Annotated in this window: 48 protein-coding genes and 1 pseudogene; 22 read left to right on the top strand and 27 right to left on the bottom strand. The window is 65.1% G+C overall.

All coding sequences use genetic code 11. The features are described 5' to 3' along the window. Positions 1-76: 76 nt before the first annotated feature. Together urtB and urtA are read right to left on the bottom strand one after the other, a co-directional pair. Entirely contained in the window at positions 77-1675 is a 1599-nt protein-coding gene (urtB, locus tag AC1VNY_RS12830; RefSeq protein WP_482405472.1) for an urea ABC transporter permease subunit UrtB, read from the bottom strand. Positions 1676-1819: 144 nt separating this feature from the next. Further along, positions 1820-3115, bottom strand: a complete 1296-nt coding sequence (gene urtA, locus AC1VNY_RS12835; RefSeq protein WP_439711144.1) for an urea ABC transporter substrate-binding protein — start codon at positions 3113-3115, stop codon at positions 1820-1822. A gap of 522 nt (positions 3116-3637) precedes the next feature. Here urtA and AC1VNY_RS12840 point away from each other — a divergent pair. From AC1VNY_RS12840 to AC1VNY_RS12850, 3 genes are all read left to right on the top strand, one after another. Then, complete coding sequence (locus AC1VNY_RS12840; protein ID WP_439711143.1) at positions 3638-5110, top strand: DEAD/DEAH box helicase; 1473 nt, start codon at positions 3638-3640, stop codon at positions 5108-5110. Positions 5111-5134: 24 nt separating this feature from the next. After that, positions 5135-5428 (top strand): translation initiation factor IF-1, encoded by a 294-nt coding sequence (gene infA, locus AC1VNY_RS12845; protein WP_016842649.1) that lies wholly within the window; start codon positions 5135-5137, stop codon positions 5426-5428. 279 nt (positions 5429-5707) lie between these two features. Continuing rightward, positions 5708-5920, top strand: a complete 213-nt coding sequence (locus tag AC1VNY_RS12850; protein WP_016842648.1) for a cold-shock protein — start codon at positions 5708-5710, stop codon at positions 5918-5920. A 236-nt stretch (positions 5921-6156) separates the two neighbouring features. Here AC1VNY_RS12850 and AC1VNY_RS12855 read toward each other — a convergent pair whose 3' ends face one another. The 5 genes from AC1VNY_RS12855 to AC1VNY_RS12875 all read right to left on the bottom strand — a co-directional run bounded on the left by AC1VNY_RS12855 (position 6157) and on the right by AC1VNY_RS12875 (position 10597). Next, a complete protein-coding gene (locus AC1VNY_RS12855; RefSeq protein ID WP_482405410.1) occupies positions 6157-6786 on the bottom strand; it encodes a TadE/TadG family type IV pilus assembly protein in 630 nt (209 codons plus the stop codon). Between the two features lie 8 nt (positions 6787-6794). Further along, complete coding sequence (locus tag AC1VNY_RS12860) at positions 6795-7364, bottom strand: TadE/TadG family type IV pilus assembly protein (protein ID WP_482405411.1); 570 nt, start codon at positions 7362-7364, stop codon at positions 6795-6797. Positions 7365-7535: 171 nt separating this feature from the next. After that, entirely contained in the window at positions 7536-8042 is a 507-nt protein-coding gene (locus tag AC1VNY_RS12865; RefSeq protein ID WP_038387572.1) for a pilus assembly protein N-terminal domain-containing protein, read from the bottom strand. Between the two features lie 263 nt (positions 8043-8305). After that, complete coding sequence (locus AC1VNY_RS12870; protein WP_482405412.1) at positions 8306-9751, bottom strand: hypothetical protein; 1446 nt, start codon at positions 9749-9751, stop codon at positions 8306-8308. 15 nt (positions 9752-9766) lie between these two features. After that, a complete protein-coding gene (locus tag AC1VNY_RS12875; protein WP_482405413.1) occupies positions 9767-10597 on the bottom strand; it encodes a sterol desaturase family protein in 831 nt (276 codons plus the stop codon). Positions 10598-10877: 280 nt separating this feature from the next. On the opposite strand from AC1VNY_RS12875, the gene AC1VNY_RS12880 reads away from it, so the two are divergent. The 9 genes from AC1VNY_RS12880 (at position 10878) to AC1VNY_RS12920 (ending at position 19629) form a co-directional block, all read left to right on the top strand. Then, on the top strand, positions 10878-11042 hold the full coding sequence (locus tag AC1VNY_RS12880) for a Flp family type IVb pilin (protein ID WP_016842642.1): 165 nt from the start codon (positions 10878-10880) through the stop codon (positions 11040-11042). A gap of 172 nt (positions 11043-11214) precedes the next feature. Next, entirely contained in the window at positions 11215-11739 is a 525-nt protein-coding gene (locus AC1VNY_RS12885) for an A24 family peptidase (protein ID WP_028342284.1), read from the top strand. A 127-nt stretch (positions 11740-11866) separates the two neighbouring features. Then, the gene (gene cpaB, locus AC1VNY_RS12890) at positions 11867-12661 is read left to right on the top strand and encodes a Flp pilus assembly protein CpaB (protein ID WP_028342285.1); all 795 of its coding nucleotides are present in this window, start codon (positions 11867-11869) and stop codon (positions 12659-12661) included. Positions 12662-12663: 2 nt separating this feature from the next. Then, complete coding sequence (locus AC1VNY_RS12895) at positions 12664-14142, top strand: type II and III secretion system protein family protein (RefSeq protein WP_085970777.1); 1479 nt, start codon at positions 12664-12666, stop codon at positions 14140-14142. An 8-nt stretch (positions 14143-14150) separates the two neighbouring features. Then, positions 14151-14903: a CpaD family pilus assembly protein gene (locus AC1VNY_RS12900; RefSeq protein WP_283065023.1), complete on the top strand. Its 753-nt coding sequence runs from the start codon at positions 14151-14153 to the stop codon at positions 14901-14903. After that, positions 14900-16168, top strand: a complete 1269-nt coding sequence (locus tag AC1VNY_RS12905) for a CpaE/TadZ family protein (RefSeq protein ID WP_482405414.1) — start codon at positions 14900-14902, stop codon at positions 16166-16168. The genes AC1VNY_RS12900 and AC1VNY_RS12905 overlap by 4 nt, the downstream gene beginning before the upstream one ends. A 24-nt stretch (positions 16169-16192) precedes the next feature. Continuing rightward, positions 16193-17656, top strand: a complete 1464-nt coding sequence (locus tag AC1VNY_RS12910) for a TadA family conjugal transfer-associated ATPase (protein WP_026192174.1) — start codon at positions 16193-16195, stop codon at positions 17654-17656. Positions 17657-17667: 11 nt separating this feature from the next. Further along, positions 17668-18645 carry a type II secretion system F family protein gene (locus tag AC1VNY_RS12915; protein ID WP_038387578.1) on the top strand — a complete coding sequence of 326 codons (978 nt, stop codon included), beginning with the start codon at positions 17668-17670 and terminating at the stop codon, positions 18643-18645. 9 nt (positions 18646-18654) lie between these two features. Beyond that, entirely contained in the window at positions 18655-19629 is a 975-nt protein-coding gene (locus AC1VNY_RS12920) for a type II secretion system F family protein (protein ID WP_038387579.1), read from the top strand. 334 nt (positions 19630-19963) lie between these two features. Here the strand turns inward: AC1VNY_RS12920 and AC1VNY_RS12925 are convergent, their stop codons facing one another. Next, positions 19964-20761 (bottom strand): tetratricopeptide repeat protein, encoded by a 798-nt coding sequence (locus AC1VNY_RS12925; protein WP_016842632.1) that lies wholly within the window; start codon positions 20759-20761, stop codon positions 19964-19966. 206 nt (positions 20762-20967) lie between these two features. On the opposite strand from AC1VNY_RS12925, the gene AC1VNY_RS12930 reads away from it, so the two are divergent. After that, positions 20968-22344, top strand: a complete 1377-nt coding sequence (locus AC1VNY_RS12930; protein ID WP_482405415.1) for a leucyl aminopeptidase family protein — start codon at positions 20968-20970, stop codon at positions 22342-22344. Next, positions 22337-23179: a C40 family peptidase gene (locus AC1VNY_RS12935; RefSeq protein WP_482405416.1), complete on the top strand. Its 843-nt coding sequence runs from the start codon at positions 22337-22339 to the stop codon at positions 23177-23179. The genes AC1VNY_RS12930 and AC1VNY_RS12935 overlap by 8 nt, the downstream gene beginning before the upstream one ends. Positions 23180-23313: 134 nt before the next feature. Here AC1VNY_RS12935 and AC1VNY_RS12940 read toward each other — a convergent pair whose 3' ends face one another. The 6 genes from AC1VNY_RS12940 to AC1VNY_RS12965 form a co-directional block, all read right to left on the bottom strand. Next, positions 23314-24939, bottom strand: coding sequence for an ABC transporter ATP-binding protein (locus AC1VNY_RS12940; RefSeq protein ID WP_482405417.1), 1626 nt, complete (start codon positions 24937-24939; stop codon positions 23314-23316). A 3-nt stretch (positions 24940-24942) separates the two neighbouring features. Further along, positions 24943-26127, bottom strand: coding sequence for an ABC transporter permease (locus tag AC1VNY_RS12945; protein ID WP_028342296.1), 1185 nt, complete (start codon positions 26125-26127; stop codon positions 24943-24945). After that, a complete protein-coding gene (locus AC1VNY_RS12950) occupies positions 26127-27236 on the bottom strand; it encodes a microcin C ABC transporter permease YejB (protein ID WP_016842625.1) in 1110 nt (369 codons plus the stop codon). The genes AC1VNY_RS12945 and AC1VNY_RS12950 overlap by 1 nt, the downstream gene beginning before the upstream one ends. Before the next feature lie 3 nt (positions 27237-27239). After that, positions 27240-29111: an extracellular solute-binding protein gene (locus tag AC1VNY_RS12955; protein WP_482405418.1), complete on the bottom strand. Its 1872-nt coding sequence runs from the start codon at positions 29109-29111 to the stop codon at positions 27240-27242. Positions 29112-29128: 17 nt separating this feature from the next. After that, positions 29129-31033, bottom strand: a complete 1905-nt coding sequence (locus AC1VNY_RS12960; RefSeq protein WP_482405419.1) for an extracellular solute-binding protein — start codon at positions 31031-31033, stop codon at positions 29129-29131. A 215-nt stretch (positions 31034-31248) separates the two neighbouring features. After that, positions 31249-31797: a c-type cytochrome gene (locus AC1VNY_RS12965; protein WP_028342300.1), complete on the bottom strand. Its 549-nt coding sequence runs from the start codon at positions 31795-31797 to the stop codon at positions 31249-31251. Positions 31798-31997: 200 nt separating this feature from the next. On the opposite strand from AC1VNY_RS12965, the gene AC1VNY_RS12970 reads away from it, so the two are divergent. Then, entirely contained in the window at positions 31998-32738 is a 741-nt protein-coding gene (locus tag AC1VNY_RS12970) for a 3-deoxy-manno-octulosonate cytidylyltransferase (protein WP_482405420.1), read from the top strand. 21 nt (positions 32739-32759) lie between these two features. Next, positions 32760-33620 carry a prephenate dehydratase gene (locus tag AC1VNY_RS12975; RefSeq protein ID WP_028334659.1) on the top strand — a complete coding sequence of 287 codons (861 nt, stop codon included), beginning with the start codon at positions 32760-32762 and terminating at the stop codon, positions 33618-33620. A gap of 150 nt (positions 33621-33770) precedes the next feature. On the opposite strand, the gene AC1VNY_RS12980 is transcribed toward AC1VNY_RS12975, so the two are convergent. Then, a complete protein-coding gene (locus tag AC1VNY_RS12980) occupies positions 33771-34787 on the bottom strand; it encodes an LLM class flavin-dependent oxidoreductase (protein ID WP_482405421.1) in 1017 nt (338 codons plus the stop codon). A 389-nt stretch (positions 34788-35176) separates the two neighbouring features. On the opposite strand from AC1VNY_RS12980, the gene metF reads away from it, so the two are divergent. From metF to maiA, 3 genes are all read left to right on the top strand, one after another. Beyond that, positions 35177-36091: a methylenetetrahydrofolate reductase [NAD(P)H] gene (gene metF, locus AC1VNY_RS12985; protein WP_016840922.1), complete on the top strand. Its 915-nt coding sequence runs from the start codon at positions 35177-35179 to the stop codon at positions 36089-36091. A 3-nt stretch (positions 36092-36094) separates the two neighbouring features. Then, on the top strand, positions 36095-39949 hold the full coding sequence (gene metH / locus AC1VNY_RS12990) for a methionine synthase (protein ID WP_482405422.1): 3855 nt from the start codon (positions 36095-36097) through the stop codon (positions 39947-39949). 170 nt (positions 39950-40119) lie between these two features. Continuing rightward, positions 40120-40779: a maleylacetoacetate isomerase gene (maiA, locus tag AC1VNY_RS12995; RefSeq protein WP_482405423.1), complete on the top strand. Its 660-nt coding sequence runs from the start codon at positions 40120-40122 to the stop codon at positions 40777-40779. 305 nt (positions 40780-41084) lie between these two features. Here the strand turns inward: maiA and AC1VNY_RS13000 are convergent, their stop codons facing one another. Beyond that, the gene (locus tag AC1VNY_RS13000; protein WP_482405424.1) at positions 41085-41711 is read right to left on the bottom strand and encodes a glutathione S-transferase family protein; all 627 of its coding nucleotides are present in this window, start codon (positions 41709-41711) and stop codon (positions 41085-41087) included. A gap of 266 nt (positions 41712-41977) precedes the next feature. Next, positions 41978-42571 (bottom strand): annotated as a pseudogene (locus AC1VNY_RS13005) (GNAT family N-acetyltransferase). Between the two features lie 152 nt (positions 42572-42723). Here AC1VNY_RS13005 and AC1VNY_RS13010 point away from each other — a divergent pair. Next, complete coding sequence (locus tag AC1VNY_RS13010; protein ID WP_482405425.1) at positions 42724-43005, top strand: hypothetical protein; 282 nt, start codon at positions 42724-42726, stop codon at positions 43003-43005. An 89-nt stretch (positions 43006-43094) separates the two neighbouring features. Here the strand turns inward: AC1VNY_RS13010 and AC1VNY_RS13015 are convergent, their stop codons facing one another. The 6 genes from AC1VNY_RS13015 to AC1VNY_RS13040 form a co-directional block, all read right to left on the bottom strand. Next, on the bottom strand, positions 43095-43352 hold the full coding sequence (locus AC1VNY_RS13015) for a hypothetical protein (RefSeq protein ID WP_461192169.1): 258 nt from the start codon (positions 43350-43352) through the stop codon (positions 43095-43097). Positions 43353-43719: 367 nt separating this feature from the next. Continuing rightward, positions 43720-46164, bottom strand: a complete 2445-nt coding sequence (locus AC1VNY_RS13020; protein WP_482405426.1) for a penicillin acylase family protein — start codon at positions 46162-46164, stop codon at positions 43720-43722. A gap of 260 nt (positions 46165-46424) precedes the next feature. Further along, positions 46425-47930, bottom strand: a complete 1506-nt coding sequence (glpK, locus tag AC1VNY_RS13025; RefSeq protein ID WP_482405427.1) for a glycerol kinase GlpK — start codon at positions 47928-47930, stop codon at positions 46425-46427. Between the two features lie 337 nt (positions 47931-48267). Further along, entirely contained in the window at positions 48268-49269 is a 1002-nt protein-coding gene (locus tag AC1VNY_RS13030) for an SGNH/GDSL hydrolase family protein (protein ID WP_482405428.1), read from the bottom strand. A gap of 13 nt (positions 49270-49282) precedes the next feature. Beyond that, positions 49283-50065 (bottom strand): SGNH/GDSL hydrolase family protein, encoded by a 783-nt coding sequence (locus AC1VNY_RS13035; protein ID WP_482405429.1) that lies wholly within the window; start codon positions 50063-50065, stop codon positions 49283-49285. Then, positions 50062-51321 carry an OpgC domain-containing protein gene (locus tag AC1VNY_RS13040; RefSeq protein ID WP_482405430.1) on the bottom strand — a complete coding sequence of 420 codons (1260 nt, stop codon included), beginning with the start codon at positions 51319-51321 and terminating at the stop codon, positions 50062-50064. Before AC1VNY_RS13040 ends, AC1VNY_RS13035 begins: the two co-directional genes overlap by 4 nt. 273 nt (positions 51322-51594) lie before the next feature. On the opposite strand from AC1VNY_RS13040, the gene apaG reads away from it, so the two are divergent. After that, entirely contained in the window at positions 51595-51993 is a 399-nt protein-coding gene (apaG, locus tag AC1VNY_RS13045) for a Co2+/Mg2+ efflux protein ApaG (protein WP_028333747.1), read from the top strand. Between the two features lie 145 nt (positions 51994-52138). Here the strand turns inward: apaG and AC1VNY_RS13050 are convergent, their stop codons facing one another. The 3 genes from AC1VNY_RS13050 to AC1VNY_RS13060 form a co-directional block, all read right to left on the bottom strand. After that, positions 52139-53140, bottom strand: coding sequence for an Hsp33 family molecular chaperone (locus AC1VNY_RS13050; RefSeq protein WP_482405431.1), 1002 nt, complete (start codon positions 53138-53140; stop codon positions 52139-52141). A gap of 211 nt (positions 53141-53351) precedes the next feature. Then, positions 53352-54278: an ornithine carbamoyltransferase gene (gene argF, locus AC1VNY_RS13055; protein ID WP_038387609.1), complete on the bottom strand. Its 927-nt coding sequence runs from the start codon at positions 54276-54278 to the stop codon at positions 53352-53354. Further along, entirely contained in the window at positions 54278-55486 is a 1209-nt protein-coding gene (locus AC1VNY_RS13060; protein ID WP_482405432.1) for an acetylornithine transaminase, read from the bottom strand. Before AC1VNY_RS13060 ends, argF begins: the two co-directional genes overlap by 1 nt. Positions 55487-55974: 488 nt before the next feature. Here AC1VNY_RS13060 and AC1VNY_RS13065 point away from each other — a divergent pair, with 488 nt between their 5' ends. Further along, positions 55975-56487 carry a GcrA family cell cycle regulator gene (locus AC1VNY_RS13065; protein WP_021076557.1) on the top strand — a complete coding sequence of 171 codons (513 nt, stop codon included), beginning with the start codon at positions 55975-55977 and terminating at the stop codon, positions 56485-56487. 258 nt (positions 56488-56745) lie between these two features. Here the strand turns inward: AC1VNY_RS13065 and phoB are convergent, their stop codons facing one another. Continuing rightward, positions 56746-57456 (bottom strand): phosphate regulon transcriptional regulator PhoB, encoded by a 711-nt coding sequence (phoB, locus tag AC1VNY_RS13070; RefSeq protein ID WP_016844067.1) that lies wholly within the window; start codon positions 57454-57456, stop codon positions 56746-56748. Between the last annotated feature and the right edge of the window lie 96 nt (positions 57457-57552).

Below are 57552 nucleotides of genomic sequence, written 5' to 3' on the forward strand. Positions count from 1 at the left end.
CACCCCAACCCTCCCCCGCAAGCGGGAGAGGGAGTTGCAGCGCGCTTCGGGGCTGCCATTGGTTGCTCAAAGCAGGTCATGCTTCCACCGCCCGCCCCTTGAGCGCGAACAGGCCGCGCGGCCGTTTCTGGATGAACAGGATGATCAGCACCAGGATCGCGATCTTGCCGAGCACCGCGCCGGCCATCGGCTCGAGGAACTTATTGGCAATGCCGAGCGTGAAGGCGCCGACCAGCGTGCCCCAGAGATTGCCGACGCCGCCGAACACCACGACCATGAAGCTGTCGATGATGTAGCTCTGGCCGAGATTCGGGCTGACATTGTCGATCTGCGACAACGCCACGCCGGCAATGCCGGCGATCCCCGAGCCGAGGCCGAAGGTCAGCGCGTCGACGCGCGAGGTGGCGATCCCCATCGAGGCCGCCATGCGGCGGTTCTGGGTCACCGCGCGCATCTCGAGTCCGAGCGCGGTGTAGCGCAGCATCGCCAGCAGGATGGCAAACACCGCGAGCGTGAAGCAGAGGATCCAGAGCCGGTTATAGGTGATGGTGATCTGGCCGAGCTCGAAGGCACCGCTCATCCAGGACGGGTTGCCGACCTCGCGGTTGGTCGGACCGAACGCGGTGCGCACCGCCTGCTGCAACACCAGCGACAGGCCCCAGGTCGCGAGCAGCGTCTCCAGCGGACGGCCGTAGAGAAAGCGGATGATGGTGCGCTCGATCACGACACCGATCAAGCCGGCGACCAGGAAGGCGAGCGGCACCGCGATCAGCAGCGAGTAGTCGAACAGCGCAGGATAGCTGCTGCGGATCACCTCCTGCACCACGAAGGTGGTGTAGGCCCCGAGCATCACCATCTCGCCATGCGCCATGTTGATGACGCCCATCACGCCGAAGGTGATGGCAAGCCCGATCGCGGCGAGCAGCAGCACCGAGCCGAGTGACAGGCCGTACCACGCATTCTGCACCATCGACCACATCGCCAGATTGCTCTGGATCGAGGACACCGCGCTCGCGGCGGCGTTGGCGACCAGCGGCGGCTGGTCGGTGCCGAGCCCTGTGAGCAGCGCCAGCGCCTCCTGATCGCCGCGCGCCTTGACCACGGCGACGGCGTCGAGCTTGTCGCTGTCGGATGCGTCCGACTTGAACAGGATGATGGCGGCGCGCGCCTCGGCGAAGGCCTGCTTGACCGACTTGACGCTCTCCTTGGCGAGCGCAGTCTCGACCGTCGGCAGCAAATTCTCCTCGTGGCTCTTGAACACCGACTGCGCGGCGGCGAGGCGTTTGGCCGGATCCGGCGACAGCAGCGTCAGGCCGCCGAGCGCGGCCTCCACGGTGCGGCGCAGGCGGTTGTTGAGACGGACGGCGGCGGCGTTGTCGGGCAGCTTGTCGACGGCAGCGCCCGTGGCGGCGTCGACGATCTTGCCGTCGGTCCGCGTGATGAAGACCTTCTTGCTGTCGGGATCGGCCGAGAGCCGGCCGTCCTGCAACGCGCTGATGATGGGCGAGGCCAGCGCATTGCCCGACGCGGCGACCTCACCGATCGCAGCCTCGGTGTCGGAGAACTCGTCATTGGCGAATTTGGCGACCGAATCCTCGAACGGACCGGCCAGCGCCGGCACAGCAAGGCAGCTCAGCAGCACGATCGAGAGAAACAGCGCACGAAAACGATCAATACAATTGGCGAACACGTCAGTACCCCGGCAGGAGTGTGAGGAGAAGGCGGCGAGCTGTGCCGCCTTCTCCAGGTTCTTGGATGGTTGTGTTGTGTCGTCGATCAGGTCAGGAGCTCAGGAGCCCTGTTGTCAGGAGCCTTGTTGTCAGGAGCCCTGGCCGCCGCACTTGTTGGTCTTGGTGTTGTAGTTGCCGCACTTCTTGCCGACCCAATCGCCGATCAGGTCCTTGGAGCCCTCAAGCTCCTTCGACCAGGCATCGCCGGCCACCAGGCCCGGGGTCTTCCAGACCACATCGAACTGGCCGTTGCCCTTGATCTCGCCGATGAACACCGGCTTGGTGATGTGGTGGTTCGGCAGCATCTGCGACACGCCGCCGGTCAGGTTCGGCGCCTCGATGCCGGGAAGCGCATCGATCACCTTGTCCGGATCGGTCGACTTCACCTTCTCGACCGCCTTCACCCACATGTTGAAGCCGATGTAGTGCGCTTCCATCGGATCGTTGGTCACGCGCTTCGGATTCTTGGTGTAGGCCTGCCACTCCTTGATGAACTTCTCGTTCGCCGGGGTCTTGATCGACTCGAAGTAGTTCCAGGCGGCGAGATGGCCGAGCAGCGGCTTGGTGTCGATGCCGGCGAGCTCTTCCTCGCCGACCGAGAACGCGACCACCGGGATATCGGTCGCCTTGATGCCCTGGTTGCCGAGCTCCTTGTAGAACGGAACGTTGGCGTCGCCGTTGATGGTGGAGACCACCGCGGTCTTCTTGCCGGCCGAGCCGAACTTCTTGATGTCGGCCACGATCGTCTGCCAGTCGGAGTGACCGAACGGCGTGTAGTTGATCATGATGTCGTCCTGGGCGACGCCCTTCGACTTCAGATAGGCTTCCAGGATCTTGTTGGTGGTGCGCGGATAGACGTAGTCGGTGCCGGCCAGCACCCAGCGCTTCACCTTCTCTTCCTTCATCAGATAGTCGACCGCCGGGATCGCCTGCTGGTTCGGCGCAGCGCCGGTGTAGAACACGTTGCGCTCGGACTCCTCGCCCTCATACTGCACCGGATAGAACAGGATGTTGTTCAGCTCCTTGAACACCGGGAGCACGGATTTGCGCGACACCGAGGTCCAGCAGCCGAACACGACCGCGACCTTGTCCTTGGTGATCAGCTCGCGGGCCTTTTCGGCGAACAGCGGCCAGTTCGAGGCGGGGTCGACCACGACGGGCTCGAGCTTCTTGCCGAGCACGCCGCCCTTCTTGTTCTGCTCGTCGATCAGGAAAAGGATCGTGTCCTTCAGCGTGGTTTCGCTGATGGCCATGGTGCCCGACAGCGAGTGAAGGATGCCAACCTTGATGGTGTCGTCGGCCGCTTGCGCGGGCGCGAGGGACGAGGACGCAGCCAGGCCCAAAACCAGGCCGGCCGTCGCCGCGAGCGCGCGGCGGCGGGTCATCGTCGTTATTTTGTGAGAAAGGTGAGTAAGCATGAAATGTCGTCTCCCTGACGCAGGCGTGGAACGCTGCGAACGGCCGCTTGGCCGCCTGCGGTTAAGGGAATCGCAAGAACTGTGCCACGGTGCGCAGCCCCCGTAAGCCGATGAACCGGCTGGATAATTTCATCGGTTCCGGGCAAATACGGAAGCCGCCTGCTCAATCATTGAGCCGCCAACTTGACTGCCGAAAGAGCAATCAGACTATTTTGTAGGCAAAATCGCCGTCTTGGCTAAATTTCCGGCACCGATTTGTGACAGTTTGCGCGATGGTTCAGCGAACTCCGGGCACCAAAGACGACGATATCATCTTGAAACCGCCCAGTTCCTGGTCCATATCCTCGCCATGCCCGCGACATCGCGGTGCCTTCGCGAGCTGCGTGTTCAAGCTGCCCCAAGCGGCTTCTGGCTCGCCTTTCAGCTAACCCAGCTTGACGCCCCAGACACGCGGGTGTCCCCGAATGCCTTCCTGCGCTTCCGGCCGATATGGGCCGGGACGACGACGGCTTTTATGGAAAGAACCACCTTTTGACCTCCTTTCAGGATTTCGGCCTCGCCGATCCCATCGCCCGCGCGCTCCGAGAAGAAAATTATCTCACGCCGACCCCCATCCAAGCCCAGACCATCCCGCTAGCCCTTGCCGGCCGCGACGTCGTCGGCATCGCCCAGACCGGTACCGGCAAGACCGCCTCCTTCGCGCTGCCGATCCTGCACCGGCTGCTTGAAAACCGCGTCCGCCCGCAGCCCAAGAGCTGCCGCGTGCTGGTGCTCTCGCCGACCCGCGAACTGTCCGGGCAGATCCTCGACAGTTTCAACACCTATGGCCGCCACATCCGGCTGTCCTCGACGCTCGCCATCGGCGGCGTGCCGATGGGCCGCCAGGTCCGTTCCCTGATGCAGGGCGTCGAGGTGCTGGTCGCCACCCCCGGCCGCCTGCTCGACCTCGTGCAGAGCAACGGACTGAAGCTCAACCAGGTCGAGTTCCTGGTGCTCGATGAGGCCGACCGCATGCTCGACATGGGCTTCATCAACGACATCCGGAAAATCGTCGCCAAGCTGCCGATCCGGCGCCAGACGCTGTTCTTCTCGGCCACCATGCCCAAGGACATCGCCGAGCTCGCCGAGGCGATGCTGCGCGACCCGGCCCGCGTGGCGGTGACGCCGGTGGCCTCGACGGTGGATCGCATCGCCCAGCGCGCGATCCAGGTCGATTTCGCGGCCAAGCCGACGGTTCTCGCCCAGTTGCTGAAGCAGGAGCCGGTCAACCGCGCCCTGGTCTTCACCCGCACCAAGCACGGCGCCGACAAGGTGGTGAAGAGCCTTGCCAAGGCCGGCATCGAGGCCAATGCGATCCACGGCAACAAGTCGCAGAACCACCGCGAGCGCACGCTGGCGGCGTTCCGTTCCGGCGAAATCCGCACGCTGGTGGCGACCGATATCGCCGCCCGCGGCATCGACGTCGACGGCGTCAGCCACGTGGTGAATTTCGACCTGCCCAACATCCCGGAGACCTACGTCCACCGCATCGGCCGCACGGCGCGCGCCGGCGCCGACGGCGTCGCGATCTCGCTGATCGCCGGCGCCGAGGAGATGGGCTATTTGCGCGACATCGAGCGGCTGATCCGGATTACCGTGCCGCGGGAAGACCGCCGCACGCAGGGCAGCTCCTCTGGCGGCCGCGAGGCCGCCGCGCCGGCGCAGGCCACCCACCCGCACCGGGGCGGCCGTTCTGCGCCCCGCGCGCACAATGTCCGTGGGAATGAGGCCGCTCCGGGTGCAAAAGGCCCTCGCCGCCGCCGCCGTCGAGGTGGTAATAATGGCGCGCCGCAGACGAGCCGGGGCGAGTCGCCGCGTCCGTCGCAGGCCGGCAACAGCGAAGGCATTCAGGGCGTCGCCTTCTTGCATCGCGAGAGCCGGCCGAATCCGCAACACAACCGCAACAACCGACCGAAGCACTAGCCGTCGCTCGATCTGGAGAAACATATGGCTAAGGAAGAGCTGATCCAGTTCGAAGGACTGGTGACCGAAATCCTCCCCGACGCTCGTTACCGGGTGCAACTCGATGCCGGGCACGAGATCGTCGCCTACACCGCCGGCAAGATGAAGAAAAACCGCATCAAGACGCTGGCCGGCGACCGTGTTACGATCGAAATGTCGCCCTACGATCTCGAAAAGGGGCGCCTGATCTTCCGGCACAAGGACGAACGTCCGAGCGGCGCGCCCGGTGGCCCGCCGCGGGGCGGAGCCCAGCGCGGCGGGCAGTTCCGCCGCCGATAAGCGGGGTATTGCAACCGCTGCGGGCATGACGTCCTGATGTCCTGCGCACAATTGGCCGGCGGCTGCGCCGGCCAAAAAATCGCGCACGTCAGGATTGTTTTCAGGATTGTTTTGAAGCCTTCTATCGAATAATATCCTACCCATCGATTTTCGGCCGGACGACATTAGCCAATACCGGTACAGCCGGTTCAGACGCTGACGACCCTTCCAAAAATTCGATCTCACCACCCCGCCGATCAGCGGGTCTTGAACTTGTATATCTGAGAAGGGACTACCCACGTGAGCATGGGAACCGTGAAGTGGTTTAACGCGACCAAGGGCTACGGCTTCATCCAGCCGGATGAAGGCGGGAACGACGTGTTCGTGCACATCAGTGCAGTCGAGCGCGCCGGCCTTGGCACTCTGCGTGAAGGCCAGAAGATCTCCTACGAGATCGTGGCTGACCGCCGTTCCGGCAAATCCTCGGCCGACAATCTGCGCGCCGCCGGATAAGCCGATTTCCCGGGAGCGCGAAGCTCCCGGAAATTGTCGTTAAAGCATCAAGGGCCGCATCTTCGGATGCGGCCCTTTTTGTCTGGATTTGCGAGTCTGCCGCCGCAGCCTGGTGCATGATCCGGACAAGTGCCAAGCGGTTTCCCTCGCGACAAAGGCGGAAGGCGTTTGCGCGGAGCTCGTGCTTGAGCAACGAGCTCAAGTGCGAAGACGATTCAACCTCGTCTCATCGCGCTTCAGTAGGTCGAGCAGGTCGTCGGCATCGTGGCGGAGGTCGGGGCGTAGAACACGCAAACCGACTGCCGCGGCCTTGTGAAGGCGACATCGGTGAGATTGATGCCGCTCTTGGCCATCACATAGCCGACCGTCGGAACGTATTTGTAGCTGACTTCGCTGAAGATCAGATAGGTGCCCGCAACCAGCAGCGCCGCCGGAACGACGCTGGTCACGACATCGCCCTGACTGCGGCTCGAGGCCGTCAATGTGGCCTGGGTGGCCCCCGTGGCCATCACCCCGGCCTTGCTCCACTGGATCCGCGCGACCTTCGAGGCATCGACGTAGATCTCCGACAAGGTGACCTTGGTGGGCGTCGGATCGTACGGCGTCATGATGCCGACGCTGGCGCTGAAGAAGTTCTGCAGGTCGGCATCCACCACCTGCGTCGACTGCGAGGTCAAGTCCGACGCGGCGCGCGCCATCAAGGTGACCTTGCGGTCGACCGCGACACCGGATGAAAACTCGACGGTGCCGAAGAACAGCACCAGCATCAGCGGCAGGACGAAAGCGAACTCGACCGCGGCAAGGCCCCGGCGGTCATTGCAGAGGGCCGCGAGCGAGCGCCGCAAGGCCGCTGCCCGGGTTTTCATGACGTTGCTCATGAGCATGTCGCCCCGGCGGTGCCGGATGGCTCGTTCTTGAATGTCGCGGTCGCGGTCAGCAACCGCTTGCCGTTGGCGAGGTTGGCGACATTGAAGCCAAGCTTGGTGACGAACAGCGGCCACTGATAGAACAGCCGGACCACCACGACGTCGCCGTCCTTGCCGGGACACCATTTCATGGTCGGAATGAATGCGTTGTTGGAATCGATTGGAGGCGCGATGTTGACGCTGCTGAAGCCCGTCGCGGCGGGATAGCTGCGCACGTCGACCGATATGCCGTTGGCGCAATCGAACAGCGCGCTGACCTGGCCGCAGACGAAGTTCTTGAACTGCTGCTGGGTATAGCTTGCGCCCTGCGCCTGACCGGTCATGATCATGCGCGCGGAATCCTGCGTCACCGTCTCCAGCACCTGGCTCGCGAAGAAGATCATCGCCACTTCGATGATCGCAAACAGCAGTCCGAAAAACAGCGGCGCGACCATCGCGAATTCGACCGCGGTCGCGCCACGGCGGTTTCGGCGAAAGCGATGGAGGAGGCGCGCGAAAGAATGAGCGGGCAGCGACATCAACGACCCCGGATCAACATGGCGACAACAACTACCCAAGACTCATTGTCGAAGTATTTCGCCGGATCGAGACAGAGCGACCCGATCCGTTAGGCTTTTCTTAACCATGTCGGATGAACCGCCTGCGGCCGGCGGCTGCCCCGGCGTGTGAAGCGCCGGCGCGGACACGCGCTAGTTCTGCGGCTTCGCGGCTGCGCCCGAGCCGGAGGCCTGGCTGTTGAGCGAGCCGGCCTGGTCCATGGTCGACTTGAAGTAGGTCTCGCCGTCGCCGAGGGTGATGCGGCGCTGGCAGACCGGCATGCAGCTGTAGGTCTCGCGATCGACGCCGCGATAGACGGTGACCAACTGGTCGGTCGGACCTTCGACCTGGATCTGGCGATCCACCAGCACCTGGCCGGTGCGGTCGAGAGCGATGAAGTTGGTCGCGCCGTAGCCCTTGCCGGTCACGACGACAACGCCGCCATTCTGCAGGGTGACGTCGGCGATCAGCGGGTTGCCGACCACGATGGTGGAGATGCCGCCGGGCAGCTTGACGAGCTTGGCCTGATCGACATTGACCGCAATCCGGTCCGGATCCGGCGCGGCCGTTGCGAATGCGGGCCACAGCAGAACGGCTGCGGCCAGCGAGATGAATCCAATGCGCGCGACGGCGCGAATACGCTGGGACTGAAACGACATACCTTACCCCGGGACGTTAACAAGCCGGCAAAAGCGATACGCAGCGGACCGGCGCCCGACGCAGGCAAATCTGACGGCAATTCATTTAAGAAGAGCAAAAATCGACCGCTGAATTGCGCGGATGTCACGACTTCCGGAACGGATCGGCCAACGGCCCGGTGATCCCGCGGAAAAGCGCCCCCGCGGGGACCGCCGCCTAGTGTGCTGAATGCGAAGTTCGCTCCGAAGGTGCGGCAAATGATGCGAACTTCGGATTCGGGACACTAGCCGGCGGCACGCACATGCACCACCACACGATCGTCGGCGTAGAGGCGCTGCCAGCCATCGATGTGATCGAGAAATTTGGAGGCGGGCGTTGCCGGATCGAGCATCACCGCGTCGATTCTGTAGGTCTTGAGCAGATCGAGGAAGCCGTCGACGTCCTTGAGCTGGAGCGCACGGTAATAGGCCATCTCGAAGCTCTCGCCGTAAAGCTCGGCACGGCCGTCGACGAACACCGGCACCTGACGCCAGATCAGATAGCCGCCGAACTGCAGATCATTGAGCACGCGCTGCACGTTGTGCGCCTTCAGCGCGTCGACGGCGGCAGCGGGCGAATGGATCGGCGGCGGCGACATGTCCCGACGCGCCGCAACAAACCAGGTCGAGACGCAGAGCGCGGCGATCAGCATCGCGGCCGGCATGGCCTTCAGCCGGACCACGCTTGCGGCACGCAGGCCGAACTGGGTTGCCACCGGCGTCAGCACGGCCAGCGGCAACAGCAGGGCGAACAGCTCGAGATTCCTGACATGGGATAGCGCCATGTGCAGCAGGCCCAGCGCCAGGGCGATCCGCGGCAGCGGCAGCCTTACCCCGCAATAGAGCGCCGCGCCGATCAGGCCGAGAATGGTCAGCTCGAACGCATCGACGTGGCTGAAACTTGCCGGCATCCACTCCGCGATGAGATGCAGCAGCTCACCGAGGCTGAGAATCCTCAGCGAGGCGAGGATCGTCCCCCAGCCATAGGGCGTCGCGCAGCACGCGGCCAGCGCGCCGAGGCCGAATGCGGCCCAGCGCAGCGCCAGTGGCAATCTTTGCGCGCGCGCGGCGTTCCACAGCGCATCGAGCGCGAAGGCGCCGGCCAGCACCAGGCCGAACAGAAAGCCGCCATGCAGATTGGCCCAGAGTGCGATCGGCGGCAGCAGCCAGAACGAGGGGGCCTCGCGGCGTTCGCTGGCGACCATCAGGCCGTTCGCCCAGACCATCATGATCGGCAGCGCAAGCACATGCGGGCGGGCCAGCAGATGCCCGCATGTCAGCACCAGCGCCGCCAGCGCGATCAGGCTGGCGTAGATCGCCGGCAGCGCGCGGCTGAGGATGGCGGTGAGCAGTGCGAAGGTGGCGGCGCCGCAGGCCGCGGCCAGCGCCGCGGGCCCGGTCCACCCGGCAAGGTCGTAGGCCTTCGCGAACAGGACCTGCGCCAGCCAGGACGACGACACCCAAGGCTCACCCGCCTTGGTGAAGGAATAGATATCGACCGACGGCAATGCACGGTGGTCGAGGATCCACCGGCCGACGGCAATCTGCCAGTAGGTGTCGGAATCGGCGAGCAGCCTGTCGCCGACGACCAGCAGCAGCGCATAGACGCCGCACGCCATCCAGAACCAGGCCGGGACTTCGGCGAACACCGAGGCCCGCGCCTGTGGGACGGTTGCGGTCTCAGCACTCATGCGCGCGCGGTCCGGTCAATGACGGAACGGATAGGCGAGCTGTCCGCCGATTTCGGCCGGCACGCCCTGTTCGGCGTCGACGCCGTAATCATCCGGAAGCTTGCCATCGGGCATGCGGAACGTCCCGAACAGAATGTCCCAGAGCGGAAACGTGCCCGCGAAATTGGTGTCGCCACCCTCCTCGAGCGCGGTGTGATGCCAGCGATGAAACACCGGCGTGGCAATCACATATTTGAACGGGCCGAGCGTCCAGTTCAGGTTGGCGTGCACGAAGGCGGAGTGGAATGTGGTGAAAGGACCGACCCACAGCATGATGTTCGGCGAGATGCCGGCCATCAGCAGGATCACGTCGACCGAGATCGTGCCGATCAGCAGATTGACGGGATGGAAGCGCGCCGCCGAGATCCATTCGAGATCCTCGGAGGAATGATGAATGGCGTGGTACTTCCAGAAGCCGCCGCCGTGAAACATCCGGTGCAGCCAATACAGCATGAAGTCGGAGGCGACCAGGAAGATGATCGATTGCAGCCAGAGCGGCAGCTGCGCCAGCGGGCCGTGTCCGTTCTCGTAGAACGAGATCAGCTCGTCGGCACCGTGCACGTCGAACACCGCGGCCGCGCCCACCACCAGCAGCCCGATGCGCAGCACGCGGGCGAATACCGGCACGAAGAACCAGTAGCAGATGTCCGTGACCAGCTCGCGCTTCTGCCACCACGGCTTGCCGGGATTGCAGGCCCAGAAGTGGGTCAGCACCGTGAAGAACAGCGCGAGGCCGATCGTGATCGGCACCACCCTCATCATCGTCTGGCCGAGCATCTCGATGACTTCGATCGGAAGGGTGGACATGGCAGCCTCATACTACGGAAGCCCCATGGGTATAGATGTGCGCTTAAGGAGCCGTGAATAGGCCCCAAGCGCCCGATCGCAGCAACAGTCTGCAATTCTAGCGGACCGCTTAATGCCAAATTTACTGTGCGCAACAACAGCGGGTTCCCGCAGAGTTTATGCGATCAAATTAACTGCGCCGAAATCGTCCAACACTAGGGTGCCGCAATGGTCACGGTGCTGAGAACGCCGGCGAGACCAAATCTAGTTCGACCAGCCACGTGTACACAGGAGTGATTTTATGAAGAACCTCGTTTCGCGCTTCGTGAAGGACGAATCGGGCGCGACCGCCATCGAGTACGGCCTGATCGCCACCGGTATCGCCATCGCGATCATCGCTGCAGTCAACGGCGTCGGCACGAAGCTCTCGGGTACCTTCAACTCGATCTCGGGCTCGCTGAAGTAAGCCGGCTTCGACGAATTCGCATCAAAGGTCCCGGCAATCCCGGGACCTTTGCTATTTGTAGGGGGCCGATCGGCAGCCTCCGTTGATGGTGCCGGCAATCCTTTTCCGATTGTTCATCATTGGCCGCTAGCGTCGGGTCTCGACCGCAGCTCCAGCTTGACGGCATGAATTCATGATCCTCGACATCGCGCGCTTGATGCTGTTTCCGGCCCTGATGGCCTTTGCGGCGGCGAGCGATCTCCTGACCATGACGATCCCGAACCGGATTTCGCTGGCGCTGGTGGCGGGCTTCTTTGTCCTGGCGCCGCTGACCGGGATGGGCGTCCACGATATCCTCACCCATGCCGGCGCAGGCGCACTGGTTCTCGTGGTGGCGTTCGGCATGTTCGCGATGGGCTGGGTCGGCGGTGGAGACGCCAAGGTGGCGGCCGCGGCCGGCCTGTGGTTCGGGTTCGAGCATCTGCTGCCCTATCTGGTCTTTGCGTCTTTGTTCGGCGGTGCGCTGACCGTGCTCCTGCTGCAGCTTCGGCAATGGCCCCTGCCCTACCCGCTCGCGTCCCAGGCCTGGCTCAGCCGCCTGCACGACAAGCAGACCGGAATTCCCTACGGCATCGCACTCGCCCTCGGCGCCCTGCTGATCTATCCCGAGACGGACTGGATCAAGACGATCGATCTCGCGCACTTCGCGATGCGCTGAGAAAGCAGCGGTAACCGCCCGTTAAGGCGATTTAGATACGCCTCATTAACCATGCTTTGACGAATAGCTGGTCAACTCCCATCACGGCGGCGGCAGCGTCGCGGCGTCATGTGGAAAGTGAAGCGTAATGGATAAGGCCCGCATTCTGGTCCTGGCAATTGCAGGCTGCGCCGGCCTTGCGGCGCTTTATTTGGCGAGCGGAAGCGACGACAAGCCGGCGGCCCCTCCGCCAGTTGCGCAGCTGCCGACCGTCGACATCCTGGTCGCGCGCGCCGACATCGGCCTCGGCCAGGCAGTGAAGGCCGAAGATCTGCAGTGGCAGACCTGGCCGGCGGCGACCGCCAGCGCCAGCTTCATGCGCAAGGACAGCCACGCCGACGCCATCAAGGACGTCACCGGCTCGATCGCGCGCGCCCCGTTCATCCAGGGCGAGCCGATCCGCGAGCAGAAGCTCGTCAAGGCCGACGGAAGCGGCTTCATGGCCGCGATCCTGCCGACCGGCATGCGGGCGGTATCGACTGAAATCTCTCCCGAGACCGGTGCCGGCGGCTTCATCCTGCCGAACGACCGGGTCGACGTCTTGCTGTCGAAGCGGGACAAGAATCCCGACCGCAGCGGCGCCGACATCGTCAATTCCGAGGTCATCCTGACCAATATCCGCGTCCTTGCGATCGACCAGGCGCCGAAGGAGAAGGACGGCACCAACGCACTGATCGGCAAGACGGTGACGCTGGAGCTGAAGCCTGACCAGACCGAGACTCTGGCGCGCGCGCGCCAGAGCGGCGTCCTGTCGCTGGCGCTGCGCAGCATCGCCGACAACAACGGGACCGACGTCAGGACCGACGACAACCACCAAAGACGCGGTGAGACCATCAACGTCATCCGCTTTGGCGTTGCCAACCAGGCAACGATGCAGAAGTGACCATGAGGACACAGGTGATGAAGGGCGGGGCAACTCAACGGACGATGCGGGCCTTCATGGTCCGCGCATTGTCGTTCTCGGCCGTCGCGGCGCTCACGCTCAACCCGGCGCTGACGCCGGTGGTGGCGGGCGACTACCGCGCCGCTCCCGCCGCCGCCGACGGCCAGATGAATGCCCGCTTCCTCGCACTCGGCGTCGGCAAATCGGTGGTGATCGATCTGCCGAGGGACATCAAGGATGTGCTGGTCGCCGATCCCAAGATCGCCAATGCCGTGGTCCGCTCGGCGCAGCGCGCCTACATCATCGGCGCGACGGTCGGCCAGACCAACATCGTGTTCTTCGACGCCGCCGGCCAGCAGATCGCGGCCTATGACATCGCGGTCAAGCGCGACCTCAACGGCGTGCGCGCGGCCCTGCGCGCAGCACTGCCGAATGCCGATATCCAGATCGAAGGTGTCGGCGAGGGCGTCATGCTGACCGGAAGCGCGGCGAGCCCGATCGAAGCGCAGCAGGCCGGCGAGATCGCCACGCGGCTGGTCGGCAGCGCCGACAAGGTCGTAAACTCCATCACGGTTCGCGGCCGCGACCAGGTGATGCTGAAGGTGACGGTCGCCGAAGTCTCGCGCAGCCTGATCAAGCAGCTCGGCATCGACCTCACCGCGAACCTCAATTACGGCACCACCGTGGTGAAATTCACCAACAACAACCCGTTCACGGCGAACAACGCAGCGCTGGTGCCCGGTAACGCCCTCACCACATCGTTCGGCGCGGCTCCATCGGTGTCGGCGACGCTACGCGCGATGGAAAGCGCGGGCGTGGTGCGGACGCTCGCCGAGCCGAACCTGACCGCGATCTCCGGCGAATCGGCGACCTTCATCTCGGGCGGCGAATTTCCAATTCCGACCGGCGTGACCTGTCAGACCACGACGGGAGGCGCGATCGGGAATTGCGTTCAGACCGTCAGCTTCAAGAAATTCGGCATTTCGCTCAACTTCACGCCGGTGGTGCTGACCGAGGGACGGATCAGCCTGCGCGTGATGACGGAAGTGTCGGAAGTCTCGACCGAGAACTCGCTGACCGGCGGCGCCGGCGGAACGACGATCCCCTCGATCAAGACCCGGCGTGCCGAGACCACGCTGGAAATTCCCTCGGGCGGCTCGATGGCGATGGCCGGCCTGATCCAGGACCAGACCAAGCAGGCGATCAATGGCCTGCCCGGGCTGGCGTCGCTGCCGGTGCTCGGAACGCTGTTCCGCAGCCGGGACTTCGTCAACAACCAGACCGAGATGATGGTGCTGGTGACGCCCTATGTCGTTCGCGCGGTGGCGCAGAAGGACCTGTCGCGCCCGGATGACGGCTTCGCCAACGCATCCGATCCGCAGGCCGACCTGCTCGGCAGCATCAATCGCGTCTACGGCGTGCCCGGCCGCACCGAGCCGGCGCGGAATTACCGCGGCACTTACGGCTTCATTACGGACTGAGGCGGACGATGACACAGACCACATCCAGGACATCCGCCGGTTACCAGCGCGGCATCGCTCTCGCCGGGGCGCTCGTCAGCCTCGCGATGACGCTGGGCGCCTGCCAGCACGCCGCCGACAACAGCTTCGCGATGGTGAACGCGCCCGCCGACTATCGCCAGCGTCACCCGATCGCGGTCACCGAGGCTGATCGCTCGATCGTGGTCTTCGTCGGCCGCAGCCGCGGCGGCCTGACTGCGGAGCAGCGCGCAGAGGTGATGGGGATGGCGCAGGACTGGATGCGCGAGGGAACCGGCGCCGTCACCATCGACGTTCCCGCCGACACGCCGAACGCACGGACCGCCCAGGAATCGCTGCGCGAAATCCAGGCCACGTTCACCGCCGCCGGCGTGCCGCCGCGCGGGATCCTCGTTCGCAAATACCGTCCCGAGGATCCGCGCCAGATGCCCGCGATCCGCGTGAACTATCCAAAGATGAAAGCGGTCGCCGGGCCGTGCGGCCTCTGGCCGGAAGATCTCGGCCCGTCGATCCACAACGGGTCCTACATCGAGAACAAGCAGTACTACAATTTCGGTTGCGCCAATCAGCGCAACCTCGCAGCCATGGTCGAAGACCCAACCGACCTCGTGCAGCCGCGCGCGGAGACCCCTGCCTATACGTCGCGTCGTAACATCGCCTTCGACAAGTATCGCAAGGGCACCACCACCGCCACGAGTTATCCCGAGTCCGACAGGGCCAAGCTAAGCGACACAGGAAAATGATCACCTACGCGCAGCAAAACTCCGAAGAGCAGACGGACGCGGCGCCGCAGGCCGCGGACGACCATATTGCTCCGGCGCCACGGGTTTCAGTCCAGGCGTTCTGCGAAACGGTCGAGACCGCTGCCGCCGTGCAGTCGGCGGGCGAGGATCGCCGGCTGGCCAAGGCTCACCTCAAGATCCAGATGGGCGGCATGGCGGCCGCCATCGAGGCCTATCGCTCGGCGCCGACGCCCAATGTCATCATCCTCGAGACCGAGGGGCGCGGCGACATCCTGGCCGGCCTCGATCAGCTCGCAACAGTGTGCGACGCCGGCACCCGCGTGGTCGTGATCGGCCGCGTCAACGACGTGACGCTGTATCGCGAGCTGGTGCGCCGCGGCGTCAGCGATTACGTGATTGCGCCGGCCCATGCGATCGACGTGGTGCGCGCGGTCTGCAACCTGTTCTCGGCGCCGGAAGCCAAGGCGGTCGGCCGCATCGTCGCCGTCGTCGGTGCCAAGGGCGGCGTCGGCGCCTCGACCATCGCCCACAATGTCGCCTGGGCGATTGCCCGCGATCTGGCGCTTGATTCCGTGGTCGCCGACCTCGACCTCGCCTTCGGCACCGCCGGCCTCAACTACAACCAGGATCCCGCGCAGGGCATCGCCGATGCCGTGTTCTCGCCGGACCGCGTCGATACCGCCTTCGTCGACCGCCTGCTGTCGAAATGCACCGACCATCTGAGCCTGCTGGCGGCGCCCGCCACGCTCGACAAGGTCTACGATTTCGGCGCCGAGGCGTTCGACGCGATCTTCGATACGCTGCGGACCACGATGCCCTGCATCGTGCTCGACGTGCCGCATCAATGGTCCGGCTGGACCAAGCGCGCGTTGATCGCGGCCGACGACATCCTGATCGTGGCGGCACCTGACCTTGCCAATCTGCGCAATGCCAAGAACATGTTCGACCTGCTGAAGGCCTCGCGGCCCAACGACCGCGCACCGCTGTACTGCCTGAACCAGGTCGGCGTGCCGAAGCGTCCCGAGATCGCGGCCGGTGAGTTCGCCAAAGCGATCGAAAGCCAGCCGATCGCCGCCATCCCGTTCGATCCGCAGATCTTCGGTTCGGCCGCCAACAACGGCCAGATGATCGCCGAGATTTCTGCCAATCACCGCGCGGTCGAGATGTTTCTGCAGATGGCGCAGCGGCTGACAGGCCGCGGCGAGACCAAGAAGCCGAGGGGGTCCTTCCTGTCGCCCCTGCTCGAAAAGCTGCGGTCCAAATAGTGGTCCGCGTGGAGTCACGACGTCGTGTTTGGTAAGCGTAGCGGAAACGATGGGGACGTGCGGGCACCCAAGCCCGCGTTTCAGGCGCCGGAGCCTGCCGGCGCGCCGGCGATGTCGCGCGAGTCCGCCGCACCGGCGATCTCGTCGCCGCCGCTGGCGCCGAGCAAGCCACCGCCTGCTCCCGCCGTCGAAGCCCGCCGCTCGGACAACTACTACCAGGTCAAGGCGACGATCTTCGGCGCCCTGATCGAGGCGATCGACCTTGCCCAGCTCGCCAAGCTGGACAGCGAATCGGCGCGCGAGGAAATCCGCGACATCGTCAACGAGATCATCGCGATCAAGAACATCGTGATGTCGATCGCCGAGCAGGAGGAGCTGCTCGACGACATCTGCAACGACGTGCTCGGCTATGGCCCGCTGGAGCCGCTGCTGTCGCGCGACGACATTGCGGACATCATGGTCAACGGCGCAGGCACCGTGTTCATCGAAGTCGCCGGCAAGATCCAGCGCACCGGCATCCGTTTTCGCGACAACCAGCAGCTTCTCAACATCTGCCAGCGTATCGTCAGCCAGGTCGGCCGGCGCGTCGACGAATCCTCGCCGATCTGCGACGCCCGCCTCGCCGACGGTTCCCGCGTTAACGCCATCGTGCCGCCGCTGGCGATCGACGGGCCCGCGCTCACCATCCGCAAATTCAAGAAGGACAAGCTGACGCTGGAGCAGCTCGTCAAGTTCGGCGCGATCACCCCGGAAGGGGCGACCATCCTGCAGATCATCGGCCGCGTCCGCTGCAATGTGATCATCTCCGGCGGCACCGGCTCGGGCAAGACCACGCTGCTGAACTGCCTGACCAACTATATCGAGCACGACGAACGGATCATCACCTGCGAAGACGCCGCCGAGCTCCAGCTGCAGCAGCCGCATGTGGTGCGGCTGGAAACCCGGCCGCCGAACATCGAGGGCGAGGGCCAGGTGACGATGCGCGAACTGGTCCGCAACTGCCTGCGTATGCGCCCGGAACGCATCATCGTCGGCGAAGTCCGCGGACCCGAAGCGTTCGACCTGTTGCAGGCCATGAACACCGGCCACGACGGCTCGATGGGCACGCTGCACGCCAACAATCCGCGCGAAGCACTGTCGCGCTGCGAATCCATGATCACCATGGGCGGCTTCTCGCTTCCGTCACGCACCATTCGCGAGATGATCTGCGCCTCGGTCGACATCATCGTGCAGGCGGCGCGCCTGCGCGACGGTTCGCGCCGCATCACGCACATCACCGAGGTGATGGGCATGGAAGGCGACACCATCATCACCCAGGATATCTTCCTCTACGACGTGGTCGGGGAAGACGCCAACGGCAAGATCATCGGCAAGCACCGCTCGACCGGCATCGGCCGGCCGCGCTTCTGGGAGCGTGCGCGCTACTACAATGAAGAGAAGCGGCTTGCGGCGGCGCTCGATGCCTCCGACGCGCCGGCGCCGGTCTAGGGGAACGCAGGATGCAGACGCAAACTCTGGCTCTCGCCTTCCTCGCGGCCACGACGGTGGGCGGCATCGCCTGGGTCTTCCTGTATCCCTACCTTTCGGGGGAGAAGAAGGCCGAGTCGCGCCGCGCGTCCGTGGCGCGCAGCGAACCCACGACGACACGAAATGCCGACCGCACGCAACGCTCCCGCCGCGAGCAGGTCGAAGGATCGTTGAAGGAGCTCGAGGCGCGGCGTCAGAAGGACAAGAAAGTCCCGCTCGGCCTGCGCATCTCGCAGGCCGGACTGGACTGGTCGGAACAGAAGTTCTGGATGATCTCCGGCGCCCTCGGACTGTTCGGGTTCGGCGCGGCATTCCTGGCCGGCGGCGGCATGCTCGGCGCGGCCGGCATCGGCTTTGCCATGGGTCTCGGCGTGCCGCGCTGGCTGCTCGGCTTCCTGAAGAAGCGGCGGGAAAAGGCGTTCCTGAAGTCGCTGCCTGACGCCGTCGACGTCATCGTGCGCGGCATCAAGGCCGGCCTGCCGCTGTTCGAATCGCTCAAGGCGGTCGTCAACGACGCGCCGGAGCCGCTGCGCAGCGAGTTTCTCGCCATCATCGAGACCCAGGCGATCGGCATGCCGCTCGGCGAAGCCTGTGCCCGGCTCTACGAGCGGATGCCGCTGCCGGAGGCCAACTTCTTCGGCATCGTGATCGCGATCCAGCAGAAGTCCGGCGGCAATTTGTCGGAAGCGCTCGGCAACCTGTCGAGGGTGCTGCGCGACCGCAAGAAGATGGCCGAGAAGATCCAGGCGATGTCGATGGAAGCGAAGGCCTCCGCCGCCATCATCGGCTCACTGCCGCCGATCGTGATGATCCTCGTGTTCCTGACGACGCCGGACTACATCGCCCTGCTGTGGACCAATTCGATGGGCCAGCTCATGCTGGTCGCCTGCGCGATCTGGATGTCGATGGGCGTGCTGGTGATGAAGAAGATGATCAACTTCGATTTCTGACGGTGCAGCATGATTGATATTCTGGTCGCCAAGCTCCACGACGTCAGGTTCATGACCATGCTGCTTGCCTTCTTCGCGGCAAGCGCGACGGTCTACACGCTGGTGATGCCGCTGCTCGCCGGCGGCGATCTCAACAAGCGCATGAAGGCGGTCGCCAGCGAGCGCGAGCGCCTGCGGCAGCGCGAGCGCGACCGTCTCTCCAAGTCGGAAAAGGTGACGCTGCGCCAGACGCCGAAGCAGGCCGTCTCCAAGATGGTGGATGACCTGAACCTCACCAAATGGCTGGCCCAGGAAGCGGCGATCGAGAAGCTCGTGATGGCGGGCTATCGCGGCCACGCTCCGTATGTCTATTTTCTGGCAGCGCGGGCGGTCACGCCGATCCTGATGCTGATCGGCGCGATCATCTATACGTTCTTCATTGCCGGCGCGAACTGGTCGCTCACGCTCAAGATCGGCATTTGCGTCGGCGCGGCCTATGCCGGCCTGCAGGCGCCGATGCTGTTCCTGAAGAACGCGATCTCCAAGCGCCAGCTCCAGATCAAGCGCGCCTTCCCGGATTCGCTCGACCTGCTGCTGATCTGCATCGAGTCGGGCATGTCGGTCGAGGTCGCGTTCCGGAAAGTGGCCAACGAGATCGCCGGGCAATCGGTCGCGCTGTCGGAGGAGTTCGCGCTGACGACCGCGGAACTGTCCTATTTGCAGGATCGCAAGACCGCCTACGAGAACCTGGCGCGCCGCACCGGGCTCGAAGGCGTGAAGTCGGTGTGCATGGCCTTGCAGCAGTCCGAACGCTACGGCACGCCGCTCGGCCAGAGCTTGCGCGTGATGGCGCAGGAAAACCGCGACATGCGGATGAACGAGGCCGAGAAGAAGGCCGCAGCACTGCCACCCAAGCTGACGGTACCGATGATCCTGTTCTTCCTGCCCTGCCTGTTCATCGTGATCCTCGGCCCGTCCTACATCAAGATCGCCACAATGCATTGAGTTGCGCAGCAGCGGACCGCGTTACTGCTTTTCCTTCCCCCTGAAAGGGGGAAGGCCGGGATGCGGGTCGGCCGCAGACGCCGCTGCGCATGCAGAGATGATCCCCACCCGCTTTGCTCTCGCGAGCAAAGCGACCTCCCCTTTTCAAGGGGAGGTTTGGAACATGCATAGCCCAAATGACGGTCCGCCTTCTCCTTCCCCCTGAAAGGGGGAAGGTCGGGATGGGGGTCGGCCGCAGACGCCGCTGCGCATGGAGAGATGATCCCCACCCGCTTTGCTCTCGCGCGTAAAGCGACCTCCCCTTTTCAAGGGAAGGTGGAAGTGCCCGTTTGGTTTAGTCGTCCTTGGCGACGACCGGCGCCGCACGCGACGCGGTCCGCGGGCCGTCCTTGCGGTTCAGCATGTCGCGGAGATAGGCGACGTTGGCGGCGGCCTCATCCGACGGCAGGTCGGCCTTGACGATCGTTTCGGCCTCGGCGAAGCGGCCCTGCAGGCCGACGACCAGCGCAAGGTTCTGCCGGATCCGGGTGTCGGCGCGGGCGCTGGCATAGGCCTGGCGCAACGTCTCTTCCGCTTTCGGCAAATCCTTGGTCAGCATGTAGGACAGGCCGAGATTGGACAGCACCGACGGCTCGTCCGGTGCCAGCCTGAGCGCACTGGCGTAATAGCGCCGCGCCTCCTCGTGCCGGTTCATCTTGTCGAGCGTGGTGCCCTGCACCGACAGGATCCTCCAGTCCGGATTGTCCGGGCTATGTGCGCGGCTCAGCACGTCGAATGCAGCCTGCGAATTGCCGTTGTCGGCCAGCGCGCGACCATAGGCGGCGAGCAGCGCCTTGTTGCCGGGGTTGGCGATTGTGGCCTGCTCGAGCACGGCGCAGGCCTGCGAGCGCTGTCCGGTCATCCGCAGGGCCTGGCCATAGCCGACCGCGGCGGCAACATCTTTGGGATTCTTGCGATAGCGCTCGCCATAGACCTCGACGGCGCGGCGCGGATCATCGGGCGTGGGATCGGACCGGGACGTGATCGATCCCGCCACGTCGGACATGGTCTGGCAACCGCCAAGCCCTGCGGCCAGGACCGTCAGGAGGGCTGCGGAAGCGAGATGCCGGGTCAGATTGGACTGTCGACGCATGGCACTGTGACTCACGAAATCGGGCGAACGGTTCCAGCCGAGTGTGCCAGCAATAGACTGTTAACCCTAACGTCTGGTTAACTGGCGGCGTTGACAACCGGCCCGCCGGTTCCGGCCTGCACGGCGCGTGAACCGTTGGCGCGCTACCATCCGTGGCGAAAGGCGTGTAGTAGCCCACCAACGACGCCAGAACAGCCGAGAGCCGCATGCCATCCGTGTTCGAGACCGCCACGACCGCCGCCACGCCGATCACCTTCGTCACCAAGGCGACATGGGATGCGATTCGGGGCGAGCTGCCGGCGCCGGCACGCCAGTTCGCGGCGGCCAATGACTTTGCGGCCAAGCCCGGCAAATTGCTCGTCCTGCCGGCGGCAGACGGCGGCATCGCGCAGGTGTTGTTCGGTCTCGAGGACGCCGACCACAAGGCGCGCGATCCGTTCCGGCCCGGCGCCCTGCCCGGCCTGCTGCCGCCGGGCGTCTATCGGTTCGCCAATGCACCGCATGACACCAGACTTGCCGCACTTGCCTTCGCGCTCGGCTGCTATCGCTTCGCCCGCTATCGCGCGAACAAGGTCCCCGAAGTCCGCCTGGTGCCGCCCGACGGCGTCGACGCCGCCGAGATCACCCGGATGGCGGATGCCGCGGCGCTGGCGCGCGACCTCATCAACACGCCGTCCAACGACATGGGACCGGCCGAGCTCGCGGACGTGGCGCGCGACCTCGCGACGCGGTTCGGTGCGGCCTTCAATTGCATCGACGGTGACGAGCTCGCGCAGAACTTTCCGCTGATCCACGCCGTCGGCATGGCGTCGACACGGCCGCCGCGGCTGATCGAGCTGAGCTGGGGCGACCCCGCCCATCCGAAGGTAACGCTGGTCGGCAAGGGCGTCTGCTTCGATACCGGCGGGCTCGATCTCAAGCCTTCGAGCGGCATGCTCATCATGAAGAAGGACATGGGCGGCGCCGCCAACGTGCTGGCGCTGGCCCAGATGGTGATGGACGCGAAGCTGAAGCTGCGGCTGCGCGTGCTGATCCCGGCGGTCGAGAACGCCGTTGCCGGCAACGCGTTCCGCCCGCTCGACATCTTCAAGTCGCGCAAGGGCATCACCGTCGAGATCGGCAACACCGACGCCGAAGGGCGGCTGGTGCTCGCCGACGCGCTGGCCCTCGCCGACGAGGAGACGCCCGATCTTTTGGTCGACCTGGGCACGCTGACCGGCGCCGCGCGGGTGGCGCTGGGCCCGGATCTGCCGCCGTTCTACACCAATGACGAGGCGCTTGCCGGCGACGTCGCATCTTGTGCGAAGAGCGAGAACGACCCGTTGTGGCGGATGCCGCTGTGGCCGGCCTACGACGCCTGGCTCGACTCCAAGACCGCCGACATCACCAACGCACCGTCGGGCGGTTTCGCGGGCTCGATCACCTGCGCGCTGTTCCTGCAGCGCTTCGTCGAGCACGCGAGGAGCTGGCTGCACGTCGACATCTACGGCTGGACGCCGTCGGCAAAGCCCGGCCGTCCCGAAGGCGGCGAGTGCCAGGCCGCGCGCGCGATCTACAAATTGCTGAGCCAGCGCTATGCATGATGTCAGACTGACGCCGGCCCGCGACGACCTCGCGGCGAAATATCTCGAGGGCAAGGTCAAGGCCGCGCGCTTCGTCGAAGGCGACGTGCTCGAGGTCGGCGAGGCCATCGCGCCGCTGCGCCAGGCGCCGGCGAGCGATGCCGAACAGATGACGCAGGCGCTCCGGGGCGAGCGCGTCACGGTCTACGATCGCAACGGCGAAGGCTGGGCCTGGGGCCAGCTCGCCGATGACGGCTATGTCGGCTGGATTCCCGGGGCCGCGCTGACCAGGCCCGGCGCCGCCCCGACGCACAAGGTCACGGCGCTGCGCACGCTGGCGTTTCCGGGCCCGTCGATCAAGCTGCCGCCGGCCGAGGCGCTGGCGATGGGGACGAGGCTTGCGATCGTCCGCGAGGACGGTGCGTTCGCGGTGACCCGCGAGGGCTGGCACCTGCCGCGCCAGCATCTCGCGCCGTTCGACACGATGGCAGGTGATTTCGTCGCGATCGCCGAGCAATTCGTCGGCACACCGTATCTGTGGGGCGGCAAGTCGAGCCTCGGCATCGATTGCTCCGGCCTCGTGCAGATCGCGCTGACCGCCGCCGCCACCGGCTGCCCACGCGACAGCGACATGCAGCAGGACGGGCTGGGCCGCGAATTGACGGCTGCCGAATCCAAGCATCTACAGCGCGGCGACCTGATCTTCTGGAAGGGCCACGTGGCTATTGTGCGCGACGCGACGACGATCGTGCACGCCAACGCGCATCACATGGCGACGGCGGTGGAGAACACGCATGCCGCGATCGCGCGGATCAAGGCCGCCGGCAGCGAAGTCCTCGCGATCAAGCGGCTTTAACGAGATGCCGTAGGATGGGTAGAGCGCAGCGAAACCCATCAAGCTGCTACCGCGCGGAGCAATGATGGGTTTCGCGGAGTTTATCATCGGGCCGCGCGTTGCGCGGACCCGTTGGCTCTACCCATCCTACAAGATTACGTCGCCACCGCCCCGTCGCCGGCCGCTTCGATGCGGAACGCGGCGGCGAACAGCGCGCGGGTGTAGTCGCTCTTCGGATTCTTGAACAGCTCGGAGGCCGGTCCCTCCTCCTCGACCTTGCCGGACTTCATCACGATCAAATGGCTCGCCAGCGAGGCGACCACGCGCAGATCGTGCGAGATGAACATATAGGTGAGATCGCGCTTGCGCTGCAGGTCGCGCAGCAGGTCGACCATCTGGGCCTGCAGCAGCATGTCGAGCGCGCTGGTCGGCTCGTCCAGCACGACGAAATTCGGCTCCAGCACGACCGCGCGCGCGATCGAGATGCGCTGGCGCTGGCCGCCGGAGAATTCGTGCGGATAGCGGAAGCGCCAGTCGGGATCGAGCCCGACATCCTTCAAAGCCTTGATCACCCGCGCTTCACGCTCCTCGCGCGACAGCTGCTTCTGGTGCACCTCGAGCCCCTCGGCGATGATGTCGGCAACCGACATGCGCGGGCTGAGCGAGCCGAACGGATCCTGGAACACGATCTGCATGTCGCGGCGGAACGGCCGCATCTGCTTGAAGCGCAGGCCCTGGATGTCGTTGCCGAGGAACACGATCGGACCATCGGACGAAATCAGCCGAAGCAGCGCGAGCCCGAGCGTGGTCTTGCCGGAACCGGATTCGCCGACCACGCCAAGCGTCTCGCCCTTGCGCACCGCGAGGCTGACGCCATCGACCGCCTTGATGTGGCCGACGGTCGAGCGGAGCAGCCCGCGCTTGATCGGAAACCAGACCTTGAGATTGTCCGCCGACATCACGACCGCTGCGCCCGGCTGCGGCGGCGCCGGATCGGGCTTCGGCTCGGCCGCGAGCAGCGCCTGGGTATAGGCGTGCTTCGGCGCGGTGAAGACCTGCTCGACCGGACCCTGCTCGACGATCTTGCCGTTGTTCATCACGCAGACCGTGTCGGCGATGCGCCGGACGATGCCGAGGTCGTGGGTGATGAACAAGAGGCTCATACCGAGCCGCGCCCGGATCTCGGCGAGCAATGCCAGGATCTGCGCCTGCACGGTGACGTCGAGCGCGGTGGTCGGCTCGTCCGCGATCAACAGATCGGGCTCGTTGGCGAGCGCCATCGCGATCATCACGCGCTGGCGCTGGCCGCCGGACAATTGGTGCGGATAGCTCTTGAGCCGCGTCTCCGGCTCTGGGATGCCGACCTGGCCCAACAGCTCCAGCGTCCGCGCCCGCGCCACCGCGCCACTGACGCCCCTGTGCAGCGACAGGATCTCGCCGATCTGGGTCTCGATGGTCTGGAGCGGATTGAGCGAGGTCATCGGCTCCTGGAAGATGATCGAGATGTCGTTGCCGCGGACCTCGCGCATCTCCTGGTCGGACGCGGTCAGGAGGTCGCGGCCGCGGAAGCGGATCGCGCCGCTGGGATGCGATGCCGTCGGATAGGGCAGCAGCTTCAGCACCGACAGCGCGCTGACGGATTTTCCCGAACCGGATTCGCCGACCAGCGCGACGCACTCGCCGCGCTTGATCGAGAACGAGATGCCGTCGACCGCAAGCGCGCGGCCGAAGGCGACCGAGAGGTCGCGGACATCGAGCAAAGGCTGGTTGATCGCGTCCATGCCTCAGCCCTTCGAGAACGTCTTGCGTGGATCGAAGGCGTCGCGCGCGGCTTCGCCGATGAAGATCAGGAGCGACAGCATGATCGCGACCGAGAAGAATCCGGTGAGGCCGAGCCACGGCGCCTGCACGTTGGCCTTGCCCTGCGACAGCAATTCGCCGAGCGAGGGCGAACCGGGCGGCAGGCCGAAGCCGAGGAAATCCAGCGCCGTCAGCGTCATCACCGAGGACGAGACGATGAAGGGCAGGAACGTCATGGTCGCGACCATCGCGTTCGGCAGCAGGTGGCGGAACATGATCACGCCGTTGGACACGCCGAGCGCGCGCGCCGCCTGGATGTATTCGAAGTTGCGGCCGCGCAGGAACTCGGCGCGCACCAGGCCGACCAGCGAGACCCAGGAGAACAACAGCAGGATGCCGAGCAGGATGAAGAAGCCCGGCGGCAGCACCGCCGAAATGATCAGCAGCAGATAGAGCGAGGGGATCGCGGTCCAGATCTCGATCAGCCGCTGGAACATGAGATCGGTCCAGCCGCCGAAATAGCCCTGCACGCCGCCGGCGGCGATGCCGATGATCGAGGACAGGATGGTCAGCGTCAGGCCGAACAGCACCGAGATGCGGAAGCCGTAGATCAGCCGCGCGACCACGTCGCGGCCCTGATCGTCGGTGCCGAGCCAGTTGTATTCGAGGTCGCGGCACCCGGTCAGTCCCTTCCGCTTCACCACGTCCTTGCACTGCTCTTCGGTCAGGAGCCAGGTCGGCTTCGACGGCACCGCCGTCGGCGGATCGAGGTTGCGGCTGTCGTAGGAGTAACGGATCGGCGGCCAGATCATGCTGCCGCCCTTGGCGGCGATCTGCTTCTGCAGGTAAGGATCGCGATAATCGGCTGCGGTCTCGAAGTCACCGCCGAACGTGGTCTCGGCGTAGGTGAAGATCACCGGCCAGTACAGGCGGCCGTCATATTTGACCATCAGCGGCTTGTCGTTGGCGATGAAATTGGCGAACAGCGACGCCACGAACAGCACGAGGAAGATCCAGAACGACCAGTAGCCGCGGCGATTGGCCTTGAAGTTCTGCCAGCGCCGCCTGTTCAGCGGCGACGGCGAAAAGCCGTGCCGCGTCGCGGGCACCGCCTCGCCGAGCGGCGATTGCGTCGAGGTCTCGACCGGTTGGGGCGCGAGCATCGTCATCAGACCTCCCGCGCTTCAAAGTCGATCCGTGGATCGATCCACATATAGGCGAGATCGGAGAGCAGATTGACCACCAGTCCGACCAGCGAGAAGATGAACAGCGTCCCGAACACCACCGGATAGTCGCGGTTCAACACGCTCTCGAAGCCAAGCAGGCCGAGCCCGTCGAGCGAGAAGATGGTTTCGATCAGCAGCGAGCCGGAGAAGAACGCGTGGATGAACGCGCCGGGGAAGCCGGCGATCACGATCAGCATGGCGTTGCGGAAGATGTGGCCGTACAGCACCTGGCGCTCGCTGCAACCCTTGGCGCGCGCGGTCATCACATATTGCTTGCGGATCTCGTCGAGGAACGAGTTCTTGGTCAGCAGGGTCATGGTGGCGAAGGCGCCGAGCGCCATCGATACCAGCGGCAGCGTCAGGTGCCAGAAATAGTCGATGATCTTCCAGTACCAGGGGAATTGCGCCCAGCCGTCCGAGGTCAGGCCGCGCAGCGGAAAGATATTGAGGAATGAGCCGCCGGCAAACAGCACGATCAGGAGGATCGCGAACAGGAAGCCCGGTATCGCAAAGCCGATGATGATCACCGCCGAGGTCCAGGTATCGAACCGCGAGCCGTCCTGTACCGCCTTGCGGATGCCGAGCGGGATCGAGATCAGATAGGTCAGCAGCGTCATCCAGATGCCGAGCGACATCGAGACCGGCAGCTTCTCCTTGATCAGCTGCAGCACGCTGACGCTGCGGAAATAGCTGTTGCCGAAATCGAACCGCGCGAAATTCCACACCATCAGCGCGAACCGCTCCGGCGCCGGCTTGTCGAAGCCGAACTGCACCTCGAGCTTCTTGATGAAATCAGGATCGAGGCCCTGCGCGCCGCGGTATTTCGAGTTGATGGCCGCGCCGGCGCCCGCGCCCTGGCCGCGCTGCGCGCCGAAATCGCCGCCGCCTCCCGACACCCGCGACGTGCCGCCGGTGTCGGCGCCGTTGATCTGCGCGATGACACGCTCGACCGGACCGCCGGGGGCAAACTGCACGACCACGAAGGAGACGAACAGGATGCCGAGCAGCGTTGGCAGCATCAGGAAGATACGTCGGGCGATATAGGCGCTCATCGGCTACTTCGCCTGCTCGAGCTTCGCGGCCTTGGCCGCATCATACCACCAGTTCTCCGGGGCGCCGACGCCCTGGGCATATTTCGCCAGCTTCTCGGTATGGCCGAACTGGTCCCAATAAGCGATCGGGTGCGTGTTGCGGTACCATTGCGGCACCCAGTAGCGGCCGGCGCGGAACACGCGGTCGAAGGCGCGGCAGGCGATCGTCAGCTCATGGCGGCTGTTGGCGCCGATGATCTTCTCGATCAGCACGTCGATCGCGGGATTGGCGATGCCTGCGAGATTGTAGGAGCCCTTGGTCTTCGCGGCGTGCGAGGAGAAGAACGGCCGCATGCTGTCGCCGGGCGTCGCCGAGAAGCTGAAGCGCTGCATGGTCATGTCGAAATCGAAATCTTCCACCCGGGCGCGGTACTGCACCGCGTCGACCAGACGGAACGTTGCCGCGATGCCGAGCGTGCCGAGGTTCTTGATGTAAGGCCCATGGTGCGGCTGCAGCGAGGGCTCATCGTTGAGGAATTCGATGGTGATGGGCTCGCCGTTCGGCAGCACGCGCTTGCCGTCCTTGACGACACAGCCGGCCTCGTTGAGCAGCTGCACCGCCTTGCGCAGCAGCGCGCGATCCTGGCCGGAACCGTCGGACATCGGCGGCACGAACGGCAGGCCGAACACCTCATCGGGCACCTGGCCGCGGAACGGCTCGAGCAGCGCCAGCTCCTCCGGCGAGGGAGGCCCATCCGCCACCATATCCGAGTTCTGGAACGGCGACACGGTGCGCGCATAGGCATCGTACATGATGGTCTTGTTGGTCCACTCGAAGTCGAAGGCGCAGATCAGCGCCTCGCGCACGCGTGGATCCTTGAACTTGTCGCGGCGCGTGTTGATGAACCAGCCCTGTGCGCCGGACGGCGTATCGTCGGGCAGGGTCTCGCGCTTGACGCGGCCATCCTTCACCGCGGGGAAATCGTAGCGTGTCGCCCAGACGCGCGCGGTGAACTCCTCGCGGAACAGATAGCTCTTCGAGGTGAAGCCCTCGAACGCCACATCGCGGTCGCGATAGAATTCGTAGCGCACGGTGTCGAAATTGTAGCTGCCGCGATTGACCGGCAGCTCGGCGCCCCACCAGTCCTTGATGCGGTCGAATTCGACGTAGCGGTTGACCTCGAACCGGCCGACCTTGTACGGCCCCGAGCCGAGCGGCGCATCGAGCGTCGAGTCCTCGAAGGACCGGTTCGCGTAATAGGCCTTGGAAAAAATCGGCAGGCCCGCGACATAGAGCGGCACGTCGCGCGCGCGCCCCGCCGCGAAGGTCACCACCACGGTCGCGTCATCGGGCGCCTCGGCCTTGACGAAGTCGCGCAGCTGCACCTGGATCAGAGGGTGGCCTTTTTCCTTCAGCGTATTGAGCGAGAAGGCGACATCCTGCGCGGTCAGCTTCGAGCCGTCATGGAAGCGCGCCTCGGGGCGCATGGTGAAGCGGTAGGTCAGCTTGTCCGGCGAGATCTGCACCGAACTCGCGGAATAGCCGTACATCGCGTCGGGCTCGTCGTTGGCGCGCGACATCAGCGTCGCGAACGTCATGTCCATGCCCTGCGCGCCTTCGCCCTTGAGGACGTAGGCATTCAGCGAATTGAAGGTGTAGTAGGACTGGTTGTAACCGCGCACCCACGGGATCACCGAGAACGCCCCGCCCTTTGGCGCCTTCGGATTGACGTAGTCGAAGATCTTGAAATCCGCCGGATATTTCAGGTCGCCGAACACCGACATGCCGTGCATCCCGGTTCCGTTGTCGGCCACCGCCGGTGCAGCACGCAAGCCTGCAGCACTCAACGCACCGATGCCGAGACCGAGTGCGTGCCGACGGGAGAATAGCGCCATGCGCGAATCCTTGAGTTTTATGAACGCTTGAGCTTGGCCGCCTTGTCGGCGTCGTACCACCAAAGATTTGGGAATCCCGAAACAGCGTATTTCGGCAGCGGGTCGGGATGGCTGAAGCGATCCCAATAGACATAGCGCTGCTTGTCGTAATTGAAGTGTGGAACAAGATAGAAGTTCCAGAGCAAGACCCGGTCCAGCGCCTTGGCGGCGGCGACCTGATCGACGCGGCTGGTGGCGAAGATGATGCGTTCGATGATGGCATCGACCGCCGGATTCTTGATGCCGGGAAGATTGTTCGAGCCGGGCCGGTCGGCCGCCTGCGAACCGAAATTGTCGCGCTGCTCGTTGCCGGGCGAGATCGATTGTCCCCAGACCTGGGTTACCATCTCGAAATCGTATTCGCGGACCCGGTTCTGATACTGCACCGTGTCCACGGCACGCAGATTGACGGTGATGCCGAGGCGCTCAAGGCTCGGCTTGTAGAACAGTGCGATCCGCTCCATACCGGAATCGCCGCTGTTGCCGAGTATCTCGACCGTGAACGGCTGACCGGACGAATCGACCAGCTTGCGGTCGCGAATCTCGAAGCCGGCTTCCTTCAACAGCCGCGTCGCCTCGCGCAGATTGGCGCGCACGTTTTCCGGTGTGCCGCCGACCGGATCCTTGTAGGGCGTCGTGAAGACTTCCGGCGGCACCTTGTCGCGCACTGTCTCCAGGATCTCGAGCTCCTTGCCTTCCGGCAGGCCGGTCGCCATCAGATCGGGGATGCCGTCGAAATAGCTTGAATCGCGATGATAGTCGCCGGTCGAAAGCACGCGGTTCATCTCTTCGAAATCGAACGCGTAGTTGAAGGCGCGGCGCAGTCTGGGGTCGGCGAATTTCGGGCGCCTCAGGTTGAACACCCAGCCCTGCATCCGACCCTGGTTGCGGACGGTGAAGAGCTCCTTGAGCAGCCGCTTCTCACGCACCGGCGGAACGTCGTAGGCCGACGCCCACTCCTTCGCGCTGCGCTCGCCGTACCAATCGAACTGGTCGGCCTTCAGCGCCTCGCGCGCGACCGTGTCGTCGCGGAAATATTCGTAGCGCAGTTCGTCGAAATTGTTCTGTCCGATCGCGATCGGAATGTCCTTGCCCCAGTAGTCCTTGACGCGCTCAAGCACGACCGACCGTCCGGCGACGAACTCCTTGATCCGATAGGGACCCGAGCCGAGCGGCGGCTCCAGCGTGCTCGCGCTGATGTCACGCTTCTTGCCCTGCGCGTCGGTGCCTTCCCACCAATGCTTGGGCAAAATGGTGAGCTGGCCGGTAATCATCGGCAGCTCGCGGTTGCCTGCGCTGTCGAAGGTGAACTTGACGTCGCGATCGCCGATCTTCTCGGCCTTTACGATATGCCGGTAGTAGGCGCTGAACATCGGGCTGTTCGCCTTCCACGACTCGAAGGAGAAGATCACGTCCTCCGGCGTGACCGGCTTGCCGTCGTGCCAGCGTGATCCGGGCCGCAGGCGGTAGATCACATAGGAGAAATCATCGGGAAAGGCTGCCGCCTCGGCGAGTTCGCCGTAATAGGTATCGGGCTCGTCGAGCGAGGCCTCCATCAGCGAGTCGTAGATGCGAGCGACAGCCGCCGACACGGAGCCCTTCAACCCCGCAACGACGAGGTTGAAGCTGTCATAGGTGCCGGGCTGGAACAGCCGCACCACGCCGCCCTTCGGCGCGTCCGGCTTGACGTAGTCGTAGCGCTTGAAGTCGGCGGGATATTTGATTTCGCCGTAGGTCGAGAGGCCGTGCCGCCATTTCAGCCCGTTGGGGGCATCGTCGGCGAAGGCCGGCGTGATCGCCGACAGGCCGGGGGTGAGTCCGAGCGCCGGAGCCATTGCCGCCAGTGCGCTGCCTTGAAGGAGGTGTCGTCGGGTGATCGCCAAATTCGGTCTTCCTGCTTGCGGCCCCGCTTACATGGGACCCAATATAAGGCAACGGTTCGACAAATTACGTTGCTTTTTCCTCATGATATTGGCCCGGGAACAATATCGGTGCGGCGAAACGTCCCGATAACAACCCCGCGACAACGGATTCCCCATGCGAAAACGGCCAGGCATTGCCTGGCCGTTTCATCCGCATGCTTGCGCGAAGCAAATCGTTACTTCGAGGCGGTCGGGAGCGGAGCCGGGTGCTCCGAGTTCGAATTCAGATAGGCGATGATGTCGGCGCGCTCGCTGTCCTTCGGCACGCCGGCGAAGCCCATCGCGGTGCCCGGGATGAAGCCCTTCGGGTTGGTCAGGAACTTGTTGAGGTCGTCGAACGACCATTCGCCGCCCTTGCCCTTCATCGCAGCCGAGAAATTGAAGCCACGGCCCTCGCCCTTCTTCTCGCCGACGACGCCGAACAGGTTCGGACCGACGCGGTTGGGACCGCCCTTCTCGAAGGTGTGGCAGGCCTGGCACTTCTTGGCGGCCGCCGCGCCCTTCTCGACGGAAGCGGTCTGCAGCAGCTTCTCGATCGGCTCGGATGCGGCCGCAGCGGCCTCGCCGCCACCGCCATGGGACTCTTCCTTCACCGCGATCTCAAAACCCGGCTTCTCCGGCAGCTTCGGCGCGAATTTCGCGCTGGCGGCAAAGCTCATCACCAGGACGACGATGCAGGTGCCGAGAACCGCACCGAGGATTTTGTTGAGTTCGAAGGAGTCCATTTTTGGTCAGGCTCCGGGCCTTGAATGTCGACTTCAGGCCGGGAATACGGCCGCGGGGAAAGACCTGGGAATCGGCCTTATCGCACCGCCCCAAGCAGGGTTGAGATATCGGTTTGCCCGCGCTCTGGCAACCCGTATAAACGCGCCGAATTCAACCTCCTCCCCGGCAATTTCCGCAGGCCGGACGGGCCCCGACACGAATGACCCAACCCCGTACCTTGGTGCTGATTCCGGCTCGCATGGCCGCCACCCGGTTGCCAGGAAAACCGCTGCTCGAGATCGCCGGCGTGCCGATGATCGTCCATGTGCTGCGGCGGGCCGAGGCGGCAGGCATCGGCCGGGTTGCGGTCGCCACCGACACGGCCGAGATCGCTACGGCGGTGAAGGCTGCCGGAGGCGAGGTCGTGATGACCCGCCCCGACCACCCGTCCGGCTCGGACCGGATTTATGAAGCGATGACGACCCTCGACCCAGCCGGCCATGCCGAGATCGTGGTCAATCTGCAGGGCGATTTCCCGACCATCAGTCCCGAGACCATCCGCAGCGTGATGCCGGCGCTCGACGATCCCGCAGTCGACATCTCGACCCTGGCCTCGCGCATCCATAGCGAGGAGGAGGATCAGGCCCCCAGCGTCGTCAAGGCAGTCGGCTCGCCGATCGGGCCGAACCGGTTGCGCGCGCTGTATTTCACGCGCGCCACCGCGCCCCATGGCGACGGGCCGCGCTACCATCATATCGGTCTCTACGCCTATCGCCGCGCCGCGCTGGAGCGGTTCGTAGCGCTGCCGCCCTCGCCGCTGGAGCAGCAGGAAAAGCTCGAGCAGCTCCGCGCGCTGGAAGCGGGGATGCGGATCGACATCACCATCGTCGACACCGTCCCGCGCGGCGTCGACACCCCGGCCGACCTCGAAACCGCCCGGCGGATACTTTCCAAAGCCTGACCGGCTGGTAAAAGGCCACCCATGACCAAGAAGCTGAAAATCGCGTTCCAGGGCGAACCTGGCGCCAATTCCCATATCGCAATCGTCGAGGCCTATCCCGACGCCGAGCCGATGCCCTGCCCGACCTTCGAGGACGCGCTGGCGGCGATTTCCTCGGGCGAGGCCGATCTCGGCATGATCCCGATCGAGAATTCGGTCGCCGGCCGCGTCGCCGATATCCACCATCTCTTGCCGGCCTCGGGCCTGTTCATCGTCGGCGAATGGTTCTTGCCGATCCGCCACCAGCTGATGGCGATCAAGGGCACCAAGCTCGCCGACATCAAGAGCGTGGAGAGCCACGTCCACGCGCTCGGCCAGTGCCGCCGCGTCATCCGCAAGCTCGGCATCAAGCCGATCGTCGCCGCCGACACCGCCGGCAGCGCCCGCGACATCTCCGAGCGCGGCGACAAGAGCGTGGCGGCGATCGCCTCCCGCCTCGCGGCCGATATCTACGGCCTCGACATTCTCGCCGAGGACATCGAGGACGAGGCCCACAACACCACCCGCTTCGTCGTGCTGGCGCGCGAGGCCAAATGGGCCGCGCAGGGCTCGGGGCCGCTGGTCACGACTTTTGTCTTCCGGGTGCGCAACTTGCCCGCCGCGCTCTACAAGGCGCTGGGCGGCTTTGCCACCAACGGCGTCAACATGACCAAGCTCGAAAGCTACATGGTCGACGGCAATTTCTTCGCCACGCAATTCTATGCCGATGTCGACGGTCACCCCGACGACCGCGGGCTCGCCTTTGCGATCGAGGAATTGAAATTCTTCTCGCGCGAATTCCGCATCGTCGGTGTCTATCCCGGCCACCCGTTCCGCGCGACCTTCAGCGAGACGCAGGACTGAGCCGCACGCGCCGTCCTCCATACGTCGTCCCGGCGAAGGCCGGGACCCATACGCCGCAGCGGACGTTGTGGGTGGGACTCGTCGTTCAAGCGTCGCGCAACAATCACCACCGGTGGTTATGGGTCCCGGCCTGCGCCGGGACGACAATCTTTATGCCGCCCTCTTCGCGAGCCCGAACGCCTCGGCAAGCAGGCTGTACGACTTCTTCCGCGCCGCGTGGTCGTAGACCGCTGATATCACCATCAGCTCGTCGGCCTGGGTCGCCGCGATCAGCGGCTGCAGCTTCGTCATCACGGTTGCGGGGCTGCCGACGAAGAGACGGGCGCGGTTGCGCGCGATCGAGGCGCGCTCGGCGGCGGTGTAGGGATAGGCTTCTGCCTCCTCGACGCTAGGCAGCGGCAGATACTGGCCGCGGTCGCGGCGCAGCCGGTTGAGATCCATCGACATCGCAAGCCGCTCGGCTTCCGCGTCGGTCTCCGCCGTAACAACCGCGACCGCCAGGATCGACTGCGGCGTCGCGCGCCAGCCCGATGGCTTGAAATGCGCGCGGTAGTTCGTCATCGCTGCAATTGCGTCGTGAGTGGCAAAATGATGCGCGAATGCAAAGCCCATCCCGACCTGGGCTGCGAGCTCGGCGGAATAGTCGCTCGAGCCGAGCAGCCAGATCGGCGGCAACGGCGAGTCATCCGGCATCGCCACCACATTGTTGTAGGGATGGCCGGGTGGGAAATCGCGCGTCTCCCACAAGGTCAGCTCGTGCAGCCGCTCGAGGAAATCATCGCCCTCGCGGCGATCGAGCCGGCTGCGCAGCGCGTAGGCGGTGGCGCCGTCGGTGCCGGGCGCGCGGCCGAGGCCGAGATCGATGCGGCCGGGAAACAGCGCCTCCAGCATCTTGAAGCGTTCGGCGACGACCAGCGGCGCATGGTTGGGCAGCATCACGCCGCCGGAGCCGACACGGATATGCTGCGTCACCGCCGCGATCTGCCCGATCATCAGATCGGGCGCCGGACTCGCGACGGAAGCAAGGTTGTGGTGTTCGGCGAGCCAATAGCGTGTGTAGCCGAGACCATCGACATGGCGCGCCAGATCGATGCTGTTGCGGAGCGCAGCGGCCGGCCTGGTGCCAGTGGTGACGACGGACAGGTCGAGGACGGAGAGCGGAATCATGGCCGTCAACCTAGTGTGGCGCCACGGGGCGACAAAGGCCCCGGCCGCGCAGACCAGTCCCGCAGCGGAACGTCGGCGCCAGCAGTCGCTGATTTTGGGACGATATACGTCGATTCATTGATGCGCCAAACTACCCACAATCGATTTCGACCTCCAATCACTTGGAAAATCATTATTATATCAATATTTTCAATACATTAATACTGCAATCGCGAAACAGACTACCTGCCCACCGAACGTTCTTGATAGTCAATTTTTGCCGAATCGACGCCACGAATGGGCAATTTCCCATATCCGATGGGCTGTTTGATCCCACGCGTTTGGCTTATCTTAGGGCCTTCATATCCAGGCCGGACGTCTGCCCTCCAGTTGCGGAGCCTTTGCGTATCATGACCGAGACCATTTCCTCCGTGCCGAACGCACCGCGTGCGCCCAAGGCGCCGAAAATCTCCTTCGAGTTCTTCCCGCCGAAGACCGAGGAGATGGAGCGCAATCTCTGGGAGACGATCAATCGCCTGGCGCCGCTGACGCCGAACTTCGTCTCGGTCACCTACGGCGCCGGCGGCTCGACCCGCGAGCGCACCCATTCCACGATCACCCGCATCCTGCGCGAGACCGATCTGCTGCCGGCCGCGCATCTGACCTGCGTCAGCGCCTCGCGCGGCGAGATCGACGACATCGTCGACCGCTATCATGAGGTCGGCGTCCGTCACATCGTCGCGCTGCGCGGCGATCCGCCCGGCGGCATCGGCACGCCGTACTTCACCCATCCGGACGGCTACCAGAGCTCGGCCGAGCTCGTCGCCGGAATCAAGAGGCGCCACGCCGACATCGAGATCTCGGTGTCCGCCTATCCGGAGAAGCATCCGGAAGCGAAGGATTTCGACGCCGACATCGACACGTTGAAGGCCAAGGTCGACGCCGGCGCGACGCGCGCGATTACCCAGGTGTTCTTCGACAACGACCTCTACCACCGCTACGTCGACCGGGTGCGCGCGCGCGGCATCGAGATTCCGATCGTGCCGGGCATCATGCCGATGCACAATTTCAAGCAGGCGCGCAATTTCGTGACGCGCGCCGGCACCAGCGTGCCGGACTGGCTCGCCGAGAAGTTCGAGGGCCTCGACAACGACGCCGAGACCCGCAAGCTGGTCGCCGCCACCGTCGCCGCCGGCCAGGTGCAGAAGCTGTTCAAGCACGGCGTCGACACCTTCCACTTCTACACCATGAACCGCGCGGACCTCGTGTTCGCGATCAGCCACCTGCTCGGCATCCGGCCGAACGGTGCCCAGAAAGCTGCCTGACACATGTCCGTTCCCGTTTCCCCCAAGCGTAACGCTTTGCTCGCGGCTGCCCGCGAGCGCATCCTGGTGCTCGACGGCGCCATGGGCACGATGATCCAGGGCCTGCAATTCGACGAAGCCGCTTTCCGCGGCGCGCGCTTTGCGGACTTCCACCGCGACATCAAGGGCAACAACGATCTGTTGATCCTGACCCAGCCCGCTGCGATCACGGACATCCACGCCGCATATCTGCGCGCCGGCGCCGACATCGTCGCGACCAACACCTTCTCCTCGACCTCGATCGCGCAGGCCGACTACGACATGTCGGACCTCGCCTATGAGCTGAACCTGCAGGGTGCTCGCCTGGCGCGCACCGCCGCCGAGCGGGTGAGCGCCGAAGACGGCAAGCCGCGCTTTGTCGCGGGCGCGCTCGGCCCGACCAACCGCACCGCCTCGATCTCGCCCGACGTCTCCAATCCCGGCTATCGCGCGGTCACCTTCGACGATCTGCGCAAGGCCTATGGCGAACAGGCCAAGGGCCTGCTCGACGGCGGCGCCGACCTGCTGCTGGTCGAGACCATCTTCGACACGCTGAACGCCAAGGCCGCGCTGTACGCGATTTCCGAGATCATCGAGGAGCGCGGCATCGACGTGCCCGTGATGATTTCCGGCACCATCACCGACAAGTCCGGCCGCCTGCTCTCCGGGCAATTGCCGGAGGCGTTCTGGCATTCGGTGCGGCACGCCAGGCCGATCACGATCGGCTTCAACTGCGCACTCGGCGCCGAGGATCTGCGCGCGCACATCGCCGATATCGGCCGCGTCGCCGACACGCTCGTGTGTGCGTACCCGAATGCCGGCCTGCCCAACGAATTCGGCCAGTATGACGAGACGCCGGACTACATGGCGCGGCTGATCGGTGAGTTCGCCGCCGCCGGCCTCGTCAACATCGTCGGCGGCTGCTGCGGCACCACGCCCGACCACATCGCGGCGATCGCCAAGGCCGTCGCCCCGCACAAGCCGCGCGTGGTGCCCGAGATCGCACCGCGGCTCAGGCTGTCCGGCCTCGAGCCGTTCACGCTGACCGACGCCATCCCGTTCGTGAATGTCGGCGAGCGCACCAACGTCACCGGCTCCGCACGCTTCCGCAAGCTGATCACCGCCGGCGACTACACCGCCGCGCTGCAGGTCGCGCGCGACCAGGTCGAGAACGGCGCCCAGGTCATCGACGTCAACATGGACGAGGGCCTGCTCGATTCCGAAGCGGCGATGGTGACGTTCCTCAACCTCGTCGCCGCCGAGCCCGACATCGCGCGGGTGCCCGTGATGGTCGACTCGTCGAAATTCCACGTCATCGAAGCCGGCCTGAAATGCATCCAGGGCAAGCCGATCGTGAACTCGATCTCGATGAAGGAAGGCGAGGAGAAATTCCTGCACGAAGCGACGGTCGCCAAACGTCACGGCGCCGCCGTCGTGGTGATGGCGTTCGACGAGACCGGCCAGGCCGACACGTTCGCGCGCAAGACCGAAATCTGCAAGCGCGCCTACGATATCCTGGTTGGCCGGCTCGACTTCCCGCCCGAGGACATCATCTTCGATCCGAATATCTTCGCGATCGCGACCGGCCTCGAGGAGCACAACAATTACGGTGTCGACTTCATCGAGGCGACGCGCTGGATTCGCCAGAACCTGCCGGGCGCCCACATCTCGGGCGGCGTCTCCAACCTGTCGTTCTCGTTCCGCGGCAACGAGCCGGTGCGCGAGGCGATGCACTCGGTGTTCCTGTATCATGCGATCCATGCCGGCATGGACATGGGCATCGTCAATGCTGGGCAGATGATCGTCTATGACGACATCGACCCCGAGCTGCGCCAGACCTGCGAGGACGTGATCCTCAACCGCGATCCCGGCGCCTCCGAGCGGCTCCTGGCGCTGGCCGAGAAATTCCGCGGCAAGGAGAAGCAGACCAAGGAGCAAGATCTCGCCTGGCGCGAATGGCCGGTCGAGAAGCGGCTGTCCCACGCGTTGGTGCACGGCATCACCGAGTTCATCGAACAGGACACCGAGGCCGCCCGCCAGAACGCGTCCCGTCCGCTCGACGTCATCGAGGGCCCGCTGATGGCCGGCATGAACGTGGTCGGCGACCTGTTCGGCGACGGCAAGATGTTCCTGCCGCAGGTCGTGAAGTCGGCCCGCGTGATGAAGCAGGCGGTCGCCTATCTGATGCCGTTCATGGAGGAGGAGAAGGCGCGCAACCTCGCCAACGGCATCACCGGCGGCCGCAACGCCGCGGGCAAGATCGTGCTTGCGACGGTGAAGGGCGATGTCCACGACATCGGCAAGAACATCGTCGGCATCGTGCTCCAGTGCAACAATTTCGAGGTCATCGACCTCGGCGTCATGGTGCCCGCCAACAAGATCATCGAGACCGCGAAGGCCGAGGGCGCCGACATCATCGGCCTGTCCGGCCTGATCACGCCCTCGCTCGACGAGATGAGCTTCCTCGCCGGCGAGCTGCAACGGCAGGGCATGAACCTGCCGCTCCTGATCGGCGGCGCCACCACGAGCCGCGTGCATACCGCGGTCAAGATCGACCCGAACTATCCGGGCGGCCCGGTCGTGCACGTCAACGATGCGAGCCGCGCCGTCGGCGTCGCCTCCTCGCTGCTGTCGGCCGAGAAGAAGCGGGCTTACGCCGCCGAGGTGCGGGCCGAATACGCAAAAATCTCGACGGCGCATTTCCGCGCCCAGGCCGACAAGAAGCGGCTGAAGCTGGGCGACGCCCGCGCCAACAAGGTCGCGATCGACTTTGCGGCAGCGCCGCCGAAGAAGCCGGCCTTCTTCGGGCTGAAGAGTTTTGACGCCTACGATCTCGCCGAGCTCGCGGACTACATCGACTGGACGCCGTTCTTCCAGACCTGGGAATTGACCGGCCGCTTCCCGGCGATCCTCGACGATCCCAAGGTCGGCGAGGTCGCCCGCTCGCTCTATGCCGACGCGCGCAAGATGCTCGACACCATCATCAAGGAGAAGTGGTTCACTGCCCGCGCCACCGTCGGCTTCTGGCCGGCGAACGCCGTCGGCGACGACATCGAGGTCTATGCCGACGAGACGCGGAAGCAGAAGATCGCGACCTTCCACACGCTGCGCCAGCAGCTCGAGAAGCGCGAGGGCCGCTTCAACGCCGCGCTGTCCGACTTCATCGCGCCGAAGGAAACCGGCATCGCCGACTATATCGGCGGCTTCGTCGTCACCGCGGGGATCGGCGAGGATGCGGTCGCGGACCGCTTCAAGAACGCCAATGACGACTACTCCTCGATCCTGTGCAAGGCGCTGGCCGATCGCCTGGCCGAAGCCTTCGCCGAGCGCATGCACCAGCGGGTGCGCAAGGAGTTCTGGGCCTATGCGCCCGACGAGGCGTGGTTGGCGGACGAACTGATCCTTGAGAAATATGACGGCATCCGCCCCGCGCCCGGCTATCCGGCGCAGCCCGACCACACCGAGAAGCGGACGCTGTTCGCGCTGCTCGACGCAGAGAATACTGCCGGCGTAAAGCTGACCGAGAGCTTTGCGATGTGGCCGGGCTCGTCGGTCTCGGGCCTGTACTTCTCGCATCCCGAAAGCTTCTACTTCGGTGTCGGCAAGATCGAGCGCGACCAGGTCGAGGACTATGCCGCGCGCAAGGCCATGACGGTCGCCGAGATCGAGCGCTGGCTGGCACCGGTGCTGAACTACATCCCCGCGCAGGACGGCGCCAAGGGATCGGCGATCGCGCCCGCCGCGACGCCCGCCAACGACGCGGAGCTGGCCTCGCATCCGCAGGGCTGCACCTGCGCGGTGCACCTCGCCTGGCGCAAGAAGAAGGTGGGTGCGGGATAGCTCTTTCTTCCCTTCTCCCCTTGTGGGAGAAGGTGGCTCGCATCGACAGATGCGAGCCGGATGAAGGGTCTCTGTCCGCGGAGGCAGACCCCTCACCCGTCCGCGATGCTGCCGCATCGCGTCCACCCTCTCCCACAAGGGGAGAGGGGAAGAAATGCGGGGTGCACTCCATGCAGTTCTTCTCCTTCTGGCGATCGCTGGCGAGCTTTCGGGTGCGGATTGCGCTCAACCTCAAGGGCGTGGCCGCCGATGTCGTCTTCGTCGATCTCGATGCGGACGCGCATCGCACCGACGCCTATCGCAAAATCAATCCGCAGATGGCACTGCCGGCGCTGGTGACCGACGACGGCACCGTGCTGTTCCAGTCGCTGGCGATCATCGACTGGCTCGACGAGGCTTTTCCGACGCCGTCGCTGCTGCCGGCGGATGCGCTCGGCCGCGCCCGGGTGCGCGGGCTGGCGCTGATCGTCGCCTGCGAGGGCCATCCGCTGCTGACGCCGCGGGTGCGCCGCTATCTCGACCGCGAGCTCGATTTGCGCGACAGCCAGCAGAACGCCTGGCGGCGGCACTGGACGGTCGAGACGCTGGCGGCGCTCGAGGGCCACCTCGCCGGCCACAAGGCGACCGGCCGGTTCTGCCACGGCGATGCGCCGACCCTTGCCGACATCTGCCTGGTCGGCCATGTCACGGCGGCGATCAACCAGCAGATCAGCCTGTCGCCCTGGCCGACCGTGAAGCGCATCCACGAGACCGCCATGGCGCTGCCGGCCTTCGCCAACGCGCATCCGTCCGCGCAGCCGGATACACCGGAAGCGATGCGGGCGAAGTAGGTTGCGGACGCGTTGCAAAGGACACGCAGAGGCGCAAGCGTGTGCGCGGTTCTCCCTCGACCGTCGTCCCGGCGAAGGCCGGGACCGATACGCCGCGGTGGATGTTGCGGATGGGACTGGTCGTTCCAGCATCGCATAACCATTTGCAGCGGTGGTTATGGGTCCCGGCCTTCGCCGGGACGACACTGAGTGTGTTGCACGGGCTGTGAGTCATACTTGCGCATTTCTCACTTGCGCATTCTCATTCCCCGATGCGCAATTGCGCACCGGGGAATGACGACGGAGAGAGATGACGCTATGCCGCCCTAACCGCTCGGCGGCGCCAGTGGCTGCACGATCTCCTGGAACGGCGGCAGCGCCTCGCAGCGCGCGGCGTGGGCCTTGAGCGCCGGATAGCGTGCGTCAAACAGATGCGGATGCGCCTCGCCGGTGAAGCGCAGCGCGCAGGCCACCGCGACGTCGGCGTGACCGATGCGATCCCCCAGCCAATATGGCGACGTTACCGCCGCGCGCTCCTGCTCCAGCACCGCAAGCACGCCCGCGATCTGCGCCTCGCAGCGCTCGACCCAGAGTTTCAACTGCTCCTTGCGCAGCACGCGCTCATAGACAAGGCTCACCGCCTTGTCGGCGAGCCCGGTCGCCAGCGCCGTGATGCGCAGATGCTTGCGCCGCTCGGGCCCCGAGCGCGCGATCATCGCCTTGTCCGGCCCGACCAGCTCGTCGAGATAATCCAGGATCGCACCGCTCTCGATCAGCGCCTCGCCGTCATCGAGCACCAGCGTCGGCACCCGCCGCACCGGGTTGTAGGCCGCAACCTTCTCCGCATCGCCGAAGGTCGACCACGGCTTGTGCTCAAACGGCAATCCATAGAGCCGCAGCGCGATCGCGGTGCGGCGGACAAAGGGCGAGTCGTATTGGCCGATCAAAAGCATCTGTCATCTCGTCGGTCATGCCGCGGCAAGGAGCTGCCCTCGAAAGCAGGGCTTTCGAGGTGTGGCGGCCACGCCGGGTCAAAGGTTGCGCTTTGCACCATCCTAGATGGGTTGCGTCGCGTTGCAACATGCCGAGTCATTCCGGTAAAGCATTGCCTGCCATTAATTCCGCTGAGGCAGCCGTGCTCGCTCAGCGTGCCGTTCCTGCCTGGTGCGCAACGGGTCCCGGGTCGCGCTTACGCTTGCCCGGGACGACGGCAGAGCAGCTACCCAATCACCGGCACATGCCTCGCCGCATCGCGCGGCAGTTTGCCGTCGAGCCTCGGATCGTCCGCCACCTCGATCTGCCGCAGGAACGGACGGAAGCCGGAGCGCTGGTAGAATGCGACGGCCGAGGGATGGTCGAAGGTGCAAGTGTGCACCCAGACGCGGCTGACGTCGCGCGACCAGGCGATCTCGAGCGCGCGGTTCATCAGGAAGCGTGCGGCGCCGGTGCCGATGAATTTTGCGGTGACGCCGAAATAGAGCAGCTGGCATTCGCCGGGCACGCTGAAATCGAGCTCGAGCAAGCCCTCATCCTGGCCGTCGACGGCCAGCCCGTAGAGCTCGTTGCCGGGGGCGTGGATCCTCGAGGCGAGATCGGAATCATCGAGTGCGGTGCGGGTGAACCACAGCCACTCCTCGCCGACGCGGCGGTAGAGATCGCGATACCAGTCGAGCGCGGGCGGCTCGACCTTGCGCAGGCGCTAAGCGCCGGGCGGATCGTCGCGCAGCGGCGGGCGCGCGGTCATTTCCAGATGTGTGACGACAGCGGCGATCTTGCCGCGTGGGATGTCGGAATAGCCGTCGGGCAGCAGCATTAAGCGACCTTTGTTTCCATATTGCCGTCGGGAAATATCGGCATGTCACTGCGCAGATGCAATGCAACGCCGCGCAACAACGTTACCAATTTGTCAGTCGGTGTTTAGACGAATCAAGGGCTCGATGTAGAGAGGCCAACAGAGCAATCATCGTGTCGCGCCATCACACGCTGCCGCCGATCATAACTACGCCGCCACCACCGAAGCCGAAGCCCGCGCGGCGCTGGCGTGGCGTCGGTTACGCGCAGGGTGTGCGTGCGGCTGACGAGGCCGCAGACATCGAGGATGGTGCACCAGTGCGCAGCACGCCGGTTGTTCCGCAGCATGCGCGCCCGGTCGAGACCGTCGAGCGGCGCGTGCCCTCACCGAACGGCAAGCTCAGCGACGACACGCTGCGCGCGATGCTCGAGGTGCAGGAGAAGCAGCCGGGGTAACTGGTCACACCCGCTGTCGTTCACTCGAGCGGGATAAACCAGCTTGAACGCGCTTTGAGGGAGGGCTCCCCCGGCCCTCCCGTACTCGGTTAATTGCCAACCCACACGTTGCCGTTCGCGTCGAAATCGTTCTTCGGGTTGTAGCCGGACTCGCGAAGATTCCGCATACGCATCGCGCGGTCGCCGACATCGCCATTGAGACTGGCGTTGGCGTTGAGCACGGCAGGACTCAGTGCGGTACCCATCACGAGGCGTTGGTGGGTCCGGTGTTGTGCCGTCCGTGCATCGGCGAGTGCCGCCGTGGAGAGAGAGGCGACTGCGATCGAAACAAGAATGATTTTCGTCATGGTCAGCTCCTGTGAAGTAACCAGCTGAGCTTTCAATCGCTTCCAGAAAATACGTTCTCGCGCCGAATGTGAGAATCACCACAGCCCGGCGGCGATCACGATCGATTAGACTAGCAGGCAGAAGCCAACGCTTCTTGGACGCCCGCGCACAGCGTCGCGGGACGTCCATGCGCAGCTCGCAAACGTCAACTTGTAGTGATCGAGATGCGCCGCCGCGTTGATGGCACAAAGTGAATAGCGGCTGACCGCAGCAATCCGCGTCGGCATTCGCACCGATGAGTCCCGGATCGCGCTTCCGCTTTCACTCTTCGAGCTTCGGCGAGACAAGTCGATGACCCGGGACGACATTGGAGTTGGTGGCGCCCCCTCACCTCGGCGTCAGCGTGATCGCTTCCGCGGTTGCGGCTTCGACGGCGCCACGGCTGTAGAGCAGCGGCACATACTGACCCGTCGCCCACAGCGGCGCGAGATCGCGGTAGTGGCCGCTGAAGGGATCGCCGGATTGGCCCGGCGTGTTGACGGCGCGGCTCGCATCCCAATTGCCGACATCGAGCACCATGCGGAATGAAGCGCCGGAGATCAGATGATAGTCGGAACGGCGATAGGTGGCGGCGCGCGGCACGTTGGCGGCGCCGCCGAATGCAAGCGGGCCGACCTGCATCTGCGCCGCGGTCGCCTTGTCGGCGAGCGGCATCAGCGCGTGATTGAACTGCGCGACATGCAGCCGGCCCCAGCGCCAGGTCGACGCATCGGGACCGAGCTTGTCGGCAACGTCGGCGACGGCCTCGCCGAGGCTGTCGCGCAGCACGCGGTCGCGCTCGGCTGAGGGATCGCTGCCGAGCGCCGCGTCCGGCTTTTCGAGATAGCCGACAATGGCGGAGATGCTGGAGGCCTCCGGCGCGATCAGCTCGGCCGCCTTCGGCGCGGTGGTCTTGAGCAGCACCGGGCCGAGATGGTTTGCGATCCACACCTCATAGACCGCGGCGGCCGCGCTGTCGGCCGCGTCGCGCGCATCCCACGCCTTGAGCAGATCGAGGCCCTTCCTGACGTTCGCATCATCCGACGTGAGCGGCTTCAGCAGCGCGACGAGGCGCCGCGCGAGCATGCCGGTATCGTCGTTCTGCAGCGCCATCGCGTCCGCCAGCGTCACCTTGCTGTTGGCCTGCAGCACCTCGGTGATGCGCTGCCAGCGCGCGCTGTCGGCCCATTCGAACCCGACCCTGCGCTCACCCACCGGATAATCCGCCGGCAGGTTCATCTGGTTGGCGGTGGCGATGAAACCCTGCTTCGGCTGATAGAGCTTCGGCAATTCGTCGAGCGACAGAAAGCCCTGCCACTCGTAGCGGCCGTCGCCGGGCACCGGCATCAGACCGTCGAAGCTGGCGCGGCGCGGCGTCTTGCCGGCGGCGACCCAGCCGATGTTGCCGCTGCTATCCGCATAGACCTGGTTCTCCGACGGAGCGCCCCAGCGCCGCATCGCACCGAGGAAGCCGTTCCAGCTCTTCGTGGTCATGTAATCGGACGAGCCGAAATAGGCCGAGGTGCCCGGCTCGAACCAGATCGAGCGCACGGCGAACGCATGCTTCTTGTCGGCGTCGACGAAGATCACCGGGCCGTGGCGGGTGAACTTCAGCTCGAGGTCGCGGTCGGCCTCGCCCTTCACCGCTTCCTTCTCATGCACGATCCGCATGTCCTCCCAGCCGGTGCCGTAGCGGTACTGGTTCGGATTGTCGGGGTTGAGCTCGTAGACGTAGAGGTCTTCCTGGTCGACGTTGAAGATGGTCAGGCCGAACGCGATGGTGTCGTTGTGGCCGATCGAGATGCCCGGCAGCGCCGGCTCGCCGGCGCCGATCACGGAGATGCCGGGTGCGTTGAGGCCGACGATGTAACGCAGCGACGGCACCGAGTGCTCGCGATGCGGATCGTTGGCGAGGATCGGACGTCCGGTCGCGGTGCGCGATGCCGCGATCACCCAATTGTTGGAGCCGATGGTGTCGCGCTGCTGGTCGGCCTCGGCGAGGTACGTGTCGGGGTCATGCGCCAGCGCCGCCTTCTGGTCCTTCGGCGCGGCGAACTTCACCGGCCGCGTGGCAAGATCGTAGGCAGCGAGCACCGCCTTCGGCACGCTGCAGGGATCGAGGCCATCGGGAATCCTGGTGGTCCAGGCCGGCTCCAGCTTGACGCGGAAGCGATCGGCATCGAGGCCGGCAGCGCAGGCCACCCGCGAACGCTTCACCTCGGAGGCGACGTTGCGCGTCAGACCATGGCTGCGGACGCGCACGACATCCTCTGCCGACCACAAATCCGGCATCGTACCTGCGATCCTGAACTCGATCGGCAACGCGCGCTTACCCGCCTGGACGTCGGCGACATAGGCATTGACGCCGGCGACGAACGCCTCCGCATAGGATTTCGCCTTCGGGCCGTAGGCGGCCCATTCCGCATTCATGTCGCCGCGATAGAGGAACAGACGCAGCGCCTTGTCCTGCTCGACATAAGCGGGGCCAAAGTCCTTCGCCAGCAGGCCGAGCCCGCGCTTGCGCCAGAGATCGATCTGCCAGAGCCGGTCGCGCGCGGCGTTGAAGCCTTGCAGGAAGAACAGGTCGTGCTCGTTGCCGGCATAGATGTGCGGAATGCCCCAGACATCGACCAGGATCTGGCCCGGCGCCTTCAGCCCCGCGACGTCGGTCTTGACCTCGCGCGCTGCGACGAGCGGGCTCGGCTTCTCGCGCGCGGTGGCGGGAGTGGTGAGTATCGCGGCACAGAGCGTGGCGGCGAGTAGCTTGGCGACGCGGTTGAGATCCGTGTTCATGTTGTTCTCCGATGGTTGTTATTGGTTAGCTACGTGCGAATGCACGTTGAGACATTTCTTGCCGCAGCGGCGCTGCGCCCCCTCTCCCGCTTGCGGGTCACGACGAGCAAAGCTCGCGCTGAGAGGGTTGGGGTGGGGGTGTCGCCGCGATGGACTAGTCATGATGCGGGGAGAGCCCCCACCCGCATTGCATCTCCGATGCAATGCGACCTCCCCCGCAAGCGGGAGAGGTGCAGCGAGCTTGCCGCAGCATCAGATCATTACGACTCCCCCTCGTCGCTCGCCAGCACGCCCTTCACGGCGCGGGCCCAGCCGGCGAGCTTGCGTTCGCGCGTCGCCTGGCTCATCACCGGCCGGAAGCGGTGCTCGAGCCGCCAATTGTCGGCGAACTTGGCGGGCTCCGGATAGACGCCGGCATCGAGGCCGGCTAGATAGGCGGCCCCTAACGCCGTGGTCTCCTGGATCATCGGGCGATCGACCGGGGCGTTGAGCAGATCGGCGAGGCGCTGCATGGTCCAGTCGGAGGCGGTCATGCCGCCGTCGACGCGCAGCACGGTGTTGGCGGCGTTGGCCTCCGGCCAGTCGGTGCGCATCGCGGCCCACAGATCAAAGGTCTGGTAGCAGACGCTCTCCAAGGTCGCATGCGCGAGCTCGGCCGGACCGGTGTTGCGGGTCAGCCCGAACAGCGCACCGCGCACGCGCGGATTCCAGTACGGCGCGCCCATGCCGACAAACGCAGGCACCAGGTAGACGCTCTGCATGCTGTCCGACTTGTCGGCGAGCGGCCCGGTCTCGGCGGCATGCTTGATGATACCGAGCCCGTCGCGCAGCCACTGCACCGCGCTGCCGGCGACGAAGATCGAACCTTCGAGCGCGTAGGTGCGCTGGCCGCCGAGCTGGTAGGCGATGGTGGTGAGCAGCTTGTTCTTCGAGGCCACCGGCGTGGTGCCGGTGTTGAGCAGCGCGAAGCAGCCGGTGCCGTAGGTCGACTTCATCATGCCGGGCTCGAAGCAGGCCTGGCCGATGGTCGCGGCCTGCTGGTCGCCGGCAATGCCCGAAATCGCGATCGGGCCGCCGAACAGATCGGCGGTGCTCTCGCCGAAGCGGGCGGAGGAATCCTTCACTTCGGGAAGCATCGAGCGCGGCACGCGCAAGAGGTTGACGAGGTCGTCGTCCCAGGCGCCGGTGTGGATGTTGAACAGCAGTGTGCGCGAGGCATTGGTGGCGTCGGTGGCGTGGACTCTCCCGCCGGTGAGCCGCCACAGCAGATAGCAGTCGACGGTGCCGAACAGCAGCTCGCCGCGCTCGGCGCGCTCGCGCGCGCCCGGCACGTGATCGAGGATCCAGGCGACTTTGGTGCCGGAGAAATAGGGATCGATAATGAGACCGGTCTTGGCCGAAATCGCCGGCTCATGGCCCTCGGCCTTGAGCCTGGCGCAGATGTCGGCGGTGCGGCGGTCCTGCCAGACGATGGCGCGGTGCACGGCCTGTCCGGTGGCGCGGTCCCACACCACGGTGGTCTCGCGCTGGTTGGTGATGCCGATCGCGGCGATGTCCTTCGCCTTGAGGCCGGCCTTCTCCAGCGCATCGCGACACACCATTACGGTCGAGGTCCAGATGTCCTCCGGCTCGTGCTCGACCCAGCCGGAGGCGGGGAAATGCTGCGGAAACTCCTGCTGCGCGACGGCGGCGATGGAGATGTCGCCGCGAAACACCATGGCGCGCGACGATGTGGTGCCCTGATCGATGGCCAGCACGAAAGACATGAGCGTTTCCTTTGGCGCTTAGGAGAATGCGTCAAGGCCAAAGGAGCGGATTACCGTGGCAAGGTCAAGCTTGGGAAGGTGGTGGTGAGACACCCGCGATCCTAAGGCGCGAGTGGCGCCACACGCTCCGCTGTCGTCCCGGCGAAGGCCGGGACCCATACTCCGCGGCGGTTGTAGTAGGCGGGACTCGTCATTCCATGAACACGCGACAATGACCCTCGGTGGTTATGGGTCCCGGCCTTCGCCGGGACGACACTGAATGCTTGGTGCCGCTGGTGATTCATGCACCTTTACTCTCTGACGCGCGCCAGCGGATCCGCGCGAAGAGAGAGTCCGATCACATCGGCCGGTAGGTCCTGACGTCGGCGGGGACGTTGACGCCGATCTTGATCGCGCCGACCGAGCGGATGATGTCGTCGCCGAGCAGCTGGGCGAAGCAGGCATAGCCCCAGTCGTTCATGTGCAAGCCGTCGGCGGTGACGAAATCTGTGATGGGGATCGCCTGTTTCTCGTGCCAGTCGCGCATCACCTCGAAGCGCGGGAAGATGCCGACATGGCGCAGCGCGGCGATGCGGCCGAGCAGCTTCACCATGCCGCGCGCGCTTTCGGGACGCTCGGTGACGCGCGGCGAATATTGCGGATCGACCAGCACGACGTCGGCGCCGGACGCCTGAAGGCGCGCCACGCCGTCCTCGACCTGCTTGGCGGTCTCGGCGGGATCGAGGTTGCGCAGCACCGCGTTGGTGCCGACCTGCCAGATCACCATGTCGGGATGTACGTCGATCACTTCGGTTTGCAGCCGCGCCATCATCTCGGGCGCGTCCTCGCCGCCCTTGCCGCGATTGAGCACGGTGATGTCGGCGGACGGATACTGCCGGCGCAACTGTCCGGCGAGCCGGTTGGGATAGGTGAATTCCGGCGCCGACGATCCATAGCCCTGGGTCGAGGACGAGCCGAACGCGATGATGACGACCGGCTTGCCGGCGGCAAGCTTGGCCGCGACATGCGGCAGCGAGCCGGTGCTGTTCGGTACGCCCTTGGGCTGCTGACAGGGCACGCGGTGGAAGATGTCGCTGGCGGATTTCGCGGCCTGCTTCACCTTGTCGAGCGCCTTCGCGGCGACGCCGGGTTGCGGCTGCTGAGCGGCGGTCGCTTCGATCGCGGCGGGCCTGCTCGGCTCTGTCTTCGTGGCTTCAGCCTTGGTACCGGATGAGATCGCTGCATGCTGGTCGGCCTGCCCGGTCTGCGCGCGCGACGGCGCGACCCCGAGCAGCGCCAGCACTGCAACAGCGCACAGGCCTCGCCCTGCGGAAGCGCGAAAAGGGAAGGCAAAACGCATTTACTCTGCTTCCTTAATTCTGCTGCACCGGGCCCAGATGGGCCGCATCGATCACGAATTTCGCCAGTGCGCGGCCGAGACAGGCATGAACCTTCTTGGCCAGATCGACACCATGCGAGGTGCTGAACAGGTCAAAATATCCGGCGTCGCTCCACTGCTTCATAATCGCGAACCGGTCGAACAGCGGAACGTCGTGCTGCTGCGCCACCACCTTCATGTTGTCGAGATAGGGCGGCGCAGAGATCATCGTCTCCGTACGCGGGCTGTATTGCAGATTGACCAGCACTACGTCGGTCCCTGCGTCCCGCAACGCAACAACGCCTTCGTTGATGGCGGTACGGAAATCGTCGGGATCGACTGCTCGCATAGCATCGACCGTTCCGGTCTGCCAGATAACCAAAGTAGGCTTTTTTGCTTCAACAAGCTTAACAAGGGTTCCCGCGGTCTCCTCGGCGGTGCTCTTTCCCTGTAATTCTACGGATAGATCGATCGTCGACGACGGCAACGCCTCCTTCAGCGCCGCCTGCAGCGTGGCCGGATAGGCGCTCGCCTCGTTGCCCTGGATGGTCGAGGAGCGGCTGCCGACCACCAGCACGTTGAGCGGCCGGTTGGACTTGATGGCATCGGTGACCTTGGGCAGCGAGCTCTCGCTCGAAAGCAGATAGGCGGGCACGTCGCAGGGCGGCGGCGGTGCCGGCTCCGTTGTGTCGCCGGCGCGCGCGGGCGCCGCCGCCAAACCGGCCGTCAGGCAGGCTGCGAGCAGTGTCAGGCCCAGCATCGTCCGCGCGGACTTCATGCTCCCCCTCCCGCCAGATCGGCGTTGCCGGCGGCGCCTTTTTTCGAGGCGCCTTTGTCGGCGGAGTGCTTGTACCACGAAATGATCCACGCCATGCCGCACATGATGAGGATGCCGCAGACGCTGATCAAGGCGTGCAGTGCGGCACCGCCAGATACTTCGGCAAGCACGAAGTGACCGGCAAAGGCGAGGAAGACCCCGAGACAGAATATCTCAAGCGAGTGCTGGCCACACAGGATCAAAGGTCGCAGCCAGGGCGATTTCAGCCCCGGCCAGTCCTTGGGCAGGAAGCGCACGGTGAGCGCGGCGAGCGCCAGGAAGTGCGCGAACCGCAACACGTCCAGGTCGGTCTTGTTGATCGGATACATCCATTGCTCGATCACCTTCGGCATGATGTGGCCGAGCTGCGGCACGTACCAGGTCAGCGTCACGAAGAACGCCGCGACCAGATAGACGATGCAAATCCACATCGTGATGTTCGACGACAGGATGCGCGACATCCGCCGAGCGCCGCCGAGCGCGCACCAGGCGCCGAACACGAACAGCAATTGCCAGGCGAACGGATTGAACGCCCAGAAGCCGTTCGGATAGGCCGAGAGATAGAGGTCGAACTGCCAGGTCAGCGCGTAGAGCACGACCGAGAGGCCGAGCGTGACGTCGGGCTTCCATTTCATCAGCCACAGGATCAGCGGCAGGAACAGCATCAAGACGATATAGAGCGGCAGCACGTCCATGTTGACGGGACGGAAGCGCAGCAGCAGCGCCTGGACGATGGTGACGTCGGGCTGCTTGAGGAAGTCCATGATCCCCATTTCCTCGCTGTAGAGCGGGTTCTCGAACGAGGTCGCGACATAGGAGATCTCGGCGAGGAAGATCGTGAACAGGAAGACGTGCGCGACATAGATCTGCCAGACCCGGCGCAGGATGCGCGCGGTCGCGATCACGAAGCCGCCCTCCAGCATCGCGCGGCCGTAGACGAAGGCCGCGGTGTAGCCGGAGATGAAGATGAAGATCTCGGTGGCGTCGGAGAAGCCGTAATTGCGGATCGTGAGCCATGTCAGAAGATTGGTCGGCAGATGATCGATGAAGATCAGCCACAGCGCGAGCCCGCGGAACAGATCGAGGCGGAGCTCGCGCTCGCCGGTCGCCGGCAACGTGATCGCGGGCGCAGCAACCTTCGCCTCGGCCTCAGCCTTTACCTCGGCCTTGGCGTCAGCCACCGGCGAACCGGCTATGGGGTCGGCAATCGAGCTCATCAAACACCGTGTCGGCCGCGGACGCCCCGCACGCCGTGCTGAAAAGATAATATCGGTCCGCGAGTTGCCGACAAAGCACGGAGTGCGGCGGCATGCGGCCGCGCTTTAGAGCGGAACTATGTTGAAACCGCGATGAACGGGCCGCCCCTGGGCCGCCTTTTCACGGCCTGGCAGGCGATTGGTTCCGGCGGTTCAATTGGCTATGATGGCGCCCTGTTCGAGCATGATCCGGTCGAAAACGGGCCATGCGCCAGGACCATCGGATTGAGCCGCATGTACCGCGCCGTTACCCGCCAGATCGAAGTCACCGTCGAGCCGAACTTCATGCCGGAGCGCTCGTCGGTCGACCGGCGCGAATATTTCTGGTCGTACAAGATCGTGATCGTCAATTCGGGCCCGGAAACGGTGCAGCTGCGGACGCGGCACTGGATCATCACCGACGCCACCGGCCGCCGCCAGGAGGTGCGCGGCGAGGGCGTGGTCGGCGAGCAGCCGGTGCTCGCGCCCGGCGAGCGCTTCGAATACACGAGCGGCGTGCCGCTGCCGACCGCCTCCGGCTTCATGACCGGCAGCTATCAGATGGTCACCGAAGCCGGCGAGCGCTTCGACATCGACGTGCCGACATTCTCGCTGGATAGCCCGAGCCCGGGCGGCAAAAGGGTGTTGAACTGACGCCTGCATAGCCCGGATGGAGCGAAGCGCAATCCGAGGGCAGGTGCATCCGAGGTTGGAGCGGCCCCGGATTTCGCGGAGCCTGTCATCGGGCGCGCGTTCGCGCGACCCGTTGGCTTCATCCGGGCTACGATGACGAACGCGTCTACTCGACGCCGGCTTCCTGCGGCGTGAACTCATACACCGACGAGCAGAACTCGCAGGTCACGACGACCTTGCCGTCCTTGACCATCTCGGCGCGGTCGTTCGGCGCAAAGCTCTTCAGCATCGACGACACCGCATCGCGCGAGCAGGAGCATTGCGCGCGCAGCGTTTGCGGGTTGAAGACGCGAACGCCGCGTTCGTGGAACAGGCGATAGAGCAGCCGCTCGCCGGACAGATCGGGATCGATCAGCTCGACGTCCTCGACGGTCGAGATCAGCGACTGACCCTCGATCCAGGCGTCATCGTCCGGCACGCTATGCGTGGCGGTGCCTTCCGGCGCATCGCCGGGATGCAGATCGGCCTGCTTGGCGCGCTCGGGCGCCTTGGGCAGGAATTGCAGCAGGATGCCGCCGGCGCGCCAGTGCAGCTTGCCGCCCTCGCCGCCGCGCATCTCCTCGCCGACCGCAAGCCGCACCCGCGTCGGGATCTGCTCCGAGCGCAGGAAATATTCATGGGCTGCCTCTTCCAGGCCGCCGCCGTCGAGCGCGACCAGTCCCTGGTAACGGCTGGTGTTCGAGCCCTGATCGATGGTCATCGCGAGGTGGCCCTTGCCGAGCAGCTCGCCCGAGCTCTGGCCGTTCTTGAGGCGCGATGCGTCGTAGCGCGCATAGGCGCGCAGCCGGTCGGGCGCCTGAAAATCGACGATCAGGAGCGACACCGGACCGTCGGTCCGGGTCTGCAGGATGAAGCGGCCCTCGAACTTGACCGACGAGCCGAGCAGCGTGGTGAGCACGATCGCCTCGCCGAGCAGCTTGCCGACCGCGGGCGGATAATCGTGCTTGTGCAGGATCTCGTCGAGCGCGGGGCCAAGCCGGGTCAGCCGGCCGCGCAGGTCCAGCGCGCCGACCTCGAAGGCCAGCACGGCATCGTCGACAGGAACCGCTGAGGGCGCGCGAACCGGCGCCTCGGGCGTGATTTTGATGTCGGGGGATTGTGAAACCATGGCGCTCTATCTGGGGTCTCGGACCGCAAAACGAAAGGGGTTCACCGGAACGGATCTATCCGTCGTCCCTACGAAAGCAGGGACCCATAACCACCAATGTGAGTTGCTGCATCAAGCTGGGGCCCCAGCCTTCACAACAATTGACAGCGATGGTTATGGGTCCCGGGTCGCGCTGCGCTTGCCCGGGACGACAACGCTTACTGATCTACGACTACGCGACCGCGTCGAAACACCAGGCCAGAATGCCCTTCTGCGCATGCAGGCGGTTTTCCGCCTCGTCGAACACCACGGATTGCGGCCCGTCGATCACCTCGTCGGTGACCTCCTCGCCGCGATGTGCGGGCAGGCAGTGCATGAACAGTGCGTCCGGCTTGGCGAGCGACATCAGCTTGGCATTGACCTGATAGGGCCGCAGCACGTTGTGGCGGTGCTCGCCCTCCTTGTCGCCCATCGACACCCAGGTGTCGGTGACGACGCAGTCGGCGCCGCGCACGGCGGCTTCCGGATCGGTGCCGAGCACGATCGGCGCGCCGGTCGCCTTGATCCAGTCGCGCATCGGCTTCTTCGGCGCCAGCTCCGGCGGGGTCGCGACATTGAGCTGGAACTTGAATCGCTCGGCGGCATGCGCCCAGGAGGCCAGCACGTTGTTGTCGTCGCCGGTCCAGGCCACGGTCTTGCCCTCGATCGAGCCGCGATTTTCCTCATAGGTCATGAGGTCGGCCATCACCTGGCAGGGATGCGAACGCCGGGTCAGGCCGTTGATGACGGGGACGGTGGCGTGAGCCGCGAGCTCGAGCAGCGCGTCATGGTTTAGGATGCGGATCATGATCGCATCGACATAGCGCGACAGCACGCGCGCGGTGTCGGCGATGGTCTCGCCGCGGCCGAGCTGCATCTCGGCGCCGGTCAGCATGATGGATTCACCGCCGAGCTGGCGCATGCCGACGTCGAACGACACCCTTGTGCGGGTCGACGGGCGCTCGAAGATCATCGCCAGCGTCTTGCCTTCGAGCGGCTTCCTGCCCTTCTCATGCGCCTTCAGCTTCGCCTTCATGGCGGCTCCGGCGGACAGCATGTTGCGCAACTCGCCGAGCGGCAGCTCGTTGATATCGAGGAAGTGGCGGACCGGCTTGCTCATCATCCAGCCGCCTTCTTCGGCTGCGCCGCCGGCAATGTCGCGCAGGCGCGCTCGAGCGCAGTGATCGACGTATCGATCTCGGCCTCGGTCACGATCAGCGGCGCCAGGAACCGCACCACATTGTCGCCGGCACCGACGGTGAGCAGCTTTTCGTTGCGCAGTGCTGCGATCAGATCGCCCGACGGCACCACGGCCTTGACGCCTATCAACAGCCCCTCACCGCGCACCTCCGACAGCACGCCGGGATAGCGGTCGACGACGGAAGCGAGCTTCTGCTTGAGCAGCAGCGACATCTTCTGCACATGCTCGAAGAAGCCGGGTTTCAGCATGACGTCGAGCACGGCATTGGCGGCGGCGACCGCGAGCGGATTGCCGCCGAAGGTCGAGCCGTGCGAGCCGGGCGCCATGCCGGCCGCAGCCTGCGCGGTCGCCAGCACCGCGCCGATCGGGAAACCGCCGCCGAGCGCCTTGGCCAGCGACATCACGTCCGGCGTGACGCCGGTACGCTTGTAGGCGAACAGTTCGCCGGTGCGGCCCATGCCGGTCTGCACCTCGTCGAAGGCGAGCAGCAGGCCGTGCTCGTCGCAGAGCGCGCGCAGCGCCTTGAAGAACGCCTGCGGCGCCGAGCGCACGCCGCCCTCGCCCTGCACCGGCTCGATCAGGATGCCGGCGGTGTGCGGGCCGATCGCCTTCTTCACCGCCTCGATGTCGCCATGCGGCACCTGGTCGAAGCCGTCCATCGGCGGGCCGAAGCCCTCGAGATATTTCGCCGAGCCGGTCGCCGCCAGCGTGCCCAGTGTGCGGCCGTGGAAGGCGCCCTCGAAGGTGATGATGCGGTAGCGCTCGCCATGGCCCTTGGAGAAGTGATAGTGGCGGACCAGCTTGATCACGCCCTCCATCGCTTCGGCACCGGAATTGCAGAAGAACACGAAGTCGGCAAAGCTCTGCTCGCACAGCCGCGCGGCAAGCACCTCGCCGTCCGGGCTCTTGAACAGGTTCGACATGTGCCAGAGCTTGGTCGCCTGTTCCTGCAGCGCCTTGACCAGATGCGGATGCGCGTGTCCGAGCGCGTTGACCGCGACGCCCGAGGTGAAATCGAGATAGCGGTCGCCGTTGGTTGCGATCAGCCAGGCGCCCTCACCGCGCTCGAAGCCGAGATCGACCCTGGCGAAGACGGGAAGCAGATGCGACGTGGCAGCGTTGGTCATGGCGTTCACTGACGGTTTTTAAGCCGACAATTGCCGCTGCGCCTTGACGCCAGCGCAGCAACGGCCAGCTTCGGAAAACAAAACGGCCGCCTTTGCGGGCGGCACGTGGCGGGCATTCTATGCTGCGGTCGGTAAGTGTCAATCGTCACGAAGTGGCCTTCCTGCAATGCGAAACGAGCGCAATCCGGAGCATTCCGGTGCGGTGGAAAAGCCTCATCGCAATGCTTAACTGTGTGGGAACATGTGGACGCACGGCCGCGGACTCTTGCGCCAGAGTCACGCCATATTGTAGCGTTTGGCCTGTCGGGTACGACATCTCGTGCGGCAGTACTGGACCCTCTAAGTAGCCTTCGTATCGCGCGTAAACGTTCGGGCGCAAGACCGCGCCCGGCGAGGGCTAAGGGATTCTGGCCGCAGGGATATTTGTCCAGATTGGCTCGCAGCGCCGCTCCAATGATTGGCCGGCGCTACGCGAAGGGAAGAATGCGATGACTGTATTGACCTGGTCCGACGATCGCGTCGAGCAGCTGAAGAAGCTCTGGGAGTCCGGCCTGTCGGCCAGCCAGATCGCGGCGGAACTTGGCAATGTGACGCGAAACGCCGTGATCGGCAAAGTGCATCGGCTCGGCCTCTCCGGCCGCGCCAAGGCACCCTCCACGGCCGCGCCGCGGCAGCGCAAGGCCCGCCCCGCCCAGCACATGATGCGGGTGGCGCGCCCGGTCTCGCGCGGCAACACCGCACTGGCGCACGCCTTCGAGGTCGAGATGGAGCCGGATCCGATCTCCTTCGACAATGTGGTGCCGATGAGCCAGCGGCTGTCGCTGCTCGAGCTCAACGAGGCCACCTGTCACTGGCCGGTCGGCGATCCCTCGAGCCCGGAATTCTTCTTCTGCGGCGGCAAGGCGCTCGCCGGCCTGCCCTATTGCGCGCATCACTCGCGCGTTGCCTACCAGCCCGCCGCCGATCGCCGCCGGCCGTCGGCGAAACCGCAGATCAAGTGAGCACTCGGGAAACCACGGAAGACCTGAAAAACAAATCCCCGCGAAAGCGGGGATTTTTTTGTGGCGCGCAGCCCGTTACATCACCGCCGTCGTCCCGGCGCAGGCCGGGACCCATAACCACGAATGCGTGTTGTTAGAAAGCCGTCCGGCCACGTGCCGATTACACCGGCCGCGGCGTATGGGTCCCGGCTCCCGTGCGCAATTGCGCACTAGGCCGGGACGACACCGTGCTGCGGGCTATGAATCCCGCAACGGCCGTTACGGCTGCGGCTCGGCCTTGGCAAAGCGGTCGTCGAGCGCGTAGCCGGCGCCGCGCACGGTGCGGATCGGATCCTGCTCGCGGCCGGGATTGAGCAGCTTGCGCAGGCGGCCGATGTGCACGTCGACGGTGCGTTCATCGATGTAGATGTCGCGGCCCCAGACGCTGTCGAGCAGCTGCTCGCGGCTGAACACGCGGCCGGGATGCTCGAGGAAGAATTCGAGCAGGCGATACTCGGTCGGCCCGAGATCGATCGGACGGCCGGAGCGCGCCACGCGGCGCTTCTCGCGGTCGAGCTCGATGTCGCCATAGGTCAGCACGGTCGCAAGCCGCTCGGGGCTCGCGCGGCGCAAGAGGCCCTTCACCCGCGCCAGCAGTTCCGGCACCGAGAACGGCTTGACGATGTAATCGTCAGCGCCGGTGGCAAGCCCGCGCACGCGCTCGCTTTCCTCGCCGCGCGCGGTCAGCATGATGATCGGAAGCTGCTTGGTCTCGGGCCGCGCCCGCAGGCGGCGGCACAGCTCGATGCCGGACAGGCCCGGCAGCATCCAGTCGAGCACCACGAGGTCGGGAACGCGCTCCTTCAGCCTCGTGTCGGCATCGTCGCCGCGCCCCACCGTCTCGACATCGTAGCCTTCCGCATCGAGGTTGTAGCGCAACAGCGTCGTCAGCGCTTCCTCGTCTTCGACTACCAGAATGCGTGCGCTCATCGGTTTAAGTTCTTTCTCTGTGGTGATCCGTTGCCCAGACGCAAACCGAAACGCTTAACTTCCTTGAGCATAGTTCCCGCGGAAACGATTTGTCGC

The sequence above is a fragment of the Bradyrhizobium ferriligni genome (assembly GCF_056837965.1).

Excerpts from the sequence above, each read along its gene's own strand:
- AC1VNY_RS12950 (WP_016842625.1), bottom strand. The coding sequence starts at position 27,236 with ATGAGCGCCTATATCGCCCGACGTATCTTCCTGATGCTGCCAACGCTG.
- AC1VNY_RS12915 (WP_038387578.1), top strand. The coding sequence starts at position 17,668 with ATGCAGACGCAAACTCTGGCTCTCGCCTTCCTCGCGGCCACGACGGTG.
- maiA (WP_482405423.1), top strand. The coding sequence starts at position 40,120 with ATGCAGTTCTTCTCCTTCTGGCGATCGCTGGCGAGCTTTCGGGTGCGG.
- AC1VNY_RS13015 (WP_461192169.1), bottom strand. The coding sequence starts at position 43,352 with ATGACGAAAATCATTCTTGTTTCGATCGCAGTCGCCTCTCTCTCCACG.
- AC1VNY_RS12975 (WP_028334659.1), top strand. The coding sequence starts at position 32,760 with ATGACCAAGAAGCTGAAAATCGCGTTCCAGGGCGAACCTGGCGCCAAT.
- cpaB (WP_028342285.1), top strand. The coding sequence starts at position 11,867 with ATGGATAAGGCCCGCATTCTGGTCCTGGCAATTGCAGGCTGCGCCGGC.
- AC1VNY_RS12920 (WP_038387579.1), top strand. The coding sequence starts at position 18,655 with ATGATTGATATTCTGGTCGCCAAGCTCCACGACGTCAGGTTCATGACC.
- AC1VNY_RS13000 (WP_482405424.1), bottom strand. The coding sequence starts at position 41,711 with ATGCTTTTGATCGGCCAATACGACTCGCCCTTTGTCCGCCGCACCGCG.
- AC1VNY_RS13030 (WP_482405428.1), bottom strand. The coding sequence starts at position 49,269 with ATGCGTTTTGCCTTCCCTTTTCGCGCTTCCGCAGGGCGAGGCCTGTGC.
- infA (WP_016842649.1), top strand. The coding sequence starts at position 5,135 with ATGGCTAAGGAAGAGCTGATCCAGTTCGAAGGACTGGTGACCGAAATC.
- AC1VNY_RS12875 (WP_482405413.1), bottom strand. The coding sequence starts at position 10,597 with ATGTCCACCCTTCCGATCGAAGTCATCGAGATGCTCGGCCAGACGATG.
- AC1VNY_RS12940 (WP_482405417.1), bottom strand. The coding sequence starts at position 24,939 with ATGGACGCGATCAACCAGCCTTTGCTCGATGTCCGCGACCTCTCGGTC.
- AC1VNY_RS12965 (WP_028342300.1), bottom strand. The coding sequence starts at position 31,797 with ATGGACTCCTTCGAACTCAACAAAATCCTCGGTGCGGTTCTCGGCACC.
- AC1VNY_RS13020 (WP_482405426.1), bottom strand. The coding sequence starts at position 46,164 with ATGAACACGGATCTCAACCGCGTCGCCAAGCTACTCGCCGCCACGCTC.
- AC1VNY_RS12860 (WP_482405411.1), bottom strand. The coding sequence starts at position 7,364 with ATGTCGCTGCCCGCTCATTCTTTCGCGCGCCTCCTCCATCGCTTTCGC.
- AC1VNY_RS12955 (WP_482405418.1), bottom strand. The coding sequence starts at position 29,111 with ATGGCGCTATTCTCCCGTCGGCACGCACTCGGTCTCGGCATCGGTGCG.
- metH (WP_482405422.1), top strand. The coding sequence starts at position 36,095 with ATGTCCGTTCCCGTTTCCCCCAAGCGTAACGCTTTGCTCGCGGCTGCC.
- AC1VNY_RS13035 (WP_482405429.1), bottom strand. The coding sequence starts at position 50,065 with ATGAAGTCCGCGCGGACGATGCTGGGCCTGACACTGCTCGCAGCCTGC.
- AC1VNY_RS12900 (WP_283065023.1), top strand. The coding sequence starts at position 14,151 with ATGACACAGACCACATCCAGGACATCCGCCGGTTACCAGCGCGGCATC.
- AC1VNY_RS12870 (WP_482405412.1), bottom strand. The coding sequence starts at position 9,751 with ATGAGTGCTGAGACCGCAACCGTCCCACAGGCGCGGGCCTCGGTGTTC.
- AC1VNY_RS13065 (WP_021076557.1), top strand. The coding sequence starts at position 55,975 with ATGACTGTATTGACCTGGTCCGACGATCGCGTCGAGCAGCTGAAGAAG.
- metF (WP_016840922.1), top strand. The coding sequence starts at position 35,177 with ATGACCGAGACCATTTCCTCCGTGCCGAACGCACCGCGTGCGCCCAAG.
- AC1VNY_RS12895 (WP_085970777.1), top strand. The coding sequence starts at position 12,664 with ATGAGGACACAGGTGATGAAGGGCGGGGCAACTCAACGGACGATGCGG.
- AC1VNY_RS12945 (WP_028342296.1), bottom strand. The coding sequence starts at position 26,127 with ATGACGATGCTCGCGCCCCAACCGGTCGAGACCTCGACGCAATCGCCG.
- AC1VNY_RS12935 (WP_482405416.1), top strand. The coding sequence starts at position 22,337 with ATGCATGATGTCAGACTGACGCCGGCCCGCGACGACCTCGCGGCGAAA.
- AC1VNY_RS12885 (WP_028342284.1), top strand. The coding sequence starts at position 11,215 with ATGATCCTCGACATCGCGCGCTTGATGCTGTTTCCGGCCCTGATGGCC.
- urtA (WP_439711144.1), bottom strand. The coding sequence starts at position 3,115 with ATGACCCGCCGCCGCGCGCTCGCGGCGACGGCCGGCCTGGTTTTGGGC.
- AC1VNY_RS12970 (WP_482405420.1), top strand. The coding sequence starts at position 31,998 with ATGACCCAACCCCGTACCTTGGTGCTGATTCCGGCTCGCATGGCCGCC.
- AC1VNY_RS12980 (WP_482405421.1), bottom strand. The coding sequence starts at position 34,787 with ATGATTCCGCTCTCCGTCCTCGACCTGTCCGTCGTCACCACTGGCACC.
- AC1VNY_RS12865 (WP_038387572.1), bottom strand. The coding sequence starts at position 8,042 with ATGTCGTTTCAGTCCCAGCGTATTCGCGCCGTCGCGCGCATTGGATTC.
- AC1VNY_RS13060 (WP_482405432.1), bottom strand. The coding sequence starts at position 55,486 with ATGACCAACGCTGCCACGTCGCATCTGCTTCCCGTCTTCGCCAGGGTC.
- glpK (WP_482405427.1), bottom strand. The coding sequence starts at position 47,930 with ATGTCTTTCGTGCTGGCCATCGATCAGGGCACCACATCGTCGCGCGCC.
- AC1VNY_RS12840 (WP_439711143.1), top strand. The coding sequence starts at position 3,638 with ATGGGCCGGGACGACGACGGCTTTTATGGAAAGAACCACCTTTTGACC.
- apaG (WP_028333747.1), top strand. The coding sequence starts at position 51,595 with ATGTACCGCGCCGTTACCCGCCAGATCGAAGTCACCGTCGAGCCGAAC.
- argF (WP_038387609.1), bottom strand. The coding sequence starts at position 54,278 with ATGAGCAAGCCGGTCCGCCACTTCCTCGATATCAACGAGCTGCCGCTC.
- AC1VNY_RS12855 (WP_482405410.1), bottom strand. The coding sequence starts at position 6,786 with ATGAAAACCCGGGCAGCGGCCTTGCGGCGCTCGCTCGCGGCCCTCTGC.
- AC1VNY_RS13040 (WP_482405430.1), bottom strand. The coding sequence starts at position 51,321 with ATGAGCTCGATTGCCGACCCCATAGCCGGTTCGCCGGTGGCTGACGCC.
- AC1VNY_RS12880 (WP_016842642.1), top strand. The coding sequence starts at position 10,878 with ATGAAGAACCTCGTTTCGCGCTTCGTGAAGGACGAATCGGGCGCGACC.
- AC1VNY_RS13050 (WP_482405431.1), bottom strand. The coding sequence starts at position 53,140 with ATGGTTTCACAATCCCCCGACATCAAAATCACGCCCGAGGCGCCGGTT.
- phoB (WP_016844067.1), bottom strand. The coding sequence starts at position 57,456 with ATGAGCGCACGCATTCTGGTAGTCGAAGACGAGGAAGCGCTGACGACG.
- AC1VNY_RS12930 (WP_482405415.1), top strand. The coding sequence starts at position 20,968 with ATGCCATCCGTGTTCGAGACCGCCACGACCGCCGCCACGCCGATCACC.
- AC1VNY_RS12905 (WP_482405414.1), top strand. The coding sequence starts at position 14,900 with ATGATCACCTACGCGCAGCAAAACTCCGAAGAGCAGACGGACGCGGCG.
- AC1VNY_RS12925 (WP_016842632.1), bottom strand. The coding sequence starts at position 20,761 with ATGCGTCGACAGTCCAATCTGACCCGGCATCTCGCTTCCGCAGCCCTC.